Consider the following 57671-nt stretch of genomic DNA (forward strand, 5'->3'; position numbering starts at 1 on the left):
ATGGGTCAACAACCCCAGTAAGCCCAAGCACCAAGCTTAATCACCGTTTTTCCATTGCCCCTATGATGGATTGGACGACTTCAGATTACAGAGTCTTTGCTCGTACATTAACCAAAAATACGCTGCTTTATACTGAGATGGTGACAACGGGTGCATTGCTGCAAGGCAATCATCCTGAAAGATTCTTACGGTATGACGAGTGTGAACACCCTATCGCTTTACAGCTTGGTGGGTCCGATGCTCCTGCGTTAGGTAAGTGCGCAAAAATGGCTGAACAGGCTGGCTTTGATGAGGTTAACCTAAACGTTGGTTGCCCAAGCGATCGAGTTCAAAACAGTTTGATCGGCGCGTGTTTAATGGCTTACCCAGATAAAGTGAAAGACGCCATGCGCACAATGCAAGATGCATGCAGTATTCCAGTGACGATCAAACATCGCATTGGTTTAGATGAGCAAGAAGAATACAGCGTGGTTCGGGACTTTGTTGGTGATATGGCAACAACCGGTGTGACAACGTTTATTGTTCATGCGCGTAATGCAATCTTGCAAGGCCTAAGTCCGAAAGAGAACCGTGAAGTACCACCACTGAAATACCATTATGTACATCAGTTGAAGAAGGATTTCCCAGACCTTGAAATCATCTTAAACGGTGGCATAAAAACACTAGCGGAATGCCAAGAACAATTGGCACACGTCGATGGCGTGATGGTTGGCCGCGAGGCTTATCACAACCCTTGGATTTTAAACCAAGTCGACGAAGTATTATTTGGCGGTCAGTCATTGGTACATGATCGCTATGCAGCGTTAGAGGCTTACGTTCCTTATGTTGAACGTAAGCTAGAAGAAGGCGAACGCTTGATGCACCTAACCCGACATATTTTGGGTATTTTTCAGGGCGAAGCTGGCGGTAAACAGTTCCGTCGCTACCTATCTGAGAATGGTCACAAAGCTGACGCAAAGGTAAATGTATTATTAGAGGCCATTGAATTGGTCAAAAATCATCAACGCAAAGGATAAGAGCAATGAGCAATAAGTTATCTCAGTTAAAAGAGTTCACGACCATTGTGGCCGACACCGGTGATATCACGGCAATCAAAGATTTTTTACCACAAGATGCAACCACTAACCCATCTTTGATGCTTAAAGCTGCACAAATTCCAGAATACGCCCCTTTCCTTGATCAAGCGGTTGCTTGGGCAAAAACACAAAGCAACGACAAAGATCAGCAAATTTTAGACGCTGGTGACATGCTTGCTGTGATCGTTGGAACTGAAATTTTGAAATACGTTCCAGGCCGCATTTCTACTGAAGTAGACGCGCGTTTGTCTTTCGATAAAGAAGCGACACTTGCAAAAGCACGCAAATTAATCGCGCTATACGAAGCCGCTGGCGTGTCTCGTGACCGCGTTTTGATTAAAGCAGCGTCTACTTGGGAAGGCATTAAGGCCGCAGAAGAGCTAGAAAAAGAAGGCATCAACTGTAACCTGACGTTACTTTTCTCTTTCGCTCAAGCAAAAGCTTGTGCCGAAGCGGGCGTTTACCTGATCTCTCCTTTTGTGGGTCGTATTCTTGATTGGTACAAAAAATCAACTGGCCAAGAATACACTGCAGAAACAGATCCTGGTGTGGTTTCTGTCACTGAAATCTACAACTACTACAAAGAGCACGGTTACAAAACGGTTGTAATGGGCGCGAGCTTCCGTAACCTTGGTGAAATCGAGCAACTTGCTGGTTGTGATCGTTTGACGATTAGCCCGAACTTGCTGGAAGAACTGAAGAAAGACGAAGGCAAACTTGAGCGTAAATTGATCCCAACAACCGACGTGAAACCAGCGCCTGCTGCCATCACTGAAGCAGCGTTCCGTTGGGCAATGAACGAAGACGCGATGGCAACAGAGAAACTGTCTGAAGGCATTCGTAACTTTGCTGCCGATCAGCGTAAGTTAGAAGTCACGTTAGCGTCTATGCTTTAAGCGTCACTTTTAAAAGAAAAAACGCGACTTAGGTCGCGTTTTTTATGCCCATTTGTTTTATGCTTTCATGTTTCTATCCTACATAAAAGCCACCGTGATAATGAGCAACTGATAATGACTGAATTTGAAAAAATGATCCGTGGTGAGACTTTCAATGGGATTGATACAGACCTTCGCCTACGCCGAGAAACCGCCCGCCTAGCTTGCGCAAAATTCAATACGCATCCAAGTAAAGGCAATTTACGCCATGTTACTCGCTTGTTTGCTGAGTTTGGCAGCGTTGTCATCGAACCCGGTTTTCAATGTGATTACGGTTCTCAAATTCACCTTGGTAAAAACGTGTTTATTAACTTCCACTGCGTCTTTCTAGACAGCGCCCCAATTCATATTGGCGACGATGTATTAATTGGACCAAGCGTGCACCTTTATACGGTCGATCATCCAAGAGACGCTGAATTACGCGCTTCGGGTGAATGCTTTACACAACCTATCACGATTGGCAATAACGTGTGGATTGGTGGTGGCGCCAAAATTTTACCAGGCATCAACATTGGCAATAGCGCCATTATTGCCGCAAATGCCGTGGTTACTCGCCACGTGGAAGAAAATGAGCGCTACTTCGGATAATCTGCTCAATGATTTTTTGCATAATTACGCCAAAAAATCACATTTTCATACTTTAACGAACGTTAGCTGAACTCTTCCTACAACTGGGTAAGTAATCGGCAATTGTTAAGGAAATACCCTCTTCGCCCCTTTTGTCTCAACAATTTTCTATATACTGCACTGAAATACGCGAGAGAGGTCGCTCTATGAAACATTGGATTCTATTTTTAGCTAGCCTTGTGGCGCTTGGTGCAAACGCCTCAGATGCCGACATTAGCAATGACGCCTTAAACATCGATCAAATTACACAGTTTGATGGTACTCCATGGGGTATCGCCGTGCTTAATGATCAAGAAGCCATCATCACTATCAAACAAGGTGATGCCTACCGAGTCAATTTAGCCACTGGGAAAAAACAAGCGCTGAGCGGACTCCCTGCTGTCGATAATGCCGGTCAAGGCGGTTTACTGGATGTGGCTAAGTCACCACAACTCACCGAGCAAGGATGGTTGTATTTCACCTATTCAAAGCCATCGAATGAAGGATCACGCACGACGCTCGCGCGGGCTAAGTTGGTTAATAATACCCTTACCGAATGGCATGATTTACTCGTCTCAGACTCTGCCACGACAGAAACAAAACACTATGGCGGACGCATAGCCTTTGACGATCAAGACCATGTGTTTTTCTCGGTCGGTGATCGAGGTGTCAGAGAAAGCGCTCAAGAGCTGACCAACCATGCAGGCAGCATTATTCGCTTAAGCTTGGATGGTCAAGTGCCTGCGGATAACCCTTTTGTAACGCACGCAAACATTAGAAATGAAATCTGGAGTTACGGACACCGCAATCCTCAAGGTTTATTTTATGATACAAACAGCCATACTTTATGGTCAAACGAACATGGACCAAGAGGCGGTGACGAAATTAATCTGATTCGTCCCGGTGCTAACTATGGTTGGCCAATTGTGTCTTACGGCAAGGAGTATTGGGGACCTATTGATGTAGGAGAAAGCACAGAAAAAGAAGGTATAGACAATCCTGCTAAAGTGTTTATTCCGTCGATCGCGCCCAGTAGCTTGTTACGCTATCAAGGTATTTTGTTTTCCAACTGGAATGGTGATTTTCTATCGACGGCACTCGCATTAAGGCATTTGAACAAGGTAAAAATTGAGGCAAACGGCGAAGTAACAGAAACACGTTATCTTCAAAACTTAGATGAACGACTTCGCTCTATTGCTCAAGACTCAAAAGGGGCCCTCTATATTGGTACGGATTCTGGAAAGCTTTTAAGAGTCACGCTAACCACCACAACCAACACCCTTAAAAATTAAGTTAAGGGCATCCTTTGATGCCCTAACATCACTAAAATTTACCCTTCTAGAACAACGCAATTTCGCCCGCTGTTTTTGGCTTTATATAAACGTTGGTCAGCAATCGAATATAAATGCTTAAAATCGCCACCCTCTTCGTTACTGCTTGAAACACCAATGCTCGCCGTATAACAAATATCATGGCCATTAAAGCGAAACGGCGTATCGTGAATATACTGACAAAACGACACTGCCCATGTCTTGCTTTTCGACGCTGACATCAGCACACAAAACTCTTCGCCACCCAAACGAAACAATTGTTCACTGTCTCCCTCATGAGCTCTCAACCTTTCAGCAAAATCAACCAAGACAGCGTCGCCAATGTCGTGGCCATAGTTGTCATTCACTCTTTTAAAATGATCCAAATCGATCAATACAAACGCCAACCCATCGCCATCTTTTTTCGCCGCTTTAAACTGTTGTTCATATTTAGCGATCATATTTCGACGATTTGCGAGGCCCGTTAAAGGGTCTGTTGAAGCCACTACCGTTAAGGTTGCCATCATTTTTTTATGTATTTTCTCTGCGCCATGAGTAAGCCCCCAAAGAAAAAGATAGGCAAAGACTAAATTGATCACAACACTAACGAGTTGAATACCATGAGGGTCATAGAAGCGTAAATATAAAATTATCGCCACTAATGCGAGGCAAACACCGCTTAACCACACGGCAATACGTCGACCCAACATCAAGTAGGCGCTCATAGGAAAAATTAACACCCATACCTGCCTACCTGAAAATAAAGGTGAAAATGCAACCACAGCCAGGATGCCTAAAAATATAAAGGACACATAAAAGAAAACAACCCATTGGTAATAATGCCATCGCCTGGGAAGAAACCATAAACTGGCCGTTAAGATAAGAAGAAGGGTTTCACAAAAGGCTACGGTATAATGTTCTGCAAAGGTATTGAGAGAAATAAGAATAAGACAGGAAACCCCAATCACCAGTAAAAAAACCTTTAACAAGGTTTCACTGAAGAAATCATTATTAAACCAATGAGATACCGGAAGCTTCTTACTCATTCATCACCATTACCTCAATTATTCAGACCAACTGGTACCTTCAGGCTGGCCACTATTAGAAAAACCTTCATCGTCACCCCAAGAGTCATCGCCCCAGGAATCATCATTGCTATCCTCGCCCCAACTACCATCAATCGAGCCTTCATGTGATTGCTCTTTTCGCGGAGGGTTACCGTCATAGACATCATACGCTCGACTCTGCAAATACACGTCTCGGATAAAGCTGTACCTGTCTCCTACAATCAAAGATTCGGCGCTAAGCAAACGAGCACGAGTATCGACAACATCCAGAGCCATCAATCCCAATTTATCATCACGGCTCAAATTAAGAGCTTCTGTTTCGTCAATATACGTGTATTCGACCACCAAACCCGAACCATCACGTACAGTTGAAGGGCCAAAAAATGGCAATACAAGATAAGGACCAGACGACACCCCCCAGTAACCTAACGTTTGGCCGAAATCCTCTTTATAATGTTTTAGCCCCAGCTCGCTTGCGACATCAAAAATACCAAACCAGCCTGCGGTACTATTAATCAAAAAACGAAAAGTGGAAGAGGACGTCTCATCCCATTTTCCTTGTAATAGATTATTAGTGATATTTCCAATTTCGCCAAGGTTAGAGAAAAAATTGCTTACCCCTTTTTGCACGGGGTTTGGCGTGACCGCTTTATAACCTTTCGCAATTGGCTTTAAAACGGCGCCATCGATCGCATCATTAAAGGTAAACATAGAGCGGTTAAAGCCTTCCCATGGATCTTCTTTGGTTTCTACTGGCACATTTGCACAAGATTGCACAAGCAATAACATAGAGCCAAAAAGTAAAGCACCTATTACTTTAAACATTTTCACTATCCTTAATTTGAAAGACTTCACATACAGCATCTGGCTAAAAGACAAACGTTTATCTATAAATCAAATCAATTTTTTAACTTCTTGCCACTGCTTCGTAAGTCGTTTCTCTGAGATTGGCTCTAAGGTTCCTACCGATTGAGCAAACAATGAAATACGATACTCTTCTAACATCCAGCGATATTTTATTAATTCAGGATCATATAACACTTTATCATCGTGCGCTTTTTTCTGGCGAACATAGGTTTGCCACAAACTTTCTAATTCCGTCACATAGGCATTCTCTTTATTCAAATGGTTTTGAAACCGCTCTAACCTGACTTCAATCCCTTTAAAATATCGCGGCAACTGCCCTAGCCAAAATAACGGTGTATTGCCAATAAAACCAGGATACACCAGCTGACCTAACTGAATCTTAATATCACCATATACTCTTGTCCAAGGCAGAGGAATACTGCCTTTCATTTTTTTAGCCACGCCCTGATAAGAAGACAAGACCCGATACAGCTGTTCTGCCATCTCGTTGGCAACACTCACCAAACTAAGCTTATGTGTCGACACGCACTGTTCGAACTCTTCTTTTGTGCGCGGTAAGGAACGTCCATCTAAAAACACCTTGTCTAACACGGCATTCAACAGATCATCCAATAACGTTTCTTTCTGCCCCAGTGGAGAAAAGATCAACATGGACTCTCTTAAATGCGGTAGGTTCTTTTGTAAATAGCGCATTTCCTTACTTAAAGTCAATTTTAGTAGCGTAATAACGCCTTTTCGGTGTGTTTCTATCGCCGTGTTACGGTCATCAAACATTTTTAAAGCAACACTTTCCCCTTGGGCGACCAAGGCGGGAAATGCGGTGACTTTAATACCCGCTTGCTTAATTTCTTGGCGCTCTGGAATGCCTTGCTCTGGCCAAGTGGTTAATCCTTCTTGTTCATGTTGCTTCGTACCAAACTTGGCAAAGCTCTCTTGAACAAGGTCACTAAATTGCGTTTGAAGTTGTGCAAGATTTTTACCCACTCCTAGCACCTTGCCACGTTCATCAACAACTTCTAGGTTGAGAGTAAGATGAGAATCTAGTTTTTCTGCATTCCATTCATTCAGAGGAATATCAATCAGGGTTTCACGTTTAATCTGCAAGCTAAGTTGCTCAAGCAGGTCACCCTTTTCTTTCGACAAGTTGGGATAGACACGATCCACAAACTGAGGAATCGGTACAAAACGACGACGTAATACCTTGGGAAGCGCTCTTAATAGCGCTTCACAGCGCTCCTTAATAAAGCCCGGCACCGCCCACCCTAGATCCTCTAAACTTAACTGTCTTAATAGGCCTACAGGCACTTTTAATGTCGCACCGTCGGTTTCTTTACCCGGATCAAACTGATAATCAATCGGTAACGCCACGCCATTCAGACCAAAGGAGTCAGGAAACGCCATATCATCCACATGAACGTCTTGATTGACCAAGTCATCACGAGTCATAAGCAGCACATCGGGAGACTTTTTAACAAAGTACTCTAAACTTTTTAAGTTGCGTACATCCGCGGGTAAACGCTGGTCATAAAACGCAAACACCACTTCATCGTCCACTAAAATATCGCGGGTACGCAATTTGGCTTCTTGTGTTTCGAGCTCTTCAATGAGCGCTTTATTTTTACGAAAAAAAGCCTGCTTAGTACGAAGTTCACCTTCCACCAAACCAGAACGGATAAAAATTTCACGCGATTCTTCAGGATTGATATGGCCGTAGTCCATACGTCGCTTAGCCACAATAACCAACCCATACAAAGACACTTGCTCCTGCGCCATGACACGCCCTTGAGTGCGCTCAAAGTGCGGATCAAAATACTGACGCTTCACAAACGGCGCCGCGTACTCTTCAATCCAAATAGGATCAATTCGGGCCGTGACACGCGCATAAAGCTTGCTGGTTTCAACCAACTCGGCGGCCATGATCCATTGTGGCGGCTTCTTGAATAACATAGAACCCGGAAAAATCGACAACTTACGCGAACGACAACCGAGCATATCCTTGCTGTCTTCCATTTTATTCGCGACTTGCGTAAACAAGCCAGCCAACAAAGATCGATGAATCGCTTCGTAGTGACGCTCTTCATGCTGCACTTCTTTAAAACCAAGCTGCTTACAAGCAATCATGATTTGTCGATGTATGTCTCGCCATTCGCGCATTCGCATAAAATTCAGAAACTGCTTACGGCAATATTGACGAAGTTGGTTCTGAGACAGTTCTTGACGCTGGGCTTCGTAACGCTCCCATAAGTTTAAAAACACGGCAAAATCTGAGTCTTCGTCTTTGTCTACAGCATGAGCCTGATCAGATTGCGCTTTCTTATCTTGAGGACGTTCTCGTGGATCAGGAACCGATAAGGCACTGACGATAATCGCCACTTCTTTTAAGACACTGTGCTGTTCGGCAGCAATCAAGATCCGCCCCAGTTTCGGATCAATCGGTAATTTAGCAAGTTGTCGGCCAACGGCCGTCAATCGATCTTTTTGCAAAGCCCCCAGTTCCGTCAATGCTTGATAGCCATCGTTGATCATGCGTTTTTCAGGCATTTCAAGGAAAGGGAATTTTTCAACTGGCCCCAACTTCAAATTCGCCATTTGCAGGATAACCGACGCCAAGTTAGTACGGAAAATCTCTGGGTCCGTAAATTCAGGGCGATTACTGAAGTCTGCTTCGTCATAAAGGCGAATACAAATACCGTCCGCCACACGGCCACATCGCCCTGCTCGTTGATTGGCGCTGGCTTGGCTGATTTTTTCGATAGGCAATTGCTGAACTTTGGACCGCACACTGTAGCGGCTCATACGCGCCAAACCGGGATCAATCACATAACGAATACCCGGAACGGTTAACGAGGTTTCTGCGACGTTGGTCGACAACACAATGCGACGTCCAGAATGAGACTTGAAAATACGCTGCTGCTCGCTCGTACTTAATCGAGCGTACAAAGGCAAAACTTCGGTGCCACGCAACTCGGCTCGGCGTAAAATTTCAGCGGTCTCACGAATTTCACGTTCACCCGGTAAAAACACCAGAATATCACCGGCACCACGATAGCCTGACGTTCTTTCTTCGGCAATCAATAATTCCACCGCGTCCAGAACTCCATGTTCCATGCTTTGGTCTTCGTCCAGCTCTTCCGAATCAGACTTACTCAATAACGGCTGATAACGTACTTCTACAGGATAGGTTCGACCAGACACCTCAATAACCGGCGCCTTATCGAAATGCGTTGAAAAGCGCTCTACATCGATGGTCGCGGACGTCACAATGACTTTTAAATCAGGACGCGCCGCCAATACTTGTTTCAAATACCCCAGCAAGAAATCGATATTCAAGCTGCGTTCGTGGGCTTCATCGATGATAATAGTGTCGTATTTATAAAGCAGTTTATCTTGCTGTATTTCCGCCAGCAAAATACCGTCTGTCATTAATTTGATCAGCGTTTCTTCATTACTTTCGTCGCTAAAACGGACTTGAAAGCCAACTTGCTCACCAAGCTTAACCTGCAGCTCATCACTGATACGTTCCGCCACACTGCGCGCCGCAATTCGACGGGGCTGAGTGTGCCCAATAAGACCCGCTAAGCCACGCCCTGCTTGCAAACACATTTTAGGCAACTGAGTCGTTTTGCCGGAGCCCGTTTCACCCGCAATAATAATGACTTGGTTTTCTTGAATCGCCTTGATAATTTCATCGGCGCGGACCGCAACAGGCAAACTCTCGTTATAGGTAATTTTAGGCATACGAGCCGTACGCGCTTGGTGCAACGCACTCGACTTTTCGATAATGGCGTCAAGTTCATTTGCCATACGGTCACTGGGTAAACCGTCTTTTCGGCGCTTAGCAAGTTGCTCTTGTTTACGGACAATAAGATGACGATCGCGTGTCATCACAGCATGATTTAGCATGGTATTAAAAAAGTATCCTAATTGATTGGCACTGGCGTCATTTGATAAGTTCGCAGCGGGTGCCGTTTCTATCTATATAATTGGAAATTCTAACATTAATCCCCATGAAGAGGTTATAGTGAAACCAATATGCTGCATTTGATCGGCAGTAACCACTCATTGACCAAAAAAGGAAATGGTATGTCTAATCACGTATTTGAAGATAACTCTCTTACTATTGGTAATACGCCACTGGTACGTTTAAACCGCATTGGTAATGGCAATATTTGGGCAAAGCTCGAATCTCGCAACCCTGCTTTCTCGGTAAAATGTCGTATCGGTGCCAATATGGTATGGGATGCAGAGAAAAAAGGCATTCTAAGCAAAGGCAAATCGATTGTTGAAGCATCCAGTGGAAACACAGGCATCGCCCTATGCTTCGTTGCAGCGTCTCGTGGTTACCCTATTACGATCACAATGCCATCCAGCATGAGCGTAGAGCGTCGCCAAGTTATGAAAGCCCTCGGTGCAACCATCGTATTAACGGAACCAGCAAAAGGCATGAAAGGCGCGATTGCCAAAGCAGAAGAAATTGCACAAGACAAAAACGTTGTACACCTTCAACAATTTGATAATTCCGCCAATCCAGAAATTCATGAAAAAACCACAGGCCCAGAAATCTGGACAGACACCAATGGCGAAATTGATGTTTTTGTGGCGGGTGTTGGCACAGGCGGCACGATCACAGGCGTGAGTCGCTACATTAAAAATACACAAGGCAAAGCCATTATCAGCGTTGCCGTAGAACCCACCAGCTCCCCTGTTATTACACAAACAATGAAAGGTGAAACACCATCGCCATCGCCTCATAAAATCCAAGGTATTGGTGCAGGTTTTATACCGAAAAATTTAGACCTGTCTATGGTGGATCGAGTTGAGCAAGTAACCAATGAAGACGCGATTGACATGGCAAAACGTCTAATGCGAGAAGAAGGCATTTTATGCGGCATTTCTTGTGGCGCCGCCGTGGTTGCAGCGGAACGATTAAGCAAACTGCCCGAGTTTAAAGACAAAAAAATCGTCGTAGTATTACCTGACTCTGGCGAACGTTACTTGTCTACGGCTTTGTTTGAAGGTGAATTCACCGACAACGAACTAGTACAGTAAGCGCCTTTATGGCATAAAAAATCCCGCTTCGGCAAACGCTTAAGCGGGATTTTTTGAATCTAAATTAACGTCATTTATTAATGCACTTTTTTCGTACCGTAACGAACCATGTCTTTGCCATTTTCATACACATCTGCACTTACCCAGCGCCCCAAGAGCAATTGCTGATTATCATCCAGCACAGCAAGAAATGGACGACCGTTTGTATTATTTGTGGCCAACGCAACACCAGCCGCATTAGCAAGGCCTAAGCCTCCGTTTTCTATCGCACGTAAAAACGTCTCAAGCTCGGCTAAGGTTTCAATTACATCGTTGTCATTAATCATTCTATCTACTCTGTTATTTTTCAAATACGGCAAGGATAACAGTTATCAAAGCGAGTGAAAAATGAGAAACGTTTATTTCAGACGATGAGAATGCTTTTTTGCTATTTCCTCTCAGACAACTCATATACTAAAATTTTAGCCTGTGTGTGTCCGTAACTTTGCCCCAAACACCAACGCCACCACGTCATAATGATTTGATTTTTATGCCCAAACTCAAACCCTAAGTGCGTCACTTTACGCTCTATAAAATCAATAGTCACATAAAGGTAAGTTGTTATCATGGAAGGGTATTTTTTACAATACAATGTAAAAATCATTGTCAATTTTACCAAATTCAGTATATTGCTCATTAGTATATAAAATGAGATAAATATCTAATTAATGTTGTCGTTCGTATATTGGGACGATAGAGATTTCGGCACATCGTATATAGCAATTCAATGATGATTGTCATGCCTAACCCTAAACAGGCTCCGATATGTTATGAAAAAGTTTACTGACAATTATTTCTCCGAGACTTTGGGTGTGACCCAAACCGAATCTAAATACCTAAGCAATATGTTTAAATTTGAGTCAATTGACAAAAATATTCGACTGGTAGAAGAAGGTACGAAATGGGACCGCGTGTACTTTATTAGTACTGGCCTATTGCGTTTTTACTACACCACGACCGGAGGCAAAGAATTCAACAAAGGTTTTTTTAAAGAAAAAGATTTCATTTGGCCAATTACCCCCAGTGCGCGAATTGAGCCCAGCTTATTTAGTATAGAATCACTCTCTCAATCTGACCTTTGGTCAGTCTCTTTTCGCGATTTTCAACATACTCTGAAAAGTTATGGCGTTTGGGAGAAATTTGCATTGCCTTATGCAGAAAATTTGGCCGACCAGAAATTTAAACGCGAATATGATTTTTTAGTTAAAAATGCTCAATCTCGATACGATGGATTGATTTTAAAATTAGGCAAACTCGTTGATCGAATACCCGATTATCATCTAGCGTCTTATTTAGGCATTACAAATGTTGCACTCTCACGAATAAAGAAACGAAAACTTATCTCAAACATTATTTGACCTATAGGACAAATATTTATAATCCATGATAAATTAGAGCTTTAACTCAAAATAAGTGCCTGCGTAACTTTTATCACACATTTTTTAAATGACGGCAGACATTACAATACGAGATTCCATTTCACCCACTCACTCAGTCCCTCCTCTATCTCTACAAAATAAGTTAAAACTTATTTGTAATTTTAACCTAGGTTAATGAAGCTCCTCGTTATATCTCTTATACTCCGGCCTAAATTTCATGGAGAGCTTCCCGCAAACCACCTTATAGTCCCTTAAATCGACATATTAAGAAAATATCTAATTAAAATAGGTAATTTATCAAAATCTTCGACGGAGCCTGATTTTAATAAAAAATGAAGTCTGTGCTCAATAATTACAAATCAAAATAACAAGGATGATTAGTAACCAGTAGAAATATAAATATGTAATTTCCAAGGTTGGAAAATTGAAACTAATGATGCTTAAGCGTTGGATATATGGGACTCCCTTAATTCCAATCAAGGCAATCACTAGATCATAGTTTTGAATACGTAGTTCTTATTAAAAGGAGATTAAGATGAGTAATTATAAAGAATCTGATATTGCAGTTGTTGGTATTGGCTGTCGATTCCCGGGCGGCGCTTCAAGCCCAGAAAAGTTTTCTGAGTTAATATTTAATGGTATTGATGCCATCGGTGAAGTACCCAAGGATCGCTGGCGGGCAGACAAATTTTACTCATCAGAACATACGCCTGGAAAAGCACGTACAAAGTGGGGTGGATTCATTGACCAACCGCATAAATTTGATGCATCTTTTTTTGGCCTCACGCCGGTTGAAGTCTCCAGTATGGACCCTCAACAACGCCTACTTCTCGAAGTTTGCTGGGAATCAATGGAAGATGCAGGGATCGACCCTTATTCACAAAAAGGGTCGAGCACAGGTGTGTTTGTGGGTGCATTTACACTTGACCATTTAGTAAATGAAACAAGTCATACAAACTGGGACTCACTCAACGCCCATACAGCAACTGGCTCAATGATGACGTTGCTATCCAACAGAATTTCTTATCTGTTTGATTTCAATGGCCCTAGTATGACGCTTGATACAGCATGTTCTTCATCCCTTATTGCTGTACACCTTGCAGTACAAGATATTAACAATGGTGAATGCGAGTCTGCCGTTGCTGGCGGTGTTAACCTAATGCTCAATCCAGGTATTACAGTAGCCGAATCCAAAGCAAATATGCTATCGCCTACTGGTCGTTCAAGGTCCTTCGACAGCCTAGCAGATGGCTATGTTCGTGGCGAAGGCGCTGGACTGGTTGTCTTAAAACCTCTAGCAAAAGCCATAGCAGATAATGATCGAATCTATGCGGTTATTAAGGGCTCTGCAACGAATCAAGACGGTAAAAGCTCAGGTCAAACAGTACCTAACGGATTAGCTCAACAGGCACTTGTCGAAATTGCCTGCAAGAAAGCTAACATCCACCCTTCTGACATCCAATACGTTGAGGCACATGGTACTGGCACACCAGTAGGTGATCCAATCGAGGCCAATGCTTTAGGTAATGTGTTATCCGTTGGGCGTAATGACCATTCAGAATGTCTCATTGGTTCGGTCAAATCCAACTTTGGTCACACAGAAGCCGCGGCAGGTATTGCGGGACTAATCAAAACAGCGTTGTGTATCCATCAGGCAAAGTTGCCAAAAATCCTTCATTACCAAAAAAACAATCCAAAAATTGATTTTAAAGCGCTAAAACTAAAACCCGTCACAGAAGCACAGACTTGGCCAGTGACGGATAGAGCACGTTTAGCAGGCGTAAACTCTTTTGGATTTGGTGGAAGTAACTGCCATGTTATTTTAGAACAGGCACCAGAGGTTACTGAATCATTACAGCCCGCCTCCAATAGCAACAACTCACTCTTAAAACTCGTTTTAACAGCCAAATCGGAAGCGGCGCTAAATGCCCTAGCACAAAACTACATTGTACTACTGAGTAAACCAAATATTGATGCGGCACAAGTGTGCGCAAACGCAGCATTACTCAGAGCCAAACACGAGTACCGACTAGTGGCGACGGGGCGCGAGGCGAATGAACTGATTGGCCAACTCAATTTGCGCCTAAACTCCGAAGTATCACCAAATTTGTCTGTTGGTAGAATACTATCGCTAGAAAAAGGTGAATCACTCACAACCACAATGGTGTTGTCCGGCATGGGACCTCAATGGTGGGCAATGGGTCGGGAGCTGCTAGAATCCGAACCAGTTTTTGCTGACATGTTTGACCGCTGCGATCAAGCCTTTGCAAAGCTCACCAACGACTGGTCACTTCGTAACGAATTTACGGCAAGTGAAGAAAATAGTCGTATGCTGGAGACACAAATTGCTCAAACCAGTAACTTTGCACTTCAAGTTTCTATGGCTGAGCTTTACCGTTCAAAAGGTGTATTGCCTAATGTGTTAGTAGGTCACAGCGTCGGTGAAACGGCTGTAGCTTACATTTCAGGCTCGCTTTCTCTTGAGGATGCTGCTCTGGTTGTTTATCACCGAAGCCGCTTGCAACAAACAACCAAAGGCAGCGGAGGCATGCTTGCCGTTGGATTGAATTACAAACAAGCACAAGAGTCGATTAAACCTGTTTCAGATAAAGTTGCCATTGCAGCCATCAATGGACCAACAGCAATTACGTTGGCTGGCGATACGCCTGCCTTGGTGGACATTGCAAAAACGCTGGAAGAGCAAGGCATTTTTCAGAAGTTTCTAAGAGTAGAAGTACCTTACCACAGCCCAGCGATGGACCATTTAAAAGACGAATTCCTTTCCTCCGTTGAGGGCATTCAACCAAAACCAACCCACATCACCTTATATTCAACGGTAACGGGCGATATCATAAATGGTGAAGACCAGACACCGGAATATTGGTGGCGAAACCTACGGGATTCAGTCTACTTCTCAGATGCAATAAACAACATACTCCAAAGAGAAAAGAGTCAACTGTATTTTGAAGTCGGTCCACATCCTGTTCTTGGTGGCTCTGTCGCTCAATTGTTAACAGAAAGCAATAAAACTGGCGTGGTTTTATCATCACTTCGCCGCAAAGAAGCCGAGTCTGAGTTGTTTGAAAAATCTATTTCGGATTTATTCATCAATGGATTCAATGTAGATTGGTCTTTAACACAGCAATCAGCCAATAAAAGGTTGTCTCTTCCACCATACCCATGGCAAAGAAACCTCTATCGCAGCGAATCACCTCAAACTCTTAACTGGTTACAAGGTGGGAATGAAAATACTTTATTGGGTATTAGGCAACCCTCTTCTAATCCCACTTGGGAACTCGAAATTTCAGGCGCTGAGTTAAATTATCTGTTCGATCACAAAGTTCAGGGGGAGGCGGTCTTTCCTGCCGCTGGCTATGTCGAAATGGCGTTACAAGCAGCGCAGTCGTTACACGATACATTAAGGTTTTCAGTAAATGACCTAAAGCTGAAAAAAGCATTATTTATCTCCAAAGTTAATCCGGTAACAGTTCAAATTTCGCTGACCAGCGGTCTCAGTCAATTCGATATTTACAGTCGAACGCTCGTGACGGATAACTGGCAACATCATGCCAAAGGTCGGTTGGCGCTATCCAACCCAACTCACAACGAGACAAGCGTTCCAAATATTACTTCGGATGCCACCTACTCTGAACACTCTAAAGTGGATACTTTTAGTCAATTTGAAACCATGGGCTTCAACTATGGAGAATCGTTTCAACTGATCCAAAGCATTGCCAAGAAGGATGGTTATGCAATAGCAACGATTGAAGTGCCCGAAGATACTCAGGACTTTATAGTTCACCCTTCAATTTTAGATGCTGGTCTACAAGCATTGTTGATCGCCGGAGGCCATAAAAATACAACTTATTTACCTACCCATATTGGACTGGTAACAAAGCTAGCTTCTTTAGAAGGTTCACTAACAATTTGCACCCGCCTAACAACAAATACATCAGATAGCCTGATCGGTGATGTAAGTTTCTTTGGCATGGATGGTCAACCGGTTTTGGAGCTGTTAAATGTGCAAGCTTCAACGATTGAATCAAAAAATAACCATGGAAATGAATCCACTTGGTTCCAGCATATTCAATGGTCAGAGTCCCCTAAATCCAACACAGACCTCAAAGACAAAGGAGATTGGATTGTTTTCTCGGATAATAGCCAATTAGGTCAAGATGTTTCCAATATCATTTTTGAAAATGGAAACAAAGTGTCGCTGCTCACCTGTGCTGATGAGTTTAATAAAATCACTGGGGGAGTGCCTGTAAACAATATTGAAGCCTTTAAAGCAGTATTAGAAGCCTCTCCAGATGCGAAAAATATTTTATGGCTGTGGCCTCTAAATAGTACCAAAGGAGTAGATTTTGATATTCAGGATATTGAACGCTCACATGAACTCGGTGTGTATTCTCTATTGTCATTGCTGAAAGCGATTGATGCCACTCATAGGCAAATTCACGTTTGGCCAGTCACACGAGGTATGCACGCAATTGAGAGCAATCCAAGTGTTAATGTTCCAATTGAATTAAGCCAGGCACACTTATCAGGCTTCTCTCGCGTCATGGCAAACCAAGAACGTCCTAAAATATGGCATAACATCATCGACCTTGATCATGAGCCAATGAAGGATGAAGCACTGACATTGGCTACAGAAATTCTCTCAGGCGGTGTTAATGAAGAAATAGCTTTCAGAAATGGCAAACGCTTCGTTGGCAAGCTCCAAGCACACACACAACCGGCGAACCCTTTAATTCCGGTATTTAATTCGCAAGACAGCTATCTGATAACCGGTGGGCTAGGTGATTTAGGAGTTTTATACGCAAAACACTTAATTAAGTATGGTGCTCAACATATTATCTTACACATTCGCACGGCCCTGCCGGCACGAGAAAATTGGGAAGAGATTGACTCAACGACACGAATAGGTCGGCAAGTATAAAAACTTCAAGCACTTGAAGCTTTAGGCGCCACAATTCAGGTCGTAACCCCCGATATCACAAAAACAGGTGAACTATTAGAGATGTCGGCAAATCACGTCGCAAATGGTTACCCTCCTATTCGACATGTTATTCACTGTGCCGGTATAGTTCGTGACAAATTAGTATCTGATATGACTCAAGAAGATATCGATGCTATTTACAATGCAAAAATCTATGGTTCATGGGCATTACACAAAACATTTGAAGAACAACTTGAAAGTTTTGTATTGTTTTCTTCCTATGCATCTATTTTTGGAGCAATCGGTCAATCAAACTACGCCTCAGCCAATAGCTTTATGGATGCACTTGCGCATTTCCGTCGTCAGCAAGGTTTGCCAGCGTTGGCAATAAACTTTGGCCCTTGGACCGGATTAGGAATGGCTCAAGAACTTGAACTTGACGAGTTCTTCGAAAAAGCCGGCATTAACCCGATCACAGCAAGTAATGGCGAGAAAATTTTCAACTACCTATACCGTTTTGACAGTGCAAACGTTCTGATTGCACCAATAGACTGGACCCATTCTGACACTCTATTCCCATTGGGTGTTCCTGCACTGATGTCTAACTTACTGCCTCAAGTCGATAAAGACTCTGACAACGCTGTAGAAAAAATCGACTTTTCAGAAGCGCTAAAAACAACACAGGGAGACGCTCGAACCTTACTCATAACTGGCTTTTTGAAAGAACAACTTTCATTGACAACCAAAATTGACATTGAATCATTGGATGAAAAAGTTGGCATACTTGACCTAGGTCTCGATTCGCTTCTGAGCACAGCCTTTAAAAATAAAATCGAAGCAGAGATGCCTGTAACCGTGCCTTTGGTTGATCTTTTAAAAGGCCCCTCGATCGAAAAACTTGCGCTTCAATTGGAAGAAGCCTTGTCATAATCTCATAATAATTCCACAGGTGGTGGGAGTTTCACTCTTATCACCTGTGATGACTGCACTTCAGGAATAACATATAGGGAAATAACTATGAACAAAAAGTTTATCGTTGGTAACTGTTTTACTCGATTTGCTCAAGGAGCCAACATTGTCTTGTTGGATCAATTCAAATTACTACTCCAATCGGGCGATATTGATCCAAGCGTTAACTACTGGGTAGGTCAAGGCATAACAGCCTCTGACATTCATGATCTCAATGCTCTTCACATCAATCTAAAAAGCGTGTTATCCGGTACAGACTTTGTATTGAAAGATCACCACATTGCGCATAAACGCAGACCGGAGAACTGTCACATAAGTGTCCCAGTAAAGCTTTCTGAGGGTAAATATCAAATGAACGTTGTGATTGATCCTAACTGTGCAGAACTTAACGACCACATAACCGGTGAACATATTAACGGCACAATCCTAATGGAAGCTGTTCGACAATCATGCATTGGTGTCACAGAGAGGTTTTTCATCACTGGCAACAAGAGCCCTTACTTTATATTGAAAGAAATGAATTCGGTGTATTCAAGCTTTTTATTCCCTCTACCAATCACAATGGACTACACCATTATTTCGCATGAAATCAAAGGCAATTACCAGACTGAATTCGAGATTGAAGCAACGATGTATCACGTTGTCAGTGAACCTGCCTGCAAAATAAAAGCCGTTTTTTCGACCTACGAAAAAGCCCCTATGGAAGAATTTGAACAAGTTATGGCCGCCGATAGCCCTGCATTGTTTAAATAAAAGGAATTCAAGAACATGACCCAGAATTACATTGTATTTTCAGACGTTGACGAAACCATCATCAAATTTAAGAGCATGTTGAAGTTCATGGACTTCTTCCTATTCGAAAGTGACTACACCGTTCATGAAGATGCTCAGCCAAAGAAAGAAGAGTACTTGGAAATCAAACGCCTCGTGAAAGATCCAAATCAAAAACGCGAAGTACTCAATAAACGCTTTTATGAGATGTTTGAAGGCATTAAACAAACCGACCTTCAGAAATCAGCCAAAGCATGGCTCGAACGTATTTTAGAGCAAGGCAATCTTTTTGTGGAAGGTACGGTAAAAGAGCATAAAGCACATAAAGAAAACGGCGCTGAACTTGTGTTGGTATCAGGTTCTTTTAAAGACATCCTCGCCCCCATTGTTGAGTATACAAATGCAGATTATTTGTTGTGCTCAGATTTAGAAGTGGTCGATGGCAAATACACAGGCAACTTACTTCAGCAAGTGATCGGCGAAGGTAAATGGCAAGTCATCTCACAACACATTGAAGGTAAAGATATTAACTTATCCGAATGCTATGCCTATGGAGACCATGAATCGGACCTTTGCTTTATGGAAAAGGTTGGCAACCCTGTAGTAGTTGGCCATTCAGAATCCATGAAAAAGTTAGCTAAAGACAGAAAATGGAAATTCATTCCAGCCTGAGTTTTTTAGCCTCCATAATAAGCAGATTTAAATTAACTTTTTCACAAGACATTCAAGGATAGACTGTATGTTAATTGACGACATTTATACTATGGACCTCACAACACAAGGTCCCTTTTACCCGCCTAGTGAGCTTATGGATGAAGGTGGAAATTTTGTTGTGATTGGAAAAATCATTCAAAAAGATCGCAGCATTACGTGGGGCACCGCCATTGTTAGTCAGAGTTCCAAAGTGCCAGAGTTTGGAAAAATAGAACCTTATGATGTCATTAAGCTATTGTCTCCTGATGAGATAAATGCATCAGATACAGTTCTGCACACTCTCCCTCTTCCACTCCCCTGCAATAACTACCCAATGGTTTTTGCACCAGACCAAGTACCAAATGCACCAGAGCACGAACGGCCTTCTGCCCCCTTGCACGAAGCGTACATACCAGATATTCGTCCTGAAGATGGCCGAAAAATAACTACGCCGATTACGTTAAAGCAGTGGTGCCAAGCTAAAGGTATCATGCGTTTACGAATTCCGACGTCACAAACAGAAGCCTTATTCGATTTTGAGTTCGAAGGATTGATTCCCGACAGTCTATATACGGTGATGACTTTGCGAACACATAATATTAATCCGACAAACCCAACTCGACCTGGTGTTCTGGGCGTTCCTAATGTTTTTGTCACCGACAAAAATGGCAAAGCAGCGTATTCAGCAACAATGCCAAACCCGTTTCCAAAAGGAGAAGGTGCCAATCGAATTATTGATGTGATTGTATTGTGGATAAGCTCTCAAATGAGTTTTGGGGGAGCAATTGGTCATTTTGGTTTAGGTGGGGATATCCACGCACAGTTGAAATTCAAAGACTCACCATTTGCCAAGTACACGACAAATAGTCCGGAAATTCTGGAGGTGACTGAATGAGCCGCGAAGTCTCAATGTACGGCAGCGCATTAATTGCCTGTAGCGCAATTATGTTGGCTCTAGGTTCAATCGTCATGATTCAACCTATCTTTGAAGAATTAGCTAATTCGTTTCAATACGCAGTGACGGACATTCGTCTTTCATTCAGTCTGGTCAGTTTAAGCTATGCCATTTCATTCTTTTTAATAGGTCCACTGACCGATAAGTTTAATTTAAAACGCATGGCCGTTTTAAATTTATTTGGATTAGCTGTCTTTATTGCCTTGTTAAGTATTAGTTCAAGCTTTGTTCTATTTAACATTGCCATAATAGGCGTCGGTGTTTTTGCAGCAGGAACCGTTGCAACATTTTTCCCCTACATGACTAAAATAGCACCACCAGAAAAACGCGGTAAATACTTAGGATTTTGTTTAAGTGCTACGGTCACCGGGATCATTTTTGGTCGCGCTGCCATTGGGCTACTCACCGAGCCCTTAGGCTGGCAATGGGCATTTTTATGCTATGCAGGTCTTGTCGTATTTGTTTGTGTAATGACACTTTTTCTTGGTGCTGTCGCTAAAAATAAAAGTGATCAATTAACACTGCTCCAGCAGTACATCCAATCACTAACCTTACTAAAAAATGGTGCTGTACTTAAAAGTTGTATCGCCGGGTTTATGTTGTTCATTGCCTACTTGGGCATACTGACATTCTTAACCTACCACCTTACCGGCCCACCTTTCTCTTTCTCATCGGCCGAAATTGGGTGGGTTAGTTTTCCGGGTATAATTGCTGCCTTTCTCGCCCCGATGGCCGGTGGTTTAGCCCAAAAACACGGCTACAAAAAAGTGGTTTTGACTGGTGTTGTCATTGCATTGTTGTCGCTCATTTTATTATGTATCGCATCAACATTTGCCCATTTGCTCATTGGATTATTACTCTTGTACTCTGGTATCTACATCTGCCAGCCAGCTGTTTTTTTTCACATTACCCAAGTACTAGATGCTAGCAAAATTGGAGCGGCCTCTTCATTTTACCTGCTTGCCTGTTTATCTGGAGGTAGTTTCGGCAGCTATTTTCTGGGACCAGTTTGGTTTTATTGGGGCTGGTTAGGAGTCAGTTTTTCTTGTGCAATAGCCATCATACTAGCCCTGACACTCAGTACATTCTCCCTACCCCAAAAACAACCCTCAATAGAAGGAGCTTAAGCAATGCCCACACAACCCGATTTAGAATTAATTAGTTTTAAGCTGTGCCCCTTTGTGCAGCGAACGGCCATAGTGGCGCAAGAGAAATCCGTCGACCTAAAAGTCACTTACATTGATTTGAAAAATAAACCTGATTGGTTTCACAACGTTTCACCCTTCGGCAAAGTACCTGTTTTGCGTGTAGGGGACAAAGCCGTCTTTGAGTCTTCGGTGATTATGGAATACTTCGATGATATTACTGAAGATTCGCTAAGACCTCAAAACTCGCTAACACATGCCATCAATCGAAGTTGGATTGAATTTGGAAGCGAACTTATTATGGATCAATTCAATTACCTAAGAAGCGAAACTAATAGTCAATTAGAACAAATGCGGAGTAAATATGAGAGCTCTCTCGCTAAGTTAGAAGCGGCCTTAGTGCACGAACCATTTTTTAACGGTACAGACTTTTGTCTGATTGATGCGGCTTTTGCCCCCATTTTTAAACGACAAGATATTTTAACCAGCATCTCGGGTGAAAATCCAATTTCACAGTTCCCTAAAGTGTTGAACTGGGGCAAACACCTAAGCGAAAAAAGTAGTGTACAAGCGTCACTGCCAACCGATTTTGAAAAAATATTTATTTCCACATTTGGCGGTATGGGTGGCGTGCTATTCAGCCAAGAATTGTTGACAGAGGGGTAAAATATGACATTAGAAAAATTGAAAAAACAAGGAATCTTAGTCAGTAGTTTAATCCCCCGTGTGGGCTTGGGCTGTATGGGAATGAGTGAATTTTATGGTTCAAACGATGAAAATAAAAATCTCGAAATCCTAGATAGAGCCGTTGAAATCGGATACCGACATTTTGATACTGCTGACATGTACGGCATGGGTCACAACGAGGAATTACTCGGCAAGTTTATCAAATCTCATAACCGACAAGATCTCTTTATCGCATCAAAATTCGGTATTAAGCGTGACCCAGGAGACGGATTATCTCGAGTGGTCGATGGTAGTCGCAAGTACATACGTGAGGCAATTTATAAATCGCTGGATCGCCTCGGAGTTGACTACTTAGACTTGTACTATGTGCACCGCAAAGATCTCTCGACTCCTATTGAAGAAACAGTTTCTACTTTATCTGAATTGGTGTCAGAGGGATTAATCAAAGGTATTGGACTGTGCGAGGTCTCAATCGAAACCTATTCGAAGGCTCTCTCAGTTCATCCGATTGCAGCGGTTCAAACTGAGTACTCATTGCTCTCCAAAGGTCCCGAAGACGGTATATTGCAAATGTGTAAGGCCAACAACACCGCGTTTGTTGCATACAGTCCAATGAGTCGCGGATTATTGACAGGGGAACTTACTGCAGAAACTATTAAGCGAGAAGGTGATGCTCGACAGTACCTACCTCGTTTTTCAGATGAAAACATTCAGAAAAATTTGGCTTTGATTTCGTCGCTTAAAGAATTAGCTATAGCAAAAAACTGTACGTTGGCACAAATCGCTTTGTCATGGGTCCTGCACCAAGATGAACACATCCACATCATTCCGGGTACTCGCCGTGAAAAGTACCTGATTGATAACTTCGCGAGCCTTGAAGTATCTCTTTCCAAGCAAGAGCTGACAGAATTGCAATCTCATTTTTCAGACGAATCCGTTTCAGGTGGGCGCTATCCAGAAGCCGCTATGACAGGCATCAACAAATAGATAAAACACATTATTCTTGGAGAATATCATGAGCGAAAAAATTGAAATTACCGCATTCATCAAATCGATCCCTGGTAAGTCGGAGGAATTACGCGAAGCCATTGTCGAATTGATTGAAGAAACCGTAAAAGAGCCCGGCTGTGAAGTATTTAAGGTATTCCAAACTCCTGAAGATTCTGAGATGTTTGTTCTCTGGGAGGTTTTTACAGATCAAGAAAACTTTCAGCACCACATGGGTAAAGACTATACCAAGAAATACTTTTCACTTGGATTAACGGAATCAGTCTCTGCAACCAAACACATTGAAGTGACTCGTGAGTTACTTTCAACTACATAAGGCTACTACCTTAGCAATTTAATTTTGCTTCGGTATTTCGGGCATCTCGAATTCGAGTTGCCCGGATGCCTAGGGAATAAAAAAAGGATTTTTTATGTCGTCTTCCACTTGGTTTCAAACCATCAAGGCTTGCCCATTTCCAGCTCTTCGACTTTTCATGTTTCCGTACGCTGGCGGGAATGCCCGGATATTTAATCACTGGGCAAAATCCATTCCCCAAAATATAGAGGTTTTAGCTCTGCAGTTACCGGGGCGTGGTGAGCGTATTACGGAGCAACCACAGTCGAATATAGACTCGCTACTCAATACATTGGAAATAGAGTTCTCTACGTATAACGCCAACGCCGTTCCATTTGTGTTTTTGGGACATAGCCTTGGGGCAAGAATTGCGATTGAGTTAACGTATCGATTTTATGCCCGTCAGAAAACGCTTCCCATTCATTTTATCGCCTCAGGTGCACTCTCACCTGATTTAAAAAGAATACAGATAAATACTTCTAGCATGTCTAACTGTGCATTTGTCGAGTTACTTAAAAGAATCGGGGGCACCCCCAAAAACATCCTTGAAAATAATGAACTCATGCAGCTAATTCTTCCAGCAATAAAAGCCGACTTTTGTCTTGCGGAATCGACCAAACCAATCAAGCCAAACCCTTTACCCATTGGCGCAACCATTTTGAACGGAAAGAGTGATTTCAAAGACACTGAACTACAAATAAAGCACTGGCAAACGCATTTTTCAGCTGAAATTAAGTCGCACATATTCAACGGCGGCCATTTCTTCATTAATGAACACGCAAACGAAGTTATGCCAATCGTAAGCGATATACTACGACAATTAATCTTTGATATTCAGACGAATCAGACAGTCACACTAAAGCGGGTCATTTAAGTCAAAATATCCATGAACAAAGAAGACTTGCAATCACAACACATGCACAATCATTAAAAGTTATCTATAAGGATAGTTGTTCATATCGTACAAAATTAACTGCTGTACAGACTTAAACCAAACAGATTTATAAGCTATATAACTGTCTGTCCCACTAAACAGGCCAGTCACAGCGAAATATTTTCTGACCAAACGTTTAACCAACAGCCTTCCTTCTTCTCCTTAAAGAAAGAGGAAGACGATTGGTTACCGCAAGTTTAGTTAGCTTTAATCTGACAAACTACTTCGCCGCCTTCAAAAACACACAATTCACCTTCTTCCATTTGTTGCCAAGTCTCGTCATGTGTCAAAGGCTGTGTCGCAATCACGGTGACGACGTCTTTGTCGGTGGTAACTTCTTTGAAATCAATAATGACGTCTTCGTCGGATAAAGTGGCTTTTTTGAACGGTGCGCGTCGGGTGATCCAGTGCAATTTGGTGGTACAGAAACAATATAAGCGTACACCGTCAGACAACATCATGTTGAACACACCACGACTCTTTAGTTGTAAGGCTAATTCCGACAGTATGGTTGATATTTCGTCCAGTGATGGTTCGCTTTCGCCCAAGTGAGCTTGAAGCTGCTCAATGATCCAGCAAAAAGCCCGCTCAGAATCTGTGTTACCTAGTGGATGATACTGTGTGATAGGCAGTGTGTTTGCATCTTCAAGTTGTCCATTATGCGCGTAAGACCAAGTTTTATCCCACAATAAGCGGCTAAACGGATGCGTGTTTAACAAACACACCGCACCCACGTTGGCTTGTCGAATATGGCTAATGACGATGTCACATTTTAATGATGTATTACTAATCACTTCTGCTATGTCTGAGTCCGCACTTGGGCTTGGATCATGTAATGTCCATACATTAGTATCACGGTACATGGCCATTCCCCAGCCATCTTTATGAGGACCAGTACGCCCACCACGAGCGCGTAAACCAGAAAAGCTAAAGCAAATATCAGTTGGCACATTGGCACTCATGCCCAATAACTCACACATCGTCTGTATCATCACTCTTAAGGGATTTGTTTTTTTGCATACGGCGATACAAAAATATACCAGTGGCGATAATTAAAATACCGCCCAGATTTAAGCCTATGTACATCATCCATTCTGTTTTTGACAAGCTATCCGTCTTTTCAACGGTCTTATCAACATCTGACACTTCAAGGTCAGCGGCATCAAGTTCAGAAGACTGCTTACCACTCTCTTCTGCTTCATCAACTACCGAGACCGCAGGAAGAACCATGACTGGCATCAAGTCTCTATTGGATGAAGGGATTGACATTAATAACATGCTAGTAGGATCAATATCGTCCAACCTTACCGTCGGCGCTTCATCCCCTTTCCGGTTAAAGTGCCAAAAGGGTGTCCAATAGTCGAAACGCAATCCAGTTTGGGTCATACCAATGAGCTTAGCTCGAACTTTCACATTATCGTCCGCGGACACTGGAATAATTTTTTCCCAATAACCTTGGCCAACCAATGGCATCTCTTCTGTTTCAGTCGTGCCATTGTTGTAGGTAAACTCAAGCTTTACATTTGAACGTGATACATTCAGTTTCAGGTTGACTGGATGGGCTGAAAAAGCAATTAAGTTACCACCTGGGTTTGTGCCTTTAAAGTCGATAGCAGGATGCACGGTAAAATATTGGCTGAGCTGTCGCGAAAATGTTTTGCCATCCAACAGACTCACCAATTCATAATTACCCGGCTCGCTAATGCCTTCTAAACGCAGCTTAAATTGTCCATTGGTTCGTGCCATATCGTGAGACAAAATGGTTTCTTTTTGCTCTCCACTCAAACGTACTAAAGTTTGCTTTACCGTCACCAAATTCAGAATATTATCGTCTTTAATAATCACGTTTTTTTGGAACAAACCAACGGTTGAATAAATTGGTTCATTCACAAATATAATGGGAGCAATTTTAGTCGCTTGCGCACTTAGGTTGGTAATCACCCTAATGCTGCTACGCTCAAAGTCGACATTATTAACTTTCCACACACCCGCATCCGGCTTACGCACTGTGATTAGTGTGTAATGGTCCGATGCCGCAACAGAAGCATCACGATAAGTAACCAGAGACAAAAGCGAGCCATCGGGTTTAACGATATGTGGTTGTATACCATTGTCATGAAACACCACTAGCGTTAGCTCATCAATTGCATCGTCAACAACAAATTGATTACCATCAAATGGCAATTCATCAGAGGGTGATGCCTGTGTAAAAATTCGATCAAAGGTATCGAGTAAATCTTCTGGAATGGCCACTTCTGTATGAGTTGCATCGGTTCTTAGCGAAAGAGATTCAAGTAGGTCTTTATCGGTATAACCAGTCATAGACACTGTATGAAGATGAATGTCTCGCTCTTCCAACCTAACCATTAACTCATTTAAAATACGGTTACGTGAAGTTTTGTTTACCGCCTCATCCAAACTAATATCAACCATGCCGTCCGTCACCAGAATCCAGTGACGGTTAAATTCAGGCGCTAAGTTTCCTGAGTCCGGTGTGTCCAGCAAGAGTCTAATAATGGCTTCTAGGTCGGTTTTGACATCCTGCGTGACATAGCTGTTTACATAGCTGGCTAATTTAGACTTTGTGGCTTTATTGACGATAGATTCTGGTAACAGCACACGAGGCTCTTCCCCAAACAACCAAATGCCTAAGGACGCTTTTTCTTCAGGGGCGAGATTTGATATAAGACGAAGCGCTTCCGAGGTGAGCTTATCAGGATCACTGATCAGCATACTGCCAGAAGCATCCACAATAACGCGGAATTGAGTGTCCGCCTGACTCAACGGCACCCAAAAGGACAATACAGCCGATAACAACACAGTATTTATTTTCAACCACTTCACGTTTGCGAACTCCTTGAACTACTTTGCTGAAATTAGCGACCATTCACCGCAACTAAGTTATATCATACGGCTCGGGTGTACCATGTACCCACTTGATAATATGGGTTTCCCATTCATCTTCGTCAACTGCTTGCTCGTTCACGGCATAGTGTCGAACCGTCAATCCTTGTCGAAGCATTTCTTTGTTACTACCAACCACCAAAGGGTGCCAATTTGGCAACGCTTTCGTTTCATGTAAGACGCGATAACTGCAGGTATCTGGTAACCATTGAAACTCATCAATTTGATCCGGTGTTAACGTAATACAGCTCGGCACTTCCGTTTTCCGAGTCTCATATACCTTACATTGGCAACTTGCAGCATTCAGCTGATGACAAGAAAGATTGGTATAAAAGACCTCTTCTGTATCATCATCCTGCAACTTTTGAAGACAACATTTACCACAACCATCGCAAATAGACTCCCACTCTACAGGAGACATTTTCTCCAGTGGCGTGGTTTTCCAAAAAGGCTCGTAACGCTTTGCAATCATTATCTGAACCCAAGTAGTTAATACACAGCTTGTGTCGGAGTTTTATACAAATCCAACAGATACTCTTCTTTTACTGGCGGTAGCTGCAAGTAAAAACCTTTTTCCCGAATGCCTTTAATGACGTTTTCAGGATTCGCTCTCGCCAGCTTACTTTCTGCTGTTAGCAGCACGACCATTGCGCTAATCCCCTTTCCAAAGCGTGTCATTAGCTCTTCAGGAATGTCTTTAAGACCTAGGCTTTTTTCTACATACAAGTACATCCCATCATGTTTTGAAGAGCGAAATACTTGTACAATTAAATGCTGTTTCATAATTTTCTCTTGGCGAGTTATTCGCCATGTTAGGGCTTTTTAAACTTTTCTATTTTTTGAATGTATTTAATATGGGATCAACAATAACGTCTCGTCGCCACCCTTTTATGGCAGGGTTCTGCCAGTCCACAGGACTACCGTCAAACAAGTGTCGCACTAAAGGATCTAACAGTTTACGCTTCATCATGGCTTCTGGCGCAATCTTTAATGTTTCAGATTGTTCACGAACAAAAGACTTAATCGATTTGGTTAAATCTCCCGCTTGAGAAGGCAACGGCACATCCAACGGCAACTGGTACTCATCCGCAGACAATTCGTTTACCAAAGCGACATTTTGTAAGATCACCTCACCGTATAAACGATGTTGACGTCCAGTCAGTTCTTCTGCCTCAGAAACCGCTTTATGATGAGTCGGTAAGGTATTCGCCAAAGACCATAATGTACGATCTTTTAATATCTGACCTTTAGGAACGTCTTCTTTTCGAGCTTGCTCATCACGCCAAATAAACAACAACCTCAACAGTGTTAAACCGGCTGGAGACAAACGCCACGCCGTTTTAATACCAGCCCAATTCTGCTCAGGGTCAGAATTCATCTGATATTGCCACTTCAGCGACTCACAGTCTTCCAACACCCACTCAAGCATGTTTTTTTCTTCTAAGCGGGCAATTTGCATTGGATACATTTTTGCCAAGTACACAACGTCTAGCGCCGCATAACGTTTTTGTGCATCGGTCAATGGACGTTGAACCCAATCCGAACGCGTTTCGTCTTTTGCAACTTCGATCTGCAAATATTCATGAATCAGCTTCACATAACTCAATGACCATTGGGCGCTCGCATAGGCTTCACCGATCTGAGTGTCGTAAAACGGTATTGGTAATACGCCCAATAAACGATCAAATACATCGAGATCTTCAGAACAAGCGTGAAATACCTTCATCACAGAAGGATTCACCATTAACGCTCGAAGCGGTTCCCATTCGTCAATACTCAATGGATCAATTAGCACGGCTTTATCACCTTCACTAATTTGAATGAGCCCCGTAATAGGAAAATAGGTCGTGCGACGAATAAATTCCGTGTCGACCGCAATGACTGGTAACTGCGCCCAGTAATCACACCATGTCGCCAGCGATTCGTTATCCGCAACCCAAATAATATTCAGAGCATCATCTTGATCATTCATACTAGAGTTTCTTCCGTCCCTCTAGCGCCAACGCCAGAGTATTCCCATCAACGTATTCCAGCTCACCACCCATAGGAACTCCATGAGCGATTCGACTGACATTGATGTTCAATGTTTTTAATTTCTCGGCGATATAGTGACAAGTGGCTTCACCTTCTACCGTCGAGTTAGTGGCAATAATCGCCTCTTCTACTTCGTTATGCTGTACCAAGGCTTCAAGACGATCTAAGCCTAACTCTTCAGGACCAATGCCATCAATCGGTGACAAATGCCCTAATAAAACAAAGTAACGTCCTGTGTAAGTGCCCGCCGACTCAATCGCCACAACATCCGCTGGCGTTTCAACAATACACAGACGCTTAGCGTCGCGCTCGGGATCTCGGCAAAGTTGACACTCTGACTCTTCCGTCAATGTACGACAACTTGAACAACGCCCGACTTTGTCGAGCGCTTCACGCAATGAATTCGCTAGTCTATCGGCCCCTTGATGACCACGCTCCAATAAATACAGCGCCATTTTCTGAGCCGATCTTGGACCGACGCCTGGTAAACAGCGCAATGATTCAATTAATTCTTTTATTAAGGGACTGAACAAAGCAAACTCCTAGAACGGCATTTTGAAACCGGATGGCAAGGACATACCCGCCGTTGCAGATTCCATTTTTTCTTTTTGACTCACTTCAATGTTACGCACCGCATCGTTAACCGCGGCCGCAATTAAGTCTTCTAGCATTTCTTTGTCATCCGCGAACAAAGAGTCATCAATAGATACACGCTTTACATCATGACGGCCCGTCATCACAATTTTGACAAGGCCAGCGCCCGCTTGACCTTCGACTTCCATGTTGGCAACTTCTTCTTGCGCCTTTTGCATGTTTTCCTGCATTTGCTGCGCTTGGCGCATCATGTTACCCATACCACCTTTAAACATAACTTTCTCTCCAAATTAAGCTTTAACTTTAACTGTATCGTAAACCAACTGTGCACCCATCGTAGCCGATAGCGCTTGTACAACTGGATGTGAATTTAAATGTTCGATAGCGACCTGCAAGGCTTCCGCGCGTTTACTCGCTGCAAATTCCTCTGCCGTCACACCACTGGTGTCTTCCACCGTATCTATGATCAAAGGCACAGACATAGCGAAAAAATCGCTTAATGCCCCTTGTACTTGCTCGTAGCGTGCTTGATTAAGCATGTGCCCATATTCCAAAGGTACTTCCAAACGAATGCCTTGATCACTGGCATCCACCAAGCTGGAATTCATTAAAATATTCTGTACCAATCCCGTCAAAGATAAACGCGGCGCCACCAGCCACCATAGCTTCATGGTCAATTCATTATAGTGACTTAACGCTGGCATCGGCATCGCTAATGCTGGTTGTGCTATAGTATCAGGGACTTTTGACAACCGCGTGTCAGGCTCTTTGTTTTCTTCGATCTGCGGTGAGGCAATAGGTTCCGCCCCTAATGCATCAACTAAGTCTGCTGCTGGATTAAAGGGATTAATGATATCTGCAATTTCTCGCTCTTCGGCTTCCTCTTCGTCCTCATCATCCTCGTCTGTCGCCGCGTCTAAATACTCGGCTTCTGCGACGACGAACGGCTTACAGTCTTGTTCCGATGATAGAATCGGCTCTGGCTCAATCGCCACCAACCGCTCTTCTATTTGCGGCTCTGCTTGTTCTAACGGTTCTCTTTCTTGTAACGACTCTGCGTCTTGTAATGCTGTCGTTTCAGCGAATGTAACGTCTTCTGGTGAAACCTGTGTTATCGATTTTTTCACCTCAACGGCCTGTGGCTCAACCAGTGGTTCAATGTTTTCTTCTTCAAAAGAAACCGATGCTTCGGTAGGAGACTCTTCTGGTGCGTCTTCCCAAGGTGGATGTTCCGCGACAGCAGAAGCAAGCGCTTCTTTTTTGTCTATTATTGTTGTCGGTGTCGCCAGCACGGTGGATGTCGATGGCGTTTCTACCGCGTCATCGACGGCAATATCTACTAACTCATCGTCGGGTGTTTTTTTTTCTGTTGTGGCGTGCGACGGGGCATCAACTTCCGGCGCTGTTTGTATTGCTGCCGGCGCGTTATGGCTCATCACCATAGGTGGCACAGGACGAAAGGCAATTAACCTTAACATCAGCATTTCAAAGCCAGCACGGGCTGAATGCGCCAGGTATAAATCACGACGACCAATCAACAAGCTCTGATACATAACTTGTATTTCTTCAGAGCTTACATTGGCAGCAATAGTTTGAATTCTAACCAAATCCCCAAGCTGATCAGCCAGAGCACCCGGCACCTGTTGCTCTATCGCTACGCGATGCAAGGTATCCAATAAACTACCACAAATCGCCGTAAAATCAGGTTGATAATCAGCAAGCTGCTCTATAAGAGACAGCACTTGTGCGGCATTTTTAGAGACAACCACTTCCAATAAGTCCAACACCTGAGCTTGGTTAATCAGGCCCAACATAGCCGTCACGCCAGATTCAGAAATGGTGCCATTACCAAATGCAATTGCCTGATCCGTCAAACTCAACGCATCACGCATACTGCCATTCGCCGCTTGACCTATTTGCCATAACGCGGGCTGATCAAAGTTGACCTTTTCTGCATTAAGCACAGTTTGCAAATAATCGACCACGCGCTGTGGTGTCATGTTTTTAAGATTGAATTGCAAACAACGGGATAACACAGTGACAGGGAGTTTTTGCGGGTCGGTTGTCGCCAATAAAAATTTAACGTGTTCTGGCGGCTCTTCCAGTGTTTTTAATAAGGCATTGAAAGAGTGAGTGGACAGCATGTGCACTTCATCTATCAGGTAGACTTTAAAACGGCCGCGAGTCGGCGCGTACTGCACGTTTTCCAGTAATTCACGGGTATCTTCTACTTTGGTACGAGACGCCGCATCCACCTCGATAAGATCAATAAAACGACCTTCCGCAATCTCGCGACAGCTATCGCATGTGCCGCAAGGTTCAGGTGAAATTCCATTGGTTTCACAGTTCAAGCATTTAGCAAAGATGCGGGCAATGGTGGTTTTACCAACACCGCGTGTTCCGGTAAACAGATAGGCGTGATGTAAACGCTGTTGGCGTAAAGCATTCACCAACGCTTGAAGTACGTGGTCTTGCCCAGCCATTTCAAGAAAATTCTGCGGGCGCCATTTACGTGCTAAAACTTGATAACTCATGATGGATACTGGCTGATAAAAAGCGATTTTTTATTGTACGGCAGTCCGAAGCATTTCGAAACCACTCTTAGTCTACTGTACGACAGGTAATAGAGAGAAATAACAAAAAACTTCACTATAAAGATCAATAGCTTGTATTTAGAACAAAAAAACGCCCAACATAGTCGGGCGAATTCCAAGTAGACTAGCTCGCTTTGGCTGCACGCACTTTACGCTGACGCTCTTTTTCCAACACTTTTTCAGCGCGATGTTTTTCAACAGCACCAAGCACTTCCGCACCGATATGTTCTTCACCACGAGCATGCGCAAGTTGAACTTGATGCTCACGCTCGATGAAACGCTGGCGTTGCTCGTCGGTAAATTTATCAAAGCAATGCACACAGCTCACACCCTGAACATAGCGTTCGTCTTGTTTTTCGTCTTCTGTGATTGGCATACGACAAGCGTGACATTGGTCATATTTGCCTTTTTCTAGATCGTGGTTAACAGAGACGCGATTATCAAACACAAAACAGTCTCCTTCCCACATAGTGTCTTCTTTCGGCACCTCTTCTAAGTATTTCAAGATGCCACCTTCAAGATGGTAAACCTCATCAAAACCCTGCTCCAACATGTACGCTGTGGATTTTTCACAGCGAATGCCGCCCGTACAAAACATGGCGACTTTTTTGTGCTTAGCAGGATCTAGGTTTTCTTTTACATAGGTAGGAAATTCGCGGAACGTATCAGTTTTAGGGTTAACCGCATTTTTAAAGGTACCGATTTGAACTTCATAGTCATTGCGAGTATCCACTAAGATCACGTCGGGATCAGAGATCAAAGCATTCCACTCGTTTGGCTTAACATACGTGCCTACGACGCGTTTAGGGTCGATCCCTTCAACACCCATAGTAACGATTTCTTTTTTAAGCTTCACTTTGGTGCGGTAGAACGGCATGCTTTCGTCATAAGACTCTTTAGAAACAATATTGTCTAGGCCGGGCTGCTGATCCAACCACGCCAATAAGGCATCAATTCCTTCACGAGGCCCTGCCACGGTGCCGTTAATGCCTTCGCTTGCCAATAACAAAGTGCCACGAATTGCATTATCTTCTAATGTTTTTTGAAGCGGTTCACGAATGGACTCGAAATGAGGCAGTTCAACAAATTTATAAAGGGCACAAACAACGACGTTAGACATATTCTTTCTCCTATGCGATCTGGAACGTAAAACCAGAGCAATTAAACAAGGCGCGCATTATAGAGATTTATAACAACCTTTTCGAGGCTATCACTATAAAAATCTAATACATCATGTGGATTAAAAACAAACATATCGTTTTATTGATCTGGATCAAGCGTCATGCCGGTGGTGTTATTAATGCGAAACCAACCCGCAATACTGTGACGAGTTCGATTGGCCACAACAACCTCATGATAAAAGCACTCACTCAGAAAAACTGCAAAGCGTCCTTTTTTTGGGTAAAAACGCCCTATTTCAATCACTGGATCGTTCTCATCGTAGATAACTAACTCACCACCTTCTCCGTCCTGCCAATCTTCGTTCAAATACAAAACAGTCGACAAAATACGGTTACTTTCACCTTTAAAGGCATCTAGGTGCTTTTCATAAAAAGCGCCCTTTTCATAACGAGCAAAATGCGCCTCATAATCAAACAACCCCAAAAACAATCGACGGTTAAGCGCCACGCGTAATCCCTCCATCGCCCTCAAAAAATCTTTTTTTATGGGTTTGTCCGGGTCGATCCATTGAATATAGTCACGGCGAGTATCTAAAACCACTTGATGATCTTGTTTTCGCCCTACGCCTGCTTGCTGCATGTAGGCGATGTGAATATTCTCCACTTCATCCATCAAAGCCTGAGTGAACTCCGTTGAAAAAAAGTCATCCTGAACACTCCAGCCTTTTGTTTGTAGATCCATTAGCAGATTAGAAAACGGTTCTTCTCGACTGAACGCAGGAATGGAGTTTTCAACATACAAACTTTTAACTGGCTGGACTTCGATAGGCATAGATAAGTTCATCACTTATAAAAAGATCACGTGCAAAAAGGCAAAATAGCGACTGCGGCTATGATACTGTAGCCCAACAGACAACACATCAAGATTTCGCCACATAGATTTAAAATAAGATGAGCCAACCATTCATATTACGAGACTATCAAAATCAAGCCGTTGAGGCGTCTCTCACTCACTTTCGCAGCAGTGACGATCCTGCTGTTATTGTTCTTCCTACTGGCGCGGGTAAAAGCCTTGTTATTGCAGAGTTGAGCCGCCTTGCAAAGGGGCGAGTCATTTGCCTTGCTCACGTTAAAGAACTGGTAGAACAAAATCACGCTAAGTTTCTTGCCACAGGCGCTTCCGCTGGTATTTTTTCCGCCGGTTTAAGCCAAAAAAACAGCTCATCAAAAACAACCTTTGCCAGCATTCAATCCATTTCTGCGAACCTCACCGCGTTCAATGAACCAGCGAGCCTCATCATCATTGATGAATGCCACCGGGTCAGCATGGAAGAAAGTGGCCAATACAACAAAACTATCGAGCACTTTAAGGCGCTCAACCCTAAGGTTAAAATCCTTGGATTAACGGCAACACCGTATCGACTAGGAAGTGGCTGGATTTATCATCGCCATTACCACGGCTACACTCGTCAATGCACAGACTCTATTTTCAAAAAATGCATTTTTGAATTACCTCTGCAACACATGGTGAAAAAAGGCTATTTAACGCCACCGATTCATTATGATGCCGCTATTGCCCATTATGACTTTAGTCTTCTCACAGAAAGCTTAGACGGTGAACAAAACACCGATGATATTGCTTTAAATGAACTCATCCACAAATACCCCCGTGTTACCAAAGCAGTGGCAGAACAAATACTCCAGCTCAGTCAAGATCGACAAGGCGTGATGATTTTTGCGGCAACAATAGACCATGCCAAAGAGATTGCGAGTTACTTCTCAGAAGCACAAACGGCCCTCATTACGGGTAAGACAAAAATCAAACAGCGCGACGCACTAATAACTAAGTTTAAAGCCAAAGAGATAAAGTTTCTCGTCAATGTTTCTGTGCTAACCACGGGGTTTGATGCGCCTCATGTAGACGTAATCGCCATTTTACGGCCAACTCAATCCATTAGTTTATTCCAACAAATTGTCGGTCGCGGCCTACGATTAAGTCCGGGTAAAAAAGACTGTTTGATTCTGGATTACACCAATAATGGCTACAATATATTCCAACCTGAGATTGGCGAAAAGTGCCCAACTCAAGATTCAGTCGCCGTGCAAATACATTGCCCTGAATGTGATTTCGCCAATACATTTTGGGGGAGGAAAGACGCCGAAGGTAATATCATTGAACATTTTGGACGCCGCTGTCACGGGCTAATAGAAACTGCTGAAGGTGAAGTGCAATGCTCGTATCGCTTTCGCTTTAAACGCTGCCCCTATTGCAACGAAGAAAATGACATTGCAGCAAGGCGGTGTCAACACTGTTCAGAAAAGCTCATCGACCCTGACGATTTATTAAGAAGTGCGCTAAACCTAAAAAACAACAAGGTATTGCGCTGCTCTGACATTACGCCGGAGATCGATGCAAAAGACAAGAGCATCAAAATCACCTATCACGATGAAGATGGACTAACGCTGTCTGAGACGTTTCGCTTTAACTACAAGAAGTCACGACAGGCTTTTAACGACCTTTTCGGCCGCCGCATCGCCAATGGCATCCAATCCGTTCAATTCGACACCCTAGAAGAGCTTGAACCCTTCTTACCTTATCTTCCAACACCCGATTTCGTCATCGCGAAAAAACAAAAAAAACACTGGCAAGTAACAGAGCGCTTATTTGACTACCAGGGCCCCTATCGAAAGGCCAATGAATTACAGTAAAAACACTAGCCTTTATTTTTAAGCGCATTTCGATAAGACATTTCAAACGGTAGATTCATCCGCTCCAAGTGCGTCATTGCAGCAGCCCCTAACGCCCCTTTCGGCACACCACTTAACAATACAAACCAGTAGTTGGACATCATGTTCTCAGCAAAAATACCCGCTGTTTTATCATCCACACCAACTTGTTTAAATCGCTTTACAATACCGTCTGAAATCACCGCCATTTGGTTCGTATGAAAACCGCCTTTTGCCAAGCTATCCAATAACACCTGTCGAGTAAATTCCACATACTCGTCATAGAAGTCAAACAGCACTTGTGCCATTTGCTGCAAGTAATCCATTGGTGATGAGCTGGCTTTTTGAGCAACAACCGCAGCACGAAGCGCCACATCCATTTCATCAAAAAAAATATCTTTTACTAAGGATAATTTGTCGGGAAAGTGAACAAATAGAGTACCGACAGCAATGCCAGCTTGCTCGCTCAAATAACGAGTACTGGTTGCTTCAATGCCTTGCTCTAAAAAGGCACGCTTAGCGATTGCTTTAATTTTGGCTCGGGTATTGGCTTTTTGCTGCTGACGAAGACTCACTTGAAGGTTCCTTGGGTAAGATATAAGGAGAGTCTAGCGTGTCTGATTTTCGAAGACGAGTAGAAAATTAACGAACTGAATTTACATTGGGCATAGAAGAACGAGTCAAGGAGCCAGTTAAATCCGACATAAAGGATTCAATACGTTGCGCATTAACACCATAGTCACCGCGACCAGTCCTCGAACAAGAGCGCATATCCACTTGTACTTTGTCACGTTCTATTTGAGTAATACGAATAACAACGTCATCGCGAAAGCCGAAAATAGGCGTACGAGCCGTCGCCTCAACAATGCCGGCTTGCGAGTACTTTGCAACCACTTCCCAGCCACGGCTTTCGATAAGATCAGTGACGGTAGAATAAACAAAATCTTTACTTTTACTCGTATAAACAGGGAGAACGTCTGGGTAGTACTTATGCTGAATGGCCGCCCATTCAGAATTATAACTAAGGTTATTTTCGTTGTACTTTCGAATGAAATTAACATTCAAGTAAGCAGGAGGCGTATCAGTATCGGTCGTAATATCATTAATCTGAGGCAACCCAGATCTTTGCAAATAAAACCCAATCCACATTATGCTGTAAACCAAAGACACAATTAATACAAGAAAGAAAAAACGCTGACTCTCAATATTCCTTTCTTTTCGACAAAGCCCTAATGACAACACAGCAAGAAAAGATAGGAACAAAGAGGCAAACACACTTTTGCGTAACATGGAAAAACCTGTTAATGGCTCAAAAACCCCAATACGCACTCCAGCAATGGATATAAATGCGACACACCCTACCAACATCAGAAGAATGTATAAAACCGGAGAGATATAACGACTCATAAACAGCTCATATCGAAAAATAATATCTCAACCATATCGTGACTTGATGACAACGAACAGAAGCAAGAAGCTCGTTTTAAATCATTCCTTTGTATTTGCATAATTTCTGTAAGGTTTTCTACAAAAAAGACCCAGCATGGATCTAGACTTGAATCATAACAACCCCATTTTACAATGCTTAAGGCACACTACGGTGAGGCATATTAACTTCAATATAGAAACAATCCCTCTAGACATTACAGACAAAAAGTCGATAATGTCGCCGTCGAAAATAGAACATTCAAATCATGAAAATAGTGCCAGCCAAACACTGCGTCGACATACTACGCGAAGAATGTAAAACGCAATCAATAAGACCATTCAAAGCCAGAGGCTCCAATGTCATTCGATGCCCGCATTGCCTAATGGCCGAATTTGCCTGCTTTTGCCATCTTAGAGACAACCAGCCATCCTCTATCGAATTTATTTTACTTTTTCACCGAGACGAGATACATAAGCCAACCAATAGCGGAAGGCTCATCGCAGATCTGTTTCCCAACGACACACAAGCATACTTATGGAGCAGAACGGAGCCATCAACAACACTCTTAAACCAACTAAAAAATCGACAAGGACTCTGTACACTATTGTTTCCAAACACGCAAACTGCACAAATACAAAAAAGGCAGCAGCGAAGCGTTGTCCCGCAGACAAACAAAAACAATGTAAAACATACTTTTATTATTTTGGACGGGACATGGAAACAAGCAAGCAAGATGTTTCATCAAAGCGAGTGGCTAAAAGACATCCCCCATATTGAAATAAGCAGCGAGGCGAAGCGCTCTTTTCTTGTGCGCCACTCAAGCCATCAAACGCAATTTGCCACCGCCGAAGTCACCGCCATGTTACTGGACACACTAGGTCACAATAGCCAGAGCCGATTACTGTTTAATTATTATCAGGCGTTCAACAAACACTGTCTCGCCAGTCGAAAACGAGAAAACAACGCCACTACATGAAAGTAAATTACCAAACCGAGGAATCAGTTTAAGTACAGTAAACGACCCTTTAATAAAAGATTAAGACTCTCTCATTAATAAATTCACCCAGCCATTAGAGTGAAACTGCGCGGCTTGCTTCTTCTTCTTTCCAACCAAAATTGGCCCATTGTCCAAAAATAAGAATGCTTTCCATGTTCTTTTAAATACGCCCCACTTAACTTCAAAAACCAACTCATTGTGGCAACAAAAAAATACCGTCGTATCATCACCCCAAGCTGAAAAATGCACTAAGAGATCATCAGGTAATGATGTTTGCTCACTGTCCCATGTTTTTTCCCATTGAAGTTTGCCTGACGGCACTTGCGTGGTGTTTTTTTTCAACCAATTTTTATCGGTAACATGGTCTGGGTGTATCTGATCATCACTAATATAATCGTGCCAAATTTGGGCGGCACGCTGCTCACTCAAAAGACGAATTTCTTGCAAATCTTCTGGCTCTACTTTTGGGTCGTTTCGCTTAAAAATCCAATTTTTGGAAAAACATTCTAACGGTTGATACAAGGCGGTTTCCTTAAATGTGTTCTTATCTAGTAATAGATATAAAATGATGAAAAAAACTAATCTAACAAGTGAGAAAGGATCGTTTGTTCAATCGGTCAAGCTTATCTAGTATGAGCGTTGTTGTAATAAAACAACATTTAAAATAAACATAGCCGGAGAATACCATGGACTCTCAACAACAGTACGAAGCACTTTTAGCAAAATGGGGTTACGTCGACACCACAATTGAAGATCACGCTCGCCGCCAATTGCGCGCTCGCCGCGTAAAAACAGTTGTCGCATTTTTCAAAAATACGGTAAAAGCAATCAAAAAAATCAGTGCTCGCCCTCAGCATCTCGGCCAAGCAAGCAACTAAACTTATAAGAGCAAAACCCATCATTAATTGGGTGCTAGTATATCGTAAATAATACTTTTTTTAGGGGAGAAAAATAATAAACCCCCTCCCTTCCTTAACACTCACCAAATTCGTTATCATCAACCATTCACTCATAACGAAACATCTTCTCTATGACTTACTCTTACAAAGCAATAATATTTGATTGTGATGGCGTTATTGTCGATACAGAAAATATATCAAATAACATTCTAAAGTCCATGCTAAGCCAATATGGCCTTGAACTTGATGACGAAACGTTGCATGCGAAATTTACCGGATTCACCAATCAAGAAAACCTCGCCAACGCCGAAAAACTGTTAGGTAGAGCCCTACCAGAAAATTTCGATGAAGACTACCGGAAGCAATTCCACACCATTATTGAAGCAAATTTAGAGCCCATTCACGGCGTACGTAATTTACTCAATAAAATAACCACCCCCATCGCGATGGCAACCAACGCTCGTCGTAAAGAAATGAACTTTAAACTGGATAAAATCCAATTATCTGAACGATTTGCCACACGCTTTTGCGTTGACGATGTTGAAAACGGCAAGCCGGCACCAGATCTCTACTTAAAAGCCGCAAAAGCACTGACTGTTGACCCAAAAGATTGCATAGTGATTGAGGATTCTATTGCAGGTATTATGGCAGGCAAAGCCGCAGGTATGCGAGTTCTGGCGTTTAGTGAAACAATCGATGCAAAAATACAAGCAGCCGCTGGCGCGACAGAGTGCTTTAGTACTATGAAAGAGCTTGAAGGCTTATTAGGTCTTTAACAAGCCTTCAGATGTTCGCTTAAGTGAATGCAGTGTATTAAATAGAAAATCTAGTTAGACATAGACTGCAATTGCTTGAGCAGACTCTTTGGCAACTCTTTAATAACAAGCGTTCCAGAGTCTGCATCAAATACCACAGACTCACCCAAAAGCTCACTATCAAAACTTAATGTCAGAGCGCGTGAACTTCCAGATAAACGTGTGAGTTTTTTCAGCGCCGCTTTTTCGACAAAAATCTCTTTTTCCATTTTAAAGCTATCAGAGTCAGCTATTTCTAAAAATTTATTCGCTTGCTCTATAGAGAACCGAGATTCAACCTGGGAAGCAATGTCCTTGATAGCCAAAGGTTCACGATCTTGAGCTTTCGCCTGACAATGTTCAGAAACCACTTTCTTAAACTCATTTGCCTGCTTAGATGGCAAACCCTCTGATTGACAAAACGCAGAGGTCAAATCCACCAGTTTACGCGTTTCTTTTGCCGCAACTTTAGGTTCATCACAACCAATAAACTGAGTAAAATATTCACTCTCCGACTTAGGAGCACGGCCAAAACGAAACGAAATATAACGCCCTTCGTCACCGGCCTGCCAAGCCGTCAAATTGATACGTAAAGACATGTGCAACTTTTCTGTTTCAATTTGTTCTATTTGAGACAAACTAAGATCAACACTAAGTCCAATGCCTTTTTTACGCTTCAACATCACTATGTATAAGAAATGCGTGTCGTGCAGCTCATAATGATTAAACCACAACAAACCACCCTCAGCTTCCTCAACAGGCTCTAAGTATGTCAGATACTCTGCTGCACACTCTTTAGTAAACCCAGAAAAATCAACAAAGGCATCATCCTTAAAATGCTTGGAAAGCAAAGTCGGTAGTTGCGCGCCTCCATCACTTCCTTGCGGATTAACAAAACGCCCCGTATTCATACCTGAACGATTAAATAAACTCGTCACCTGAGCAGAAAGCGCTTCCGCTTGCCCATCAACAGGATTTTCATTCGGGCGTGCGATTAAAATGGCTTTACGCTCACCTTCATGTTTTTGAATCTCATGCACAATTAAGTTGCTAATAGACACCAGCTACCTCTTACGTTTAATATGGATAAATTGCGATCATTTTTTAACCCATCGATTTACAGTAGGATATAGTCCACACCCTAAACACTATGATAAAACCCAAGACAACAAAAAAAGATACAAGAAAAGAGCTAGAGTCTCAGGTAGATCAATTTATCAAGGCGAATGGCACTATCCAACAAGTCAATATGGGTGAGTCCGGTTTAGTTGATGGGAAGTATAACACGAGCCACATCGGCTTTAACGAACCAAAACAAGACCGTACACCATTAAACCACGTTGTAGCTGCTATTCAACAAAGAAAACACAGCAAAACACCATCAACGCCTCCTACTAAAAAGCGACCTAAGAAAGTCGTAATCTATGACGACTTTGGAGAACCATTGAGATGGGTATGGAAAGAATAAGTAGATAATAAGAGTCTCTTACTCATTCCTTTGAATTACTCCTCCGATACTGCAATAATACTTCGTAGTTTAACTAAATTAAGGAGCTATCATGTCTATTCGATATCTGCACGCCATGATAAGAACGGATAAACCTGAAGAAAGTCATCAGTTTTACACTGAAGGTTTAGGGTTAATCCAAACAAGACGCATGGACAGTGAAAAAGGTCAATTCTCACTGATCTATTATGCAACGGAAAAAGGCGCCCCAGAGGTAGAACTCACCCATAACTGGAGCGACCGCACTTACATAAGTGGTGATCAATTCGGCCACCTAGCCTTTCAAGTTGATGACATTTATCAAGTTTGCGAAAAACTGCAATCTATGGGTGTCACTATATTGCGTCCACCTCGTGACGGACACATGGCATTCATTAAAGACCCAAACAATATTTCGATCGAACTTCTCCAAAAAGATGGATCTCTTGAAATTATCGAACCATGGGCCTCAATGGAAAATACAGGAAGCTGGTAATTACATAAAATTACATAAATCCAGTTTCGTTAAACAAAGCTACAAAAAGGCAATAGTAATATTGCCTTATTCTTTTTAAACTAACCAAATCGTAGAACAAAAAGAGTATTCAATAACATCATGAAGACATTCATTAAAACCATCAGCCTCGTAGGGGTATTATTTACCTTAAGTGATTTTGCTGTCGCCGAAAGTCTATACGCATCAAATGTACAGACTCACCTTGCTGATGCGGATAGAGATGGTGTTATTGATGCTCGAGATCTCTGTCCAGATACACCAGAAGGCTCAACTGTTGACAACTATGGCTGCCCAAACCAATCAACAAAATTACTATCTGTTGAATTAAACGTATTATTTGATTCTGGTAAAGCGGATATACAGCCTCGATTCTATTCAGAGCTAAAAGACTTAGCTAAATTCTTACAAGATCATCCAGCAAGCACCGTTGTCATTGAAGGCCATACGGATAGTAAAGGCTCAAGTGAGCTTAACCTTTCACTATCTCAAAAACGCGCCTCAGCAATCGCCGATGCACTTATTGATAGCTTTAGAATCAAACCAGACAGAGTAAAAGGTATTGGTTATGGCGAAACTCGTCCTATCGCGAACAACGATACAGATACTGGCAGAAAACAAAATCGTCGAGCCATTGCTGAAGTATTTTCAAAGCAGCAGCTTTCTAACGAACGTTGGACAATTTATAGCATAGACCAGAACACAAACACCGTATTAAACAAAAATTAATTACCTTTGTTCAAAACACGGACAGCTAATGACATAAAAAAGCGGATGCTTAAATAGCATCCGTTTTTTAGAAATTACCTTTAATGTAAAAAATCACTTTCTTTTTAAAGCTGCAAAGCAAACCTTCTAAAATTTTAGAATGACTCTACCCTTGCGTCTATCAAGCGCTATAAAATTTATATACTAATAAGTCCATTCACAAAAAAGCCTACAGTCATGTAGGCTTATTTGGGGTCTTCACTCAGATATTATTTAAATATCACACTGAGCTCTCAAAGACATCGCTTTCTGGTAAACAGCCCGAGCGGTAGTGCGTCCCCCTTGCTCAATACGGTCCAGATATGATTCAGTACCTTTTTTCAACAAAGGTCCCCAGTCGGAATCATTCATTGGGTCATTGACGACATGAATAACGTCCCCTTGATCCTTAGCTTCTTGAGCACCTTCTTTATCCAGTTTATCAAATACGTTTGCCGCTTTCATAGACCATTTCATACCACTATTATCATCAATGACTTTTTTAATCGCTGGTGACAAACGATTATAAGAACGCTTATTCATGGTCACTGCAAATAGTCCACTCGCGTATGGGATTTGAAGGTGGTAGTTAACTAACTCGTTAACACGAAATACTTTCATTGCTTCAAATGGAAAACTCAAGCCATCAATAACACGTCGCTCAAGAGATTGATAGATATCAGGTGCAGACATATCAACGGGGGATACGCCCATTTGAACTAACATCTCCCCACCGACAGCATTAGGTCGACGAATTTTTAAACCTTTAAAATCGCTCGGTTTTTGGATGTCTTGATCACGAGTATGAAGATAAGCAGACCCTGTAGTGAATAAAAATAAAACATGACTGTCATCGTACTCTTGATTAATATCACCTTCGTCATACAGCGTTTGTAAAATGCACGCTCCCTGAGGCGCAGAAGATGAAATACCAGGTAATTGAACTGTTTCAGACAAAGGAAAACGCCCTGCATTATATCCTTGAACCACTGCACTTTGGTATGGACCCACTTTAATAGACATCTCATAGCTATATAATAATAGGTAAACATGAGGTGAATTATGAGTGGAAAACGTTATACCCATGAGTTCAAAATTGAAGCTGTTAAACAAGTCACTGAGCGCGGCTATAAGATTGCAGAAGTGGCTGAGCGACTTGGCGTTAGTTACAAAAGTATGCATGATTGGATTGCCCGATACAGCAAACCTGAAGCGAATAGAAAAGCGGACGATTCAGCTCTGTCGGAGATTCAGCAACTCAAAGCTGAACTTAAACGGGTGACCGAAGAGAGGGACATTCTAAAGGAGGCCGCCGTGTACTTTGCCGGGGAGTCAAAGAAAAGTACACGTTCATAAAATCACGGCTCCATGACTATTCTATTGTTGTCTTGTGTCGAACGCTGCAAGTCCATAGGAGCGGTTTTTATGCTTGGCTAAGTTGTCCAAAAAGTCGACGAGAACAAGAAGATGACCAACTTGCCATCGACATTAAAACGCACTGGCTTAAAAGTGGTTGTGTTTATGGCTACCGCAACATCACCAAAGACCTAAAGGGAGAAGGCAAGTCTTGTGGAAAGAATCGAGTGCTAAGGGTGATGCGCCGCGAGGGCTTAAAAGCACTAATAGGCTATAAACGTCGCCCTGTTTTTCATCATGGATCTGAACGTAATACAGCCCCAAATACACTCAATAGAGTGTTTATTGTCCCAGAACCAGATCAAGTATGGGTGACCGATTTTACGTACATTCGGACAAAAGAAGGCTGGCTTTACGTGACCGTCGTTGTTGATCTATTTTCTAGATTGGTCGTAGGATGGTCAATGAGATCAAGGGCGACAACGGAGTCCGTTATTGATGCTTTACTCATGGCAATTTGGCGACGACGCCCTACAAAAAGAGTATTGGTACACTCAGATCAAGGCACTCAATATACCTCAAAAGATTGGCAAACCTTCTTAAAAGATAATAATCTTGAAGCCAGTATGAGTCGCCGTGGTAACTGCCATGATAATGCTGTTGCGGAAAGCTTTTTCTCATTGTTAAAAAAAGAAAGAGTACGCAATCGAACCTACAAAATAAGAAGTGATGCTCGTTCAGAGGTTTTTGATTATATCGAATGCTTTTATAATCCAAAGCGACACCATGGATCAAATAATGGATTATCGCCACTGCAATATGAGAAGCGGTATTTTACGGAGCTAGAAACTGTCTAGGAAATTGGGTCCATACCATTTTTTAGAGGCCCCTGTTTCTGGTACAAAAAAACCAGCAGAAGACGGCACGTTAATCATCTTAGCCGCAGGAGACGCATCGCTATATGAGGATTCAAAAACCGCTTTTGACGTGATGGGGAAAATGTCGCCCTACCTTAGTGATGTTGGTCAAGGCGCTAATATGAAACTGGTAGTGAATATGATGATGGGCGGCATGCTAAGTATCTTTAGCGAAGGCATGTCATTAGGGCAAAAAGCAGGACTAAACGGAGACCAAATTCTAGAAATCATTGATGCAGGCGCCATAGCAAACCCAATGTTTAAAGGCAAAGGCGCTATGCTTTTAAAAGAGGACTACAGCACAAGCTTCCCCCTTAAACACATGCAGAAAGACATACGTCTTGCCGTAGCGCTCGGTGATCAACTCAAGCAGCCTCTTCCCACTGCAGCGGCTGCCAATGAAACCTTTAAACAAGCCATAAAATCAGGCTTTGCAGACGAAGACATCGTCGCTGTCTATAAAGTAATAAAATAATTTTTACCTATCAGAAAAACAGAGGATGGGAGACCAATCCTCTCGCTCTCTACACGCCATTAAACATACTTCCCAGCACAAAACCCACTCGCCCAGGCCCACTGGAAGTTGTAGCCACCTAACCAGCCAGTCACATCCAACGCCTCGCCAATAATGTAGAGACCCTTTTGTTTTTGTGATTCGAAGGTTTTAGAGGACACTTCATTCGTATTTACCCCACCTAGCGTCACTTCTGCGGTTCGGTAGCCTTCAGTTCCATTAGGTGCAATATCAAAGTGAGTAAGGTAATGAAACAGATTGTCTATCTGTTCGTTTGAGGTTTGCGCACTACGCTCTGTTAACCAAGGAAATTCTGTTTTGATGGTGTCTACTAGGCGCTTTGGAAGCAAGCTTGATAAGAAACCTTCGAAGCTTTTCTTCGGGGTACTCTGTCGCACATCTATTAGCTCCTCCAATGATAAGGTCGGAGCAATATTAATACTAAGCGCCTCGCCAGGCTGCCAAAAATTAGTAATCTGAAGAATAGAGGGACCACTGACACCGCGATGGGTGAACAACATAGGCTCTTGAAATGTAACGCCATTGGCAGTCGCGGCAATATCACAGGCGATTCCAGAGAGCTCAGCAAGTTGGGCTTTACGATCTGGCTGCACTGTAATCGGTACTAAACTAGCACGCGTTGTTAAAATATCATGACCTACTTGTTTAGCAATATCATAGCCAAAGCCTGTTGCGCCCATGCTTGGTATCGATAAGCCACCTGTCGCGACAACAAGCGACTCACAAATAAAATCACCTTGGTTTGTTTTTACCACTGTGTGGCCATCTTGAAAGTCGATATTATGGATTTTAGTGTTCAACTTAAGCTGTGCACCAGACCATTCTAATTCTGTTAGTAAGATATCAAGTAAGTCTTTGGCCGAGTGCTGACAGAACAATTGCCCTGGTGCCTTTTCAACATAGTCCAATCCATGACGATCTACTAGATCAACAAAATCTTGAGACGAAAATCGACGTAGCGCCGAGATACAAAAATGCGGGTTGTCGGATAAAAAATGCTTGGGAGCCGCATCCATGTTGGTGAAGTTACAGCGACCTCCTCCAGACATAAGAATTTTTTTACCTGCTTTATTTGCATGATCCAACACCACCACGCTTTTACCTCTATAACCCGCTGTTGAAGCACACATTAAACCAGAAGCACCAGCACCTATTACGACCACGTCAACTTTATCCACAACCAACCTCATCACTTATTTATGGCTGCATTATAGTGTCTAGCCCTTTTATTGCCATCGAATCTAGTAAGTTTCACGTTTTAAAAAATAAAAAAAAGACATAAAAACTTGTCCACAGAAACCGTTAAGAAGGCTGTGGGAATCATAAAAAATCACTTATTTTTCAATCAGATGAATAAAATCAAACATTATTTAATAATTTTTAAAAAACACCCACACCCTGAAAATCATAAAATATTTTTTAGAAAAGCAAACTGTTTTTTATAAGTAGCGCTATACAAAACAACTGTATTTATATACAGTACTGTACAAACAACCAGTTAAGTTATTCTAGGATGTGGATATGATTAAGCTAATGAGTCCTGTTCGTACTATTCAGAAAGTCGCACTTTTAGGTGTGATTGCTTTAGCCTTGTACGCCCCTGCAAAAGACCTAATTCAATACGTTGAAATGCAGTTCGCAAGAGAAAATATTCAAATAGTAGACGCTTCTTTTGGAACTAATATGCCATGGCAAGAATCAAATTCGGCCTACCTCAAAGTAAGCCAGAATGCACAAGCAAGCTTATCCCGTTCTCAAATTATCTATACTAAATTACGCCTAACCAACCCAACTTCTAAGCCGCAGACATACCGTAAAATTTGGCTTAATTTTTCTCATGATAACGGCGATCAGGAATACACAACAGATTACACTTTATACAATACTGAAACACGTCAGCGTCTAATTGGACACTCCGTCCAATTAGGGCCAGACAGTACAATTGATGTTGTCGCGGCTTATCGATTCATACCAAGCTATAAAAATAAATCGCCAATTAGCATGAGTGTCTCTTGGGAAGGTCAAAACTTATTGAGAGAAAATGCTTGCCAATATAATCTTAAAACTGCGGCGGGCAATACTTTCCAATATCAGTGCGGTGATTGAACCCTCCACTCTAGATTTGTAAGGAAAGTGCAAAAACACTCATTGATAATCGTTTTCATTTCTAATACCATGTGAATACAACATACTATTGGAGCTTCAAACATGAAACGGTTACTTACCCCTATCGCAGTCTGCATTACAGGTGCGATGCTTACAGCTTGCGGTCCAGCTGCTGTAAAAAATGAATCCTCTACTGCTACAGCGGATTCTGTTGTCGTTCATTATGCCAATATTGCTGAGGCTATCTATAGTGATTCTTTAACGACAGCAAAAGCATTACGCTCTTCTATTAATGCTCTTCTAGCCGAACCAACTGAAGCCAATTTAAAAGCGGCTCGTACTGCATGGATTGCCGCTCGCGTTCCATATCAACAAAGTGAAGTTTATCGCTTCGGTAATGCTATTGTTGACGATTGGGAAGGCAAAGTTAATGCTTGGCCATTAGATGAAGGTTTAATAGACTATGTTGCTAAAGACAGCTATGGCTCAAAATCAGATTTAAACGCTCTTTACTCTGCTAATGTTATTGCATCAAAAAGCCTAATGATTGGCGGCGTGAAAGTAGACACCTCTAATATCACCCCTGAGCTTATCTCCAATACACTTCAAGAAGCCGATGGCGTTGAAGCCAATGTAGCAAGCGGCTACCATGCCATTGAGTTTTTACTTTGGGGCCAAGATTTATATGGCACAAACCCAGGCGCAGGTGAACGACCAGCAACAGATTTCGACCTAGAAAATTGCACAAATGGCAATTGTGATCGTCGTCGTGACTACTTAGTTGCAGTAACAGACTTACTCATTTCTGACTTAGAAGAAATGGCAAATAACTGGAAAAATAACGGCGACGCTCGCGTTGCGCTACTGGAAAAAACACCAGAAGAAGGTCTTTCTACTATTCTTACCGGAATGGGAAGCCTTGCATACGGTGAATTAGGCGGAGAACGTACAAAACTTGGCCTAATGTTACACGACCCAGAAGAAGAGCATGATTGCTTCTCTGATAACACTCATTGGTCACACTACTATGACGCGAAAGGCATTAAAAACGTCTATTTAGGCGAATACAAACGTGTTGACGGTAGCTGGTTAAAGGGCGCTTCTTTATCCAACCTTGTGGCCCAGAAAAATACACAGCTAGACGCCGAGATGAAACAAAAGTTAAATGAAACAGAAAGCGCAGCACAAGCCATGGTAGATGCGGCAAAAAAAGGACAAACCTTTGACGTTCTCATTGCAATGAATAACACTAAAGGCAATCAGCTAGTACAAACGTTTGTCGATTCATTAGTGAATGAAACACGCACTACAGAAGAAATCATCCATCAGTTAGACCTTCAGGGTATCGCGCTAGAAGGGTCTGATAGTTTAGATAACCCAAGCTCGGTATTTGAATAATACTGTTATCCCTATAAAAACATGTAAATGGGATACCAGGAAGGATGTGTCATTTAGTCAGTTAATGGTATTTGTCTATTTATGACAGAAAAATTGAAAAATAGTACTTTTTTGATAGCTGGCGTTTACGCCAGCTTTTTTTGTTTTCAGAACATAGCTATTGCTAGTGATTACTCATCTCCTCTTGCTGGAATTGCGCTTGAAGACAAACTCGACTTTTATATTGGTGAAGCAGTATTCCAAAAATTTTGGGTGCCTTCCCCTTCTTCAACCACAGCCAGCGATGGTTTGGGACCGCTTTATAACACTCGATCCTGCAATAGCTGCCATGTAAATAATGGTAGAGGTCATGCTCCTAAAACGGGTGTAAGTGGCGCATCCGTTCCATCTTTTCTAATCCGTCTTGGCAAGTCTTATAAAAATACCTCCCCTATTGCTGATTTCATTTATCCTAATATTGGTGATAAACATTATGGCCACCAATTCCAAGGACAAAGCTCACCAGGCATTCTTCCTGAAGGGGATTACTATCTTACTTATAGTACACATATAGAGACACTAGCTGATGGAACCAAGGTCGAATTAAGAACACCAAATATCCATTGGACTAGCTTGAATTATGGAGATTTTGAGGATAGTACTGATGTTACTCTTCTTGTTTCTCCTGCATTAGTCGGAATGGGTTTATTAGATAATATTCCAAGTGATATGATTATTGCCAATGCAGATCCTAGCGACAAAGATAGTGATGGCATCAGCGGTCGAGTGAGCTGGATATTCAATAGAAACGGTAACGAAAACATCGTCGGTCGTTTTGGTTATAAAGCTGCCACTCCCAGTATAACCGCGCAAAATCAGCTGGCATTCAATACTGATTTAGGCTTATCGACACCACTTAACCCTTCTGCATCGGGTGATTGCACAGAATACCAAAAAACATGCATAGACAGCCCAAATGGTAACAGTACACATTTAGACAACTTAGAAGTTGATCAACAGCAATCAAGATTAGTAGATCTTTTTGTTTCATTGTCTTCACCTCCTGCAATGCGCAATCTAAGTGATACGACCTTTCTTGAAGGGAAAAAAGTTTTTGAACAAAGCGCCTGTGCCAGCTGCCACATTCCAAAAATGAAAACAGGTGAAAGCTCAAGTTTTGCCATATTGAACAACCGCACTTTTTATCCTTTTACGGACATGCTATTGCACGATATGGGACCAGAACTAGCCAGTGGGTTTCAAAGCTTTTCAGCCACCCCAAACGAATGGAGAACAACACCTTTGTGGGGAATTGGCTTATCTGAAAAAACGTCTGGTAGAGTAGGCTTTTTACATGATGGTCGAGCTCGGACCATTGAAGAGGCCATTCTATGGCATGGCGGCGAAGCCCAAAACAGCAAAGAATATTATAAACAGCTAAACAAAGAACATCGAAAAAAACTCATCTACTTTTTGGAGTCGCTTTAATGACATATTTCCCCAAACTAGTGGCATTAGCCATTAGTATCACAACCCCTTTACTCGCATCGGCTGGCCAATGGGAAGGCCCCCTTAATGGCATTGTTTCTAGTGTTATTACTCAAGGGTACGATTCCTACACAGAATCCTCAAAAGTATTACAACAACGCAGTGAGGCTCTCTGCGCTGCACCTTCTGAACAAGCACTTCAAAACGCTCAAGAAGCATTTCAAGTTAATGCACTAGACTGGCAGCAAGTACAATGGCTTAATTTTGGCCCTGTCACTTACTTTATGCGCTATTACGCTTTTGAATATTGGCCAGATAAAAAAGGGGTAACACAACGACAACTTAGAGCCCTGAGTCAAGGCGATCCATCCGTCATGGATGCCCCTAAGTTCTGGACATCAGCCAGCATTGCTGTGCGCGGCTTAACCGCTGTTGAAAGCCTACTTTACCATCCAGATTTTGAACCCATACAATCCAGTAATCATTGTCGCTTGCTTGAAAAAGTCACTGCACATCATTTTGAGAGTGCTGATGCCGTGGCAAAACAGTGGCAAGAAGGGAAAGCTGAGGACTGGGTGTTTGATGAAGAAGGCACAGGCTTTGACCCTGAGAAAGTGGCTTTAGAGCAATTTCTGCAGCAATGGATAGAACACATGTCCGCTGTCAAAGACGCCAAAATTGAAACTCCGATTGGCTATAATGGACGAGAAAATCTAAAGCTTGCCGAGTTTTATCGAAGCGACTTGTCACTTAAATCCATACAAAAAAACTTACAATCTTATCGTGAAATCTATCACGCAGGATCCCCCTCTTTATATACAATTGCAAAGCAGACCAACTCCATACTCGCAACACAGTTGGATGAACAACTCATACAGAATGTGAAACTCGCGCTCCAGTTACCCAATAATTTTTTCCATGCAGACCAACCCAATAGCGACCGTACCTCTATTGCAAGGCCTTTGGTGAAATCGATATCCAATAGTCAGTCCTATCTCGCCAGCCTTGTGACTCAGCTGGGGTTTCAAATTGGCTTTAATAGCAGAGATGGAGACTAGTAGTGCTATCAAGGCGATCATTTCTGACGTTAAGCGGTGCGATGATGGCGACGCCTTCATGGTCCGCTATCACTCAACAGCTTACTAATGAAAAATTATATGCCTCTGCCTATTCCATCAATAGAAAAGAGCACTATTTTGGGGTCTTTGATGGGGATGGAAAAATGGTCTGGAGCGCGTCACTCACAGATAGAGCGCACGCTCCGCTTATTCATCCTAATCAAAGCATTATTGGCATAGTAGCTCGAAGGCCTGGTTTTTTTATTGATTTCTTTAATGCATCAAACAACCAAAGAATAAAACGAATTGAGCCGAGCAAAGACCATCATTTTTATGGGCATGCTCTTTTTACTAATGACGGCTCACGCCTGATCACTCAGGAAAATCATTTCCCAACAGGCCAAGGCAAGATATTTGTACGTGAATGGCCAAGTGGAGAGATTATTCAGTCTTTTAGCAGTCATGGTATTGGCCCTCATGAATCAGTATTTTTAGATCAGCAAGTGTTAGTAATCGCCAATGGTGGACTTATGACCCATCCCGATAAAGATAGAGACATTCTAAACCTCGACACCATGAAACCTAATGTCACCTACCTTTCACTTAATGACGGCCATGTACTAAATCAGTCCGTTCATAGTAATGACTTACATCAACTGAGCATACGACACCTTGATGTAAACCAACAAGGTACCGTTGCGTTAGGATTTCAATATCAAGGCGATATATGGGATCAAGTACCATTAGTGGGTTTATCTCGCGTTAACCAAGCACACATAGAGTACCTCCCTATACCTGAAGACATTCGGGTACGCTTTAAACAATATTGCGGCAGTGTTTGCTTCGACAAATCAGGAGAAGTCCTTGCCGTGAGCACGCCAAGGGGCGGCCTTGTTGCCTATTGGCATATAAACTCTAAAACTTTTTTAGGAATAGAAAACTGTCGTGATGTTTGCGGACTCATTGGAACGGGTAGTGCTCATGAATTTTTATTGACTAGCGGCATTGGCACACAACTAAAAAACAACCCAATACAGAACACCAGAAAAATGATTAAAAAACATCCAGGTTTTCAGTGGGACAACCACCTTCGAGGCATTAATACATGATTTTTACGTTAAATTTCAAACTAGCGTAGTCAAATTAAAGATTTTTAGGTACTGTCTATTTAAAGTTGTAAATGATTGCGACTTATTCTTTCGCATTATGAAGTTGATAAATGTTTATTAATTTTCTTAAAAATTATTTTTTAGCTCACTCTGATCAACCCCTTGGTCGAGAAGAAAAAACCTTCCAGCAAAGTGCCTTAAGAATCTTACTTGCGCTCACTGTTTGTATTTTTTTTATATCGGAGCTCCATTCCCTTTTCATTCCTGGTGAGCTTTCTTTTTTAAGCATAAACAGTGTTTATCTTTGCCTTCTGATTGGCATGCTCTATTTTAGTAAAAAATACGCCAAAGTGACGGCTGTCTTATTTCTGCTCACATTAGTAACCACAAGCTTTTTATTACTAACGTTAAGTGATGAGTTCCATGCTGAAAAATACGCACTCGTATCATTGTATTCACTCCCACTAATTACTCGCTTACTATTTAGCTTCAGAGCCTGCTTAGTCGCGATGGCAATTAACGTATATCCTTTTTTCTTAATGACATCAGACACCCTTAACGTCAGCCAAACAGACCTTGCACCATCATTTTATTTTCAACTGCTCACGTTTGTCACACTCAATATTGGACTACCCCTTGCTGTTTCTCGAATCATTCAGACCCTTGAGGATAATGCTTCTCACATGAAGGTGCTTTATCGCAAGCTAAATGATAACTACGCGATGTATGAGGAGTTTTTTGAGAATACAGGTACACCCTCTTTGCTTTGCGATCAGCGCGGCAAAATCTTAAAAGCAAACCAACTTGCACGCGACCTCATCAGCGATTCAAAACAAAAATATCTCCCTGATTCAACCATTACCGATTGGTTGTCCCCACTTGGCGACACGGGAAGATTTTTCTGGCAATCCAATGTTGCTGAATGCACATTAAAACAAAAAACCAATATTCATATTGAAATTCGCAGAGCGACATTAACCCAACATGGCCATTATGTTCTCCACCTACAAAACACCACACAATTACGCGCAATACAGCAAGAACTAGAAAGCACTCAACAAACCAACAGTCGCTTAGCACACTTTGATTTACTTACTCTGTTACCTAACCACAGGCATTTTTGTCACCAAGTAAATCAACGTATAGATGAGCAAGACAGCCATCTAACTGGTGCCATGTTTATTATTCGAATCAGCCATTTTAAATTGCTTAACAAACAATATGGTAAAGACAGCGCAAATAAAGTTATTCTCAATTTTTCAAAAACGCTTCAAAAGAGATTATCAGAGCAAGCAATTATTGGACGCCTAAGAGGCGTGAAGTTTTCTTGCTTCGTACCATTAGGGCAGACGTATCTCATCCAGAAAAAATTATCGGCCCTTATCCATTCTATTTTACCTAGCCAGATAACGGTTGATGGCAGTAGATTGAATATGGACTATCATGTCGGTATCGCTTACTACCATACCGATGGTAAGACAGCAGAAGAACTATTAGAACATTGTGAGATGGCGTTAGAGTATTCTACGAGCATAGATCGATTTTCGTACTACAATCACAATCTTGAAAATAAGCTAATTGAAGAGCATAAGCTTGGTCTAAAGCTCAGCACTGCAATTAAAAATAAAGAAATAAGTATTTGGCTACAGCCTCAAGTAACACCAAACGGGCAAATTTGTTCGTTTGAAGCGCTCGCTAGATGGAAAAATAATGGGAAGTTCATCCCTCCGACTACCTTCATTAAAATCGCAGAAGATTTAGGTTTACTTCCACTTCTTGCTGAAAACCTAGTACGAGAGCTTGTTGCGACACTTTCTCAGTGGCAAAAAGAACACATCCATACTCCCATTGCCTTTAACCTAGCAGGGCAAGAACTCATGAATGATGGCTTCTTTGCCCTGTTAATGACATTGATTGCAGATAACCCTTGGCTAACCAGCATGCTTGAACTGGAGATCACCGAAACCAGCTCCGTGATGACCCACCCATTAATACATAAGCGTCTAAGAAGCTTATCTCAGTATGGTTACTCTATCGCTATTGATGATTTTGGCACGGGGCAAGCCTCATTAGGACAACTTATCGATATCCCCGCCGATATACTTAAAATAGACCGTCGTTTTATCTCACCACTTCCGGGAGATCAACGCCATATTGATATAGTGAAGTCCACTATACAGCTTGCAGAATCACTTAACATGAAAGTCATTGCGGAAGGCATAGAAACGAAGGAACAAGCTAATTTATTGGCTGCTCTTGGTTGCCACACGTTACAAGGGTACTACTTCGCTAAGCCTTCGCCACTGTCTGACTGGACTGCCAAAGACAATGCAAAAGCAAAAGAACTTCGCATGGTCTATTAGCATTAGTCGATTTTATCAAATCATCACCTCTCCTCAAACGACCGAAAAAAACAAATTTCATATAACTGAAGTGACTCCAGCAGATCGGCTATCTAATTACTAGGGATTCTTTAATGTCAAAGTATCACAAGCTTGAATTAGCAAAGCTTGCTCAATAAGAAAGTTCAAAAAGGCTTGGTGTCAGGTTTGGTATGGACCCAGTTTCATAGACATCTCATAGCTATATAATAATAGGTAAACATGGAATGAATTATTGGTATGGACCCAGTTTCCTAGACAGTTTCTAGCTCCGTAAAATATCGCTTCTCATATTGCAGTGGCGATAATCCATTATTTGATCCATGGTGACGCTTTGGATTATAAAAGCATTCGATATAATCAAAAATCTCTGAGCGAGCATCGCTTCTTGTTTTGTAGGTTCGATTGCGCACTCTTTCTTTTTTTAACAATGAGAAAAAGCTTTCCGCAACGGCATTATCATGGCAGTTACCACGACGACTCATACTGGCTTCCAGATTATTATCTTTTAAGAAGGTTTGCCAATCTTTCGAGGTATATTGAGCCCCTTGATCTGAGTGTACTAGTACTCTTTTTGTGGGGCGTCGTCGCCAAATAGCCATGAGTAAAGCATCAATAACGGACTCCGCTGTCGCCCTTGATCTCATCGACCATCCTACGATCAATCTAGAAAATAGATCAACAGCGACGGTCACGTAAAGCCAGCCTTCTTTTGTCCGGATGTACGTAAAATCGGTTACCCATACTTGATCTGGTTCTGGGACAATAAACTCTCTATTTAGTGTATTGGGGGCCGTGTTACGCTCAGAACCACTATAAAAAACAGGGCGACGTTTGTAGCCTATTAGCGCTTTTAGACCCTCACGGCGCATTACCCTTAGCACTCGATTCTTCCCACAAGACTTACCTTCTCCTTTTAGGTCTTTGGTGATATTGCGGTAGCCGTAAACACAACCACTCTCAAGCCAGTGCGTTTTAATGTCGATGGCAAGTTGGTCATCTTCTTGTTCTCGTCGACTTTTTGGACAACTTAGCCAAGCATAAAAACCGCTCCTATGGACTTGCAGCGTTCGACACAAGACAACAATAGAATAGTCATGGAGCCGTGATTTTATGAACGTGTACTTTTCTTTGACTCCCCGGCAAAGTACACGGCGGCCTCCTTTAGAATGTCCCTCTCTTCGGTCACCCGTTTAAGTTCAGCTTTGAGTTGCTGAATCTCCGACAGAGCTGAATCGTCCGCTTTTCTATTCGCTTCAGGTTTGCTGTATCGGGCAATCCAATCATGCATACTTTTGTAAGCTCAGCCACTTCTGCAATCTTATAGCCGCGCTCAGTGACTTGTTTAACGGCTTCAATTTTGAACTCATCGGTATAACGTTTTCCACTCATAATTCACCTCATGTTTACCTATTATTATATAGCTATGAGATGTCTATTAAAGTGGGTCCATACCATATCTTCATGTAAAAAAGTGCGATGAGAAAGCTCACAAAGTATGTCGGGAAAGAGCCATTACCTGGATAATGCATTCTTCGGGGCATTAGAAACGAAAAGGCCTGAGTCCAATTAAATATTGAAATCAGGCCTTGTTAGCTGTTTAGAAATAAATCCAACTTTATGGAGTCACTTCATAAAGTTGGATTTTTCTATCGAATACTAAACAAACTAATTTAGAACGCCATGTTCATAGCAACTGAGATAACATTGGCCGATGACTTATAATCGGCTTTTAGCTTTC

Annotated in this window: 51 protein-coding genes and 2 pseudogenes (2 of these 53 cut by a window edge); 31 read left to right on the plus strand and 22 right to left on the minus strand. The window is 42.4% G+C overall.

What is annotated here, in order from left to right; genetic code table 11:
* The 4 genes from dusA to M3I01_RS11150 all read left to right on the plus strand — a co-directional run.
* Positions 1 to 1016, plus strand: the 3' portion of a protein-coding gene (gene dusA / locus M3I01_RS11135) for a tRNA dihydrouridine(20/20a) synthase DusA (protein ID WP_255895951.1). The gene continues 13 nt to the left of window position 1, outside the view; only the last 1016 of its 1029 coding nucleotides appear in the window; the start codon falls outside the window, past its left edge; the stop codon is at positions 1014 to 1016.
* Between the two features lie 5 nt (positions 1017 to 1021).
* A complete protein-coding gene (tal, locus tag M3I01_RS11140; protein ID WP_255895952.1) occupies positions 1022 to 1972 on the plus strand; it encodes a transaldolase in 951 nt (316 codons plus the stop codon).
* Between the two features lie 114 nt (positions 1973 to 2086).
* Positions 2087 to 2599: a sugar O-acetyltransferase gene (locus tag M3I01_RS11145; RefSeq protein ID WP_255895953.1), complete on the plus strand. Its 513-nt coding sequence runs from the start codon at positions 2087 to 2089 to the stop codon at positions 2597 to 2599.
* Between the two features lie 185 nt (positions 2600 to 2784).
* Positions 2785 to 3909, plus strand: coding sequence for a PQQ-dependent sugar dehydrogenase (locus M3I01_RS11150; RefSeq protein ID WP_275565072.1), 1125 nt, complete (start codon positions 2785 to 2787; stop codon positions 3907 to 3909).
* A gap of 38 nt (positions 3910 to 3947) precedes the next feature.
* Here the strand turns inward: M3I01_RS11150 and M3I01_RS11155 are convergent, their stop codons facing one another.
* The 3 genes from M3I01_RS11155 to hrpA form a co-directional block, all read right to left on the minus strand.
* Complete coding sequence (locus tag M3I01_RS11155) at positions 3948 to 4973, minus strand: diguanylate cyclase (protein ID WP_255895954.1); 1026 nt, start codon at positions 4971 to 4973, stop codon at positions 3948 to 3950.
* An 18-nt stretch (positions 4974 to 4991) separates the two neighbouring features.
* Positions 4992 to 5819 carry an MlaA family lipoprotein gene (locus tag M3I01_RS11160; protein WP_255895955.1) on the minus strand — a complete coding sequence of 276 codons (828 nt, stop codon included), beginning with the start codon at positions 5817 to 5819 and terminating at the stop codon, positions 4992 to 4994.
* A gap of 69 nt (positions 5820 to 5888) precedes the next feature.
* The gene (gene hrpA, locus M3I01_RS11165) at positions 5889 to 9764 is read right to left on the minus strand and encodes an ATP-dependent RNA helicase HrpA (RefSeq protein WP_275565073.1); all 3876 of its coding nucleotides are present in this window, start codon (positions 9762 to 9764) and stop codon (positions 5889 to 5891) included.
* A gap of 180 nt (positions 9765 to 9944) precedes the next feature.
* Between hrpA and cysK the strand changes: the two genes are divergently transcribed.
* Positions 9945 to 10910: a cysteine synthase A gene (gene cysK / locus M3I01_RS11170; RefSeq protein WP_255895956.1), complete on the plus strand. Its 966-nt coding sequence runs from the start codon at positions 9945 to 9947 to the stop codon at positions 10908 to 10910.
* A gap of 77 nt (positions 10911 to 10987) precedes the next feature.
* Here the strand turns inward: cysK and M3I01_RS11175 are convergent, their stop codons facing one another.
* Positions 10988 to 11236: a hypothetical protein gene (locus tag M3I01_RS11175; protein ID WP_176335207.1), complete on the minus strand. Its 249-nt coding sequence runs from the start codon at positions 11234 to 11236 to the stop codon at positions 10988 to 10990.
* A gap of 483 nt (positions 11237 to 11719) precedes the next feature.
* On the opposite strand from M3I01_RS11175, the gene M3I01_RS11180 reads away from it, so the two are divergent.
* The 11 genes and pseudogenes from M3I01_RS11180 to M3I01_RS11230 all read left to right on the plus strand — a co-directional run bounded on the left by M3I01_RS11180 (position 11720) and on the right by M3I01_RS11230 (position 24703).
* Positions 11720 to 12307 carry a Crp/Fnr family transcriptional regulator gene (locus M3I01_RS11180; protein WP_255895957.1) on the plus strand — a complete coding sequence of 196 codons (588 nt, stop codon included), beginning with the start codon at positions 11720 to 11722 and terminating at the stop codon, positions 12305 to 12307.
* 556 nt (positions 12308 to 12863) lie between these two features.
* Positions 12864 to 17663, plus strand: a pseudogene (locus M3I01_RS11185) (SDR family NAD(P)-dependent oxidoreductase); the annotation flags it as partial.
* A 201-nt stretch (positions 17664 to 17864) separates the two neighbouring features.
* The gene (locus M3I01_RS11190) at positions 17865 to 18197 is read left to right on the plus strand and encodes a phosphopantetheine-binding protein (protein WP_255896135.1); all 333 of its coding nucleotides are present in this window, start codon (positions 17865 to 17867) and stop codon (positions 18195 to 18197) included.
* 87 nt (positions 18198 to 18284) lie between these two features.
* Positions 18285 to 18989 (plus strand): AfsA-related hotdog domain-containing protein, encoded by a 705-nt coding sequence (locus M3I01_RS11195; protein ID WP_255895958.1) that lies wholly within the window; start codon positions 18285 to 18287, stop codon positions 18987 to 18989.
* A 15-nt stretch (positions 18990 to 19004) separates the two neighbouring features.
* Complete coding sequence (locus M3I01_RS11200) at positions 19005 to 19679, plus strand: HAD family hydrolase (protein ID WP_255895960.1); 675 nt, start codon at positions 19005 to 19007, stop codon at positions 19677 to 19679.
* A 67-nt stretch (positions 19680 to 19746) separates the two neighbouring features.
* Positions 19747 to 20595: a hypothetical protein gene (locus tag M3I01_RS11205; RefSeq protein ID WP_255895961.1), complete on the plus strand. Its 849-nt coding sequence runs from the start codon at positions 19747 to 19749 to the stop codon at positions 20593 to 20595.
* Positions 20592 to 21782, plus strand: a complete 1191-nt coding sequence (locus M3I01_RS11210) for an MFS transporter (protein WP_255895962.1) — start codon at positions 20592 to 20594, stop codon at positions 21780 to 21782. The genes M3I01_RS11205 and M3I01_RS11210 overlap by 4 nt, the downstream gene beginning before the upstream one ends.
* Before the next feature lie 3 nt (positions 21783 to 21785).
* A complete protein-coding gene (locus M3I01_RS11215; RefSeq protein ID WP_255895963.1) occupies positions 21786 to 22466 on the plus strand; it encodes a glutathione S-transferase family protein in 681 nt (226 codons plus the stop codon).
* 3 nt (positions 22467 to 22469) lie between these two features.
* Complete coding sequence (locus M3I01_RS11220; RefSeq protein WP_255895964.1) at positions 22470 to 23474, plus strand: aldo/keto reductase; 1005 nt, start codon at positions 22470 to 22472, stop codon at positions 23472 to 23474.
* Positions 23475 to 23502: 28 nt separating this feature from the next.
* Positions 23503 to 23811 (plus strand): putative quinol monooxygenase, encoded by a 309-nt coding sequence (locus tag M3I01_RS11225; RefSeq protein ID WP_255895965.1) that lies wholly within the window; start codon positions 23503 to 23505, stop codon positions 23809 to 23811.
* A gap of 94 nt (positions 23812 to 23905) precedes the next feature.
* The gene (locus M3I01_RS11230) at positions 23906 to 24703 is read left to right on the plus strand and encodes a thioesterase II family protein (RefSeq protein WP_255895966.1); all 798 of its coding nucleotides are present in this window, start codon (positions 23906 to 23908) and stop codon (positions 24701 to 24703) included.
* A gap of 257 nt (positions 24704 to 24960) precedes the next feature.
* Here M3I01_RS11230 and M3I01_RS11235 read toward each other — a convergent pair whose 3' ends face one another.
* From M3I01_RS11235 to M3I01_RS11280, 10 genes are all read right to left on the minus strand, one after another.
* Positions 24961 to 25743, minus strand: coding sequence for a class II glutamine amidotransferase (locus M3I01_RS11235; protein ID WP_255895967.1), 783 nt, complete (start codon positions 25741 to 25743; stop codon positions 24961 to 24963).
* The gene (locus tag M3I01_RS11240) at positions 25736 to 27607 is read right to left on the minus strand and encodes a VWA domain-containing protein (RefSeq protein ID WP_255895968.1); all 1872 of its coding nucleotides are present in this window, start codon (positions 27605 to 27607) and stop codon (positions 25736 to 25738) included. Before M3I01_RS11240 ends, M3I01_RS11235 begins: the two co-directional genes overlap by 8 nt.
* Positions 27608 to 27659: 52 nt before the next feature.
* On the minus strand, positions 27660 to 28139 hold the full coding sequence (locus M3I01_RS11245) for a YcgN family cysteine cluster protein (RefSeq protein ID WP_255895969.1): 480 nt from the start codon (positions 28137 to 28139) through the stop codon (positions 27660 to 27662).
* A 17-nt stretch (positions 28140 to 28156) separates the two neighbouring features.
* Positions 28157 to 28450, minus strand: a complete 294-nt coding sequence (locus M3I01_RS11250; RefSeq protein WP_255895970.1) for a YcgL domain-containing protein — start codon at positions 28448 to 28450, stop codon at positions 28157 to 28159.
* Between the two features lie 49 nt (positions 28451 to 28499).
* Positions 28500 to 29639, minus strand: a complete 1140-nt coding sequence (rnd, locus tag M3I01_RS11255) for a ribonuclease D (RefSeq protein WP_255895971.1) — start codon at positions 29637 to 29639, stop codon at positions 28500 to 28502.
* A 1-nt stretch (position 29640) separates the two neighbouring features.
* Complete coding sequence (recR, locus tag M3I01_RS11260; protein WP_112139188.1) at positions 29641 to 30234, minus strand: recombination mediator RecR; 594 nt, start codon at positions 30232 to 30234, stop codon at positions 29641 to 29643.
* A gap of 9 nt (positions 30235 to 30243) precedes the next feature.
* Positions 30244 to 30570 carry a YbaB/EbfC family nucleoid-associated protein gene (locus M3I01_RS11265; protein ID WP_255895972.1) on the minus strand — a complete coding sequence of 109 codons (327 nt, stop codon included), beginning with the start codon at positions 30568 to 30570 and terminating at the stop codon, positions 30244 to 30246.
* A gap of 15 nt (positions 30571 to 30585) precedes the next feature.
* A complete protein-coding gene (gene dnaX / locus M3I01_RS11270; protein WP_275565074.1) occupies positions 30586 to 32829 on the minus strand; it encodes a DNA polymerase III subunit gamma/tau in 2244 nt (747 codons plus the stop codon).
* Positions 32830 to 33013: 184 nt separating this feature from the next.
* Positions 33014 to 34009 (minus strand): oxygen-dependent tRNA uridine(34) hydroxylase TrhO, encoded by a 996-nt coding sequence (gene trhO, locus M3I01_RS11275; protein ID WP_255895975.1) that lies wholly within the window; start codon positions 34007 to 34009, stop codon positions 33014 to 33016.
* 140 nt (positions 34010 to 34149) lie between these two features.
* Complete coding sequence (locus M3I01_RS11280) at positions 34150 to 34842, minus strand: 2OG-Fe(II) oxygenase (protein WP_255895976.1); 693 nt, start codon at positions 34840 to 34842, stop codon at positions 34150 to 34152.
* Positions 34843 to 34961: 119 nt separating this feature from the next.
* On the opposite strand from M3I01_RS11280, the gene M3I01_RS11285 reads away from it, so the two are divergent.
* Positions 34962 to 36719 (plus strand): DEAD/DEAH box helicase, encoded by a 1758-nt coding sequence (locus M3I01_RS11285; protein ID WP_275565075.1) that lies wholly within the window; start codon positions 34962 to 34964, stop codon positions 36717 to 36719.
* A 5-nt stretch (positions 36720 to 36724) separates the two neighbouring features.
* Here the strand turns inward: M3I01_RS11285 and M3I01_RS11290 are convergent, their stop codons facing one another.
* Together M3I01_RS11290 and M3I01_RS11295 are read right to left on the minus strand one after the other, a co-directional pair.
* Entirely contained in the window at positions 36725 to 37312 is a 588-nt protein-coding gene (locus tag M3I01_RS11290; protein ID WP_255895978.1) for a TetR/AcrR family transcriptional regulator, read from the minus strand.
* 67 nt (positions 37313 to 37379) lie between these two features.
* Positions 37380 to 38144 (minus strand): DUF1499 domain-containing protein, encoded by a 765-nt coding sequence (locus M3I01_RS11295; RefSeq protein WP_255895979.1) that lies wholly within the window; start codon positions 38142 to 38144, stop codon positions 37380 to 37382.
* A 287-nt stretch (positions 38145 to 38431) separates the two neighbouring features.
* Here M3I01_RS11295 and M3I01_RS11300 point away from each other — a divergent pair, with 287 nt between their 5' ends.
* The gene (locus M3I01_RS11300; protein ID WP_255895980.1) at positions 38432 to 39142 is read left to right on the plus strand and encodes a tRNA-uridine aminocarboxypropyltransferase; all 711 of its coding nucleotides are present in this window, start codon (positions 38432 to 38434) and stop codon (positions 39140 to 39142) included.
* Between the two features lie 60 nt (positions 39143 to 39202).
* On the opposite strand, the gene M3I01_RS11305 is transcribed toward M3I01_RS11300, so the two are convergent.
* Positions 39203 to 39685 (minus strand): DUF2947 family protein, encoded by a 483-nt coding sequence (locus tag M3I01_RS11305; RefSeq protein WP_255895981.1) that lies wholly within the window; start codon positions 39683 to 39685, stop codon positions 39203 to 39205.
* Between the two features lie 164 nt (positions 39686 to 39849).
* On the opposite strand from M3I01_RS11305, the gene M3I01_RS11310 reads away from it, so the two are divergent.
* Positions 39850 to 40041, plus strand: a complete 192-nt coding sequence (locus M3I01_RS11310) for a hypothetical protein (RefSeq protein WP_255895982.1) — start codon at positions 39850 to 39852, stop codon at positions 40039 to 40041.
* Between the two features lie 152 nt (positions 40042 to 40193).
* Positions 40194 to 40838, plus strand: a complete 645-nt coding sequence (locus M3I01_RS11315) for an HAD family hydrolase (protein ID WP_255895983.1) — start codon at positions 40194 to 40196, stop codon at positions 40836 to 40838.
* A 50-nt stretch (positions 40839 to 40888) separates the two neighbouring features.
* On the opposite strand, the gene M3I01_RS11320 is transcribed toward M3I01_RS11315, so the two are convergent.
* Positions 40889 to 41917, minus strand: coding sequence for a nucleoid-associated protein (locus M3I01_RS11320; protein ID WP_255895984.1), 1029 nt, complete (start codon positions 41915 to 41917; stop codon positions 40889 to 40891).
* An 89-nt stretch (positions 41918 to 42006) separates the two neighbouring features.
* On the opposite strand from M3I01_RS11320, the gene M3I01_RS18580 reads away from it, so the two are divergent.
* The 3 genes from M3I01_RS18580 (at position 42007) to M3I01_RS11330 (ending at position 43585) form a co-directional block, all read left to right on the plus strand.
* Positions 42007 to 42324 carry a hypothetical protein gene (locus M3I01_RS18580; protein WP_394358975.1) on the plus strand — a complete coding sequence of 106 codons (318 nt, stop codon included), beginning with the start codon at positions 42007 to 42009 and terminating at the stop codon, positions 42322 to 42324.
* A gap of 91 nt (positions 42325 to 42415) precedes the next feature.
* A complete protein-coding gene (locus M3I01_RS11325; protein ID WP_255895985.1) occupies positions 42416 to 42838 on the plus strand; it encodes a VOC family protein in 423 nt (140 codons plus the stop codon).
* Positions 42839 to 42958: 120 nt separating this feature from the next.
* The gene (locus M3I01_RS11330; RefSeq protein ID WP_255895986.1) at positions 42959 to 43585 is read left to right on the plus strand and encodes an OmpA family protein; all 627 of its coding nucleotides are present in this window, start codon (positions 42959 to 42961) and stop codon (positions 43583 to 43585) included.
* Between the two features lie 252 nt (positions 43586 to 43837).
* On the opposite strand, the gene M3I01_RS11335 is transcribed toward M3I01_RS11330, so the two are convergent.
* The gene (locus M3I01_RS11335; RefSeq protein WP_255895987.1) at positions 43838 to 44626 is read right to left on the minus strand and encodes a TRAP transporter substrate-binding protein; all 789 of its coding nucleotides are present in this window, start codon (positions 44624 to 44626) and stop codon (positions 43838 to 43840) included.
* 39 nt (positions 44627 to 44665) lie between these two features.
* On the opposite strand from M3I01_RS11335, the gene M3I01_RS11340 reads away from it, so the two are divergent.
* Both M3I01_RS11340 and M3I01_RS11345 read left to right on the plus strand, forming a co-directional pair.
* Positions 44666 to 45816, plus strand: a protein-coding gene (locus M3I01_RS11340; RefSeq protein WP_275565076.1) for an IS3 family transposase whose coding sequence is annotated in 2 segments (ribosomal slippage) — positions 44666 to 44903 and positions 44903 to 45816 — 1152 coding nt in all. Because the reading frame shifts where the segments join, the coding sequence is not laid out codon by codon here.
* A gap of 4 nt (positions 45817 to 45820) precedes the next feature.
* On the plus strand, positions 45821 to 46351 hold the full coding sequence (locus M3I01_RS11345; protein ID WP_255895989.1) for an NAD(P)-dependent oxidoreductase: 531 nt from the start codon (positions 45821 to 45823) through the stop codon (positions 46349 to 46351).
* A gap of 59 nt (positions 46352 to 46410) precedes the next feature.
* Here M3I01_RS11345 and M3I01_RS11350 read toward each other — a convergent pair whose 3' ends face one another.
* Positions 46411 to 47601, minus strand: coding sequence for a BaiN/RdsA family NAD(P)/FAD-dependent oxidoreductase (locus M3I01_RS11350; protein WP_255896136.1), 1191 nt, complete (start codon positions 47599 to 47601; stop codon positions 46411 to 46413).
* A 331-nt stretch (positions 47602 to 47932) separates the two neighbouring features.
* On the opposite strand from M3I01_RS11350, the gene M3I01_RS11355 reads away from it, so the two are divergent.
* The 6 genes from M3I01_RS11355 to M3I01_RS11380 all read left to right on the plus strand — a co-directional run bounded on the left by M3I01_RS11355 (position 47933) and on the right by M3I01_RS11380 (position 55912).
* Positions 47933 to 48517 carry a hypothetical protein gene (locus M3I01_RS11355; protein WP_255895990.1) on the plus strand — a complete coding sequence of 195 codons (585 nt, stop codon included), beginning with the start codon at positions 47933 to 47935 and terminating at the stop codon, positions 48515 to 48517.
* Positions 48518 to 48619: 102 nt separating this feature from the next.
* Entirely contained in the window at positions 48620 to 49915 is a 1296-nt protein-coding gene (locus tag M3I01_RS11360; RefSeq protein ID WP_255895991.1) for an imelysin family protein, read from the plus strand.
* An 81-nt stretch (positions 49916 to 49996) separates the two neighbouring features.
* Positions 49997 to 51382 (plus strand): di-heme oxidoreductase family protein, encoded by a 1386-nt coding sequence (locus tag M3I01_RS11365; RefSeq protein ID WP_255895992.1) that lies wholly within the window; start codon positions 49997 to 49999, stop codon positions 51380 to 51382.
* The gene (locus M3I01_RS11370; RefSeq protein WP_255895993.1) at positions 51382 to 52440 is read left to right on the plus strand and encodes an imelysin family protein; all 1059 of its coding nucleotides are present in this window, start codon (positions 51382 to 51384) and stop codon (positions 52438 to 52440) included. The genes M3I01_RS11365 and M3I01_RS11370 overlap by 1 nt, the downstream gene beginning before the upstream one ends.
* A gap of 2 nt (positions 52441 to 52442) precedes the next feature.
* Positions 52443 to 53549, plus strand: coding sequence for a DUF1513 domain-containing protein (locus M3I01_RS11375; RefSeq protein ID WP_255895994.1), 1107 nt, complete (start codon positions 52443 to 52445; stop codon positions 53547 to 53549).
* A gap of 110 nt (positions 53550 to 53659) precedes the next feature.
* On the plus strand, positions 53660 to 55912 hold the full coding sequence (locus M3I01_RS11380; RefSeq protein ID WP_255895995.1) for a putative bifunctional diguanylate cyclase/phosphodiesterase: 2253 nt from the start codon (positions 53660 to 53662) through the stop codon (positions 55910 to 55912).
* A gap of 272 nt (positions 55913 to 56184) precedes the next feature.
* Here M3I01_RS11380 and M3I01_RS11385 read toward each other — a convergent pair.
* Both M3I01_RS11385 and M3I01_RS11390 read right to left on the minus strand, forming a co-directional pair.
* Positions 56185 to 57322: pseudogene (locus M3I01_RS11385) on the minus strand (IS3 family transposase).
* A gap of 281 nt (positions 57323 to 57603) precedes the next feature.
* Positions 57604 to 57671, minus strand: partial view of an OmpP1/FadL family transporter gene (locus M3I01_RS11390; protein ID WP_255895996.1) — the 3' portion only. 1237 nt of this gene lie beyond the right edge of the window; the window shows 68 of its 1305 coding nt (coding positions 1238-1305); its start codon lies beyond the right edge, outside the window; its stop codon occupies positions 57604 to 57606.

The sequence above is a fragment of the Marinomonas maritima genome (assembly GCF_024435075.2).
GTDB lineage: Bacteria > Pseudomonadota > Gammaproteobacteria > Pseudomonadales > Marinomonadaceae > Marinomonas > Marinomonas maritima.

What these genes read in the sequence shown, in the direction of transcription:
- M3I01_RS11220 (WP_255895964.1), top strand. Translation starts at nt 22,470, where the DNA reads ATGACATTAGAAAAATTGAAAAAACAAGGAATCTTAGTCAGTAGTTTA.
- M3I01_RS11355 (WP_255895990.1), top strand. Translation starts at nt 47,933, where the DNA reads ATGATTAAGCTAATGAGTCCTGTTCGTACTATTCAGAAAGTCGCACTT.
- trhO (WP_255895975.1), bottom strand. Translation starts at nt 34,009, where the DNA reads ATGTCTAACGTCGTTGTTTGTGCCCTTTATAAATTTGTTGAACTGCCT.
- M3I01_RS11230 (WP_255895966.1), top strand. Translation starts at nt 23,906, where the DNA reads ATGTCGTCTTCCACTTGGTTTCAAACCATCAAGGCTTGCCCATTTCCA.
- M3I01_RS11180 (WP_255895957.1), top strand. Translation starts at nt 11,720, where the DNA reads ATGAAAAAGTTTACTGACAATTATTTCTCCGAGACTTTGGGTGTGACC.
- M3I01_RS11195 (WP_255895958.1), top strand. Translation starts at nt 18,285, where the DNA reads ATGAACAAAAAGTTTATCGTTGGTAACTGTTTTACTCGATTTGCTCAA.
- M3I01_RS11225 (WP_255895965.1), top strand. Translation starts at nt 23,503, where the DNA reads ATGAGCGAAAAAATTGAAATTACCGCATTCATCAAATCGATCCCTGGT.
- M3I01_RS11155 (WP_255895954.1), bottom strand. Translation starts at nt 4,973, where the DNA reads ATGAGTAAGAAGCTTCCGGTATCTCATTGGTTTAATAATGATTTCTTC.
- M3I01_RS11250 (WP_255895970.1), bottom strand. Translation starts at nt 28,450, where the DNA reads ATGAAACAGCATTTAATTGTACAAGTATTTCGCTCTTCAAAACATGAT.
- M3I01_RS11160 (WP_255895955.1), bottom strand. Translation starts at nt 5,819, where the DNA reads ATGTTTAAAGTAATAGGTGCTTTACTTTTTGGCTCTATGTTATTGCTT.
- M3I01_RS11150 (WP_275565072.1), top strand. Translation starts at nt 2,785, where the DNA reads ATGAAACATTGGATTCTATTTTTAGCTAGCCTTGTGGCGCTTGGTGCA.
- M3I01_RS11145 (WP_255895953.1), top strand. Translation starts at nt 2,087, where the DNA reads ATGACTGAATTTGAAAAAATGATCCGTGGTGAGACTTTCAATGGGATT.
- M3I01_RS11235 (WP_255895967.1), bottom strand. Translation starts at nt 25,743, where the DNA reads ATGTGTGAGTTATTGGGCATGAGTGCCAATGTGCCAACTGATATTTGC.
- cysK (WP_255895956.1), top strand. Translation starts at nt 9,945, where the DNA reads ATGTCTAATCACGTATTTGAAGATAACTCTCTTACTATTGGTAATACG.
- M3I01_RS11280 (WP_255895976.1), bottom strand. Translation starts at nt 34,842, where the DNA reads ATGCCTATCGAAGTCCAGCCAGTTAAAAGTTTGTATGTTGAAAACTCC.
- M3I01_RS11175 (WP_176335207.1), bottom strand. Translation starts at nt 11,236, where the DNA reads ATGATTAATGACAACGATGTAATTGAAACCTTAGCCGAGCTTGAGACG.
- M3I01_RS11310 (WP_255895982.1), top strand. Translation starts at nt 39,850, where the DNA reads ATGGACTCTCAACAACAGTACGAAGCACTTTTAGCAAAATGGGGTTAC.
- rnd (WP_255895971.1), bottom strand. Translation starts at nt 29,639, where the DNA reads ATGAATGATCAAGATGATGCTCTGAATATTATTTGGGTTGCGGATAAC.
- M3I01_RS11295 (WP_255895979.1), bottom strand. Translation starts at nt 38,144, where the DNA reads ATGAGTCGTTATATCTCTCCGGTTTTATACATTCTTCTGATGTTGGTA.
- tal (WP_255895952.1), top strand. Translation starts at nt 1,022, where the DNA reads ATGAGCAATAAGTTATCTCAGTTAAAAGAGTTCACGACCATTGTGGCC.
- M3I01_RS11365 (WP_255895992.1), top strand. Translation starts at nt 49,997, where the DNA reads ATGACAGAAAAATTGAAAAATAGTACTTTTTTGATAGCTGGCGTTTAC.
- M3I01_RS11300 (WP_255895980.1), top strand. Translation starts at nt 38,432, where the DNA reads ATGAAAATAGTGCCAGCCAAACACTGCGTCGACATACTACGCGAAGAA.
- M3I01_RS11335 (WP_255895987.1), bottom strand. Translation starts at nt 44,626, where the DNA reads ATGTCTATTAAAGTGGGTCCATACCAAAGTGCAGTGGTTCAAGGATAT.
- M3I01_RS11370 (WP_255895993.1), top strand. Translation starts at nt 51,382, where the DNA reads ATGACATATTTCCCCAAACTAGTGGCATTAGCCATTAGTATCACAACC.
- M3I01_RS11330 (WP_255895986.1), top strand. Translation starts at nt 42,959, where the DNA reads ATGAAGACATTCATTAAAACCATCAGCCTCGTAGGGGTATTATTTACC.
- M3I01_RS11325 (WP_255895985.1), top strand. Translation starts at nt 42,416, where the DNA reads ATGTCTATTCGATATCTGCACGCCATGATAAGAACGGATAAACCTGAA.
- M3I01_RS11205 (WP_255895961.1), top strand. Translation starts at nt 19,747, where the DNA reads ATGTTAATTGACGACATTTATACTATGGACCTCACAACACAAGGTCCC.
- M3I01_RS11285 (WP_275565075.1), top strand. Translation starts at nt 34,962, where the DNA reads ATGAGCCAACCATTCATATTACGAGACTATCAAAATCAAGCCGTTGAG.
- M3I01_RS18580 (WP_394358975.1), top strand. Translation starts at nt 42,007, where the DNA reads ATGATAAAACCCAAGACAACAAAAAAAGATACAAGAAAAGAGCTAGAG.
- hrpA (WP_275565073.1), bottom strand. Translation starts at nt 9,764, where the DNA reads ATGCTAAATCATGCTGTGATGACACGCGATCGTCATCTTATTGTCCGT.
- M3I01_RS11215 (WP_255895963.1), top strand. Translation starts at nt 21,786, where the DNA reads ATGCCCACACAACCCGATTTAGAATTAATTAGTTTTAAGCTGTGCCCC.
- M3I01_RS11380 (WP_255895995.1), top strand. Translation starts at nt 53,660, where the DNA reads ATGTTTATTAATTTTCTTAAAAATTATTTTTTAGCTCACTCTGATCAA.
- M3I01_RS11245 (WP_255895969.1), bottom strand. Translation starts at nt 28,139, where the DNA reads ATGATTGCAAAGCGTTACGAGCCTTTTTGGAAAACCACGCCACTGGAG.
- M3I01_RS11210 (WP_255895962.1), top strand. Translation starts at nt 20,592, where the DNA reads ATGAGCCGCGAAGTCTCAATGTACGGCAGCGCATTAATTGCCTGTAGC.
- M3I01_RS11265 (WP_255895972.1), bottom strand. Translation starts at nt 30,570, where the DNA reads ATGTTTAAAGGTGGTATGGGTAACATGATGCGCCAAGCGCAGCAAATG.
- dnaX (WP_275565074.1), bottom strand. Translation starts at nt 32,829, where the DNA reads ATGAGTTATCAAGTTTTAGCACGTAAATGGCGCCCGCAGAATTTTCTT.
- M3I01_RS11315 (WP_255895983.1), top strand. Translation starts at nt 40,194, where the DNA reads ATGACTTACTCTTACAAAGCAATAATATTTGATTGTGATGGCGTTATT.
- M3I01_RS11360 (WP_255895991.1), top strand. Translation starts at nt 48,620, where the DNA reads ATGAAACGGTTACTTACCCCTATCGCAGTCTGCATTACAGGTGCGATG.
- M3I01_RS11190 (WP_255896135.1), top strand. Translation starts at nt 17,865, where the DNA reads ATGTCTAACTTACTGCCTCAAGTCGATAAAGACTCTGACAACGCTGTA.
- M3I01_RS11350 (WP_255896136.1), bottom strand. Translation starts at nt 47,601, where the DNA reads ATGAGGTTGGTTGTGGATAAAGTTGACGTGGTCGTAATAGGTGCTGGT.
- M3I01_RS11200 (WP_255895960.1), top strand. Translation starts at nt 19,005, where the DNA reads ATGACCCAGAATTACATTGTATTTTCAGACGTTGACGAAACCATCATC.